The organism is Mangrovactinospora gilvigrisea, from assembly GCF_001879105.1.
GTDB classification, from domain to species: domain Bacteria; phylum Actinomycetota; class Actinomycetes; order Streptomycetales; family Streptomycetaceae; genus Mangrovactinospora; species Mangrovactinospora gilvigrisea.
In genome coordinates this window covers 1-55,254 of sequence record NZ_MLCF01000052.1, presented here as the reverse complement: position 1 = coordinate 55,254, position 55,254 = coordinate 1, and the positions used below count along the sequence as shown (strand labels likewise).

Annotated in this window: 57 protein-coding genes and 1 pseudogene (1 of these 58 only partly in view); 9 read left to right on the top strand and 49 right to left on the bottom strand. The window is 72.0% G+C overall.

From position 1 onward, the window contains the following. The coding region annotated (locus BIV57_RS25120; protein ID WP_245797556.1) for a DUF5979 domain-containing protein crosses the window boundary (this coding region is incomplete at its 5' end): on the top strand, positions 1-1,672 show 1,672 of its 1,872 nt. Its footprint begins 200 nt before the window's first position. A gap of 74 nt (positions 1,673-1,746) precedes the next feature. Here BIV57_RS25120 and BIV57_RS25990 read toward each other — a convergent pair. Both BIV57_RS25990 and BIV57_RS11260 read right to left on the bottom strand, forming a co-directional pair. Beyond that, complete coding sequence (locus BIV57_RS25990) at positions 1,747-3,966, bottom strand: endo-beta-N-acetylglucosaminidase (protein ID WP_071656598.1); 2,220 nt, start codon at positions 3,964-3,966, stop codon at positions 1,747-1,749. A gap of 790 nt (positions 3,967-4,756) precedes the next feature. Next, positions 4,757-6,649 carry an alkyl/aryl-sulfatase gene (locus BIV57_RS11260; protein ID WP_175548727.1) on the bottom strand — a complete coding sequence of 631 codons (1,893 nt, stop codon included), beginning with the start codon at positions 6,647-6,649 and terminating at the stop codon, positions 4,757-4,759. Positions 6,650-8,595: 1,946 nt separating this feature from the next. Between BIV57_RS11260 and BIV57_RS11255 the strand changes: the two genes are divergently transcribed. Then, positions 8,596-9,189, top strand: a complete 594-nt coding sequence (locus BIV57_RS11255) for a hypothetical protein (RefSeq protein ID WP_071656596.1) — start codon at positions 8,596-8,598, stop codon at positions 9,187-9,189. 61 nt (positions 9,190-9,250) lie between these two features. Here BIV57_RS11255 and BIV57_RS11250 read toward each other — a convergent pair whose 3' ends face one another. The 5 genes from BIV57_RS11250 to BIV57_RS11235 form a co-directional block, all read right to left on the bottom strand. Then, entirely contained in the window at positions 9,251-10,633 is a 1,383-nt protein-coding gene (locus BIV57_RS11250) for an ApeA N-terminal domain 1-containing protein (protein WP_071656595.1), read from the bottom strand. Between the two features lie 409 nt (positions 10,634-11,042). Beyond that, a complete protein-coding gene (locus BIV57_RS11245) occupies positions 11,043-11,504 on the bottom strand; it encodes a dynamin family protein (RefSeq protein ID WP_071656594.1) in 462 nt (153 codons plus the stop codon). Positions 11,505-11,917: 413 nt separating this feature from the next. Further along, positions 11,918-12,052 (bottom strand): hypothetical protein, encoded by a 135-nt coding sequence (locus tag BIV57_RS26400; protein ID WP_265736987.1) that lies wholly within the window; start codon positions 12,050-12,052, stop codon positions 11,918-11,920. Between the two features lie 322 nt (positions 12,053-12,374). Beyond that, complete coding sequence (locus tag BIV57_RS25115) at positions 12,375-12,833, bottom strand: peptidase inhibitor family I36 protein (protein WP_071656593.1); 459 nt, start codon at positions 12,831-12,833, stop codon at positions 12,375-12,377. A 943-nt stretch (positions 12,834-13,776) separates the two neighbouring features. Beyond that, positions 13,777-14,532 (bottom strand): SDR family oxidoreductase, encoded by a 756-nt coding sequence (locus tag BIV57_RS11235; protein ID WP_071656592.1) that lies wholly within the window; start codon positions 14,530-14,532, stop codon positions 13,777-13,779. A 139-nt stretch (positions 14,533-14,671) separates the two neighbouring features. On the opposite strand from BIV57_RS11235, the gene BIV57_RS11230 reads away from it, so the two are divergent. Continuing rightward, positions 14,672-15,526, top strand: a complete 855-nt coding sequence (locus tag BIV57_RS11230) for a helix-turn-helix domain-containing protein (protein ID WP_071656591.1) — start codon at positions 14,672-14,674, stop codon at positions 15,524-15,526. Between the two features lie 140 nt (positions 15,527-15,666). On the opposite strand, the gene BIV57_RS11225 is transcribed toward BIV57_RS11230, so the two are convergent. From BIV57_RS11225 to BIV57_RS11195, 8 genes are all read right to left on the bottom strand, one after another. Then, positions 15,667-16,422, bottom strand: a complete 756-nt coding sequence (locus tag BIV57_RS11225) for an SDR family NAD(P)-dependent oxidoreductase (protein ID WP_071656590.1) — start codon at positions 16,420-16,422, stop codon at positions 15,667-15,669. A gap of 82 nt (positions 16,423-16,504) precedes the next feature. Then, positions 16,505-16,936, bottom strand: coding sequence for an Rrf2 family transcriptional regulator (locus tag BIV57_RS11220; protein ID WP_071656589.1), 432 nt, complete (start codon positions 16,934-16,936; stop codon positions 16,505-16,507). Positions 16,937-17,422: 486 nt separating this feature from the next. Continuing rightward, positions 17,423-17,965, bottom strand: a complete 543-nt coding sequence (locus BIV57_RS11215; RefSeq protein WP_245797554.1) for a DUF3995 domain-containing protein — start codon at positions 17,963-17,965, stop codon at positions 17,423-17,425. Positions 17,966-19,003: 1,038 nt separating this feature from the next. Then, the gene (locus tag BIV57_RS26395; protein ID WP_265736986.1) at positions 19,004-19,129 is read right to left on the bottom strand and encodes a hypothetical protein; all 126 of its coding nucleotides are present in this window, start codon (positions 19,127-19,129) and stop codon (positions 19,004-19,006) included. Between the two features lie 88 nt (positions 19,130-19,217). Further along, positions 19,218-20,447, bottom strand: a complete 1,230-nt coding sequence (locus BIV57_RS11210; protein ID WP_071656588.1) for an NAD(P)/FAD-dependent oxidoreductase — start codon at positions 20,445-20,447, stop codon at positions 19,218-19,220. Then, entirely contained in the window at positions 20,444-20,794 is a 351-nt protein-coding gene (locus BIV57_RS11205) for a non-heme iron oxygenase ferredoxin subunit (protein WP_071656587.1), read from the bottom strand. Before BIV57_RS11205 ends, BIV57_RS11210 begins: the two co-directional genes overlap by 4 nt. Further along, positions 20,791-21,258, bottom strand: a complete 468-nt coding sequence (locus tag BIV57_RS11200; protein WP_071656586.1) for a hypothetical protein — start codon at positions 21,256-21,258, stop codon at positions 20,791-20,793. The genes BIV57_RS11205 and BIV57_RS11200 overlap by 4 nt, the downstream gene beginning before the upstream one ends. After that, positions 21,255-22,394 (bottom strand): molybdopterin-dependent oxidoreductase, encoded by a 1,140-nt coding sequence (locus BIV57_RS11195; protein WP_071656585.1) that lies wholly within the window; start codon positions 22,392-22,394, stop codon positions 21,255-21,257. Before BIV57_RS11195 ends, BIV57_RS11200 begins: the two co-directional genes overlap by 4 nt. Before the next feature lie 208 nt (positions 22,395-22,602). On the opposite strand from BIV57_RS11195, the gene BIV57_RS11190 reads away from it, so the two are divergent. Beyond that, entirely contained in the window at positions 22,603-22,863 is a 261-nt protein-coding gene (locus BIV57_RS11190) for a hypothetical protein (RefSeq protein ID WP_139275601.1), read from the top strand. 28 nt (positions 22,864-22,891) lie between these two features. On the opposite strand, the gene BIV57_RS11185 is transcribed toward BIV57_RS11190, so the two are convergent. The 3 genes from BIV57_RS11185 to BIV57_RS23505 form a co-directional block, all read right to left on the bottom strand. Beyond that, positions 22,892-23,116: a hypothetical protein gene (locus tag BIV57_RS11185; RefSeq protein ID WP_139275600.1), complete on the bottom strand. Its 225-nt coding sequence runs from the start codon at positions 23,114-23,116 to the stop codon at positions 22,892-22,894. A 537-nt stretch (positions 23,117-23,653) separates the two neighbouring features. Then, positions 23,654-24,424 carry a protein kinase domain-containing protein gene (locus BIV57_RS11180; RefSeq protein ID WP_079170226.1) on the bottom strand — a complete coding sequence of 257 codons (771 nt, stop codon included), beginning with the start codon at positions 24,422-24,424 and terminating at the stop codon, positions 23,654-23,656. Further along, the gene (locus BIV57_RS23505; protein ID WP_079170225.1) at positions 24,409-24,822 is read right to left on the bottom strand and encodes a protein kinase family protein; all 414 of its coding nucleotides are present in this window, start codon (positions 24,820-24,822) and stop codon (positions 24,409-24,411) included. The genes BIV57_RS11180 and BIV57_RS23505 overlap by 16 nt, the downstream gene beginning before the upstream one ends. Positions 24,823-25,932: 1,110 nt before the next feature. Between BIV57_RS23505 and BIV57_RS24580 the strand changes: the two genes are divergently transcribed. Next, a complete protein-coding gene (locus BIV57_RS24580) occupies positions 25,933-26,187 on the top strand; it encodes a hypothetical protein (protein WP_139275598.1) in 255 nt (84 codons plus the stop codon). A gap of 24 nt (positions 26,188-26,211) precedes the next feature. Here BIV57_RS24580 and BIV57_RS11175 read toward each other — a convergent pair. From BIV57_RS11175 to BIV57_RS11155, 3 genes and pseudogenes are all read right to left on the bottom strand, one after another. Further along, positions 26,212-26,462: pseudogene (locus tag BIV57_RS11175) on the bottom strand (IS701 family transposase); the annotation flags it as partial. Between the two features lie 822 nt (positions 26,463-27,284). Further along, on the bottom strand, positions 27,285-27,557 hold the full coding sequence (locus tag BIV57_RS11160; RefSeq protein WP_071656578.1) for a hypothetical protein: 273 nt from the start codon (positions 27,555-27,557) through the stop codon (positions 27,285-27,287). A gap of 268 nt (positions 27,558-27,825) precedes the next feature. Then, positions 27,826-28,479, bottom strand: coding sequence for a PIN domain-containing protein (locus tag BIV57_RS11155; RefSeq protein ID WP_071656577.1), 654 nt, complete (start codon positions 28,477-28,479; stop codon positions 27,826-27,828). A 480-nt stretch (positions 28,480-28,959) separates the two neighbouring features. On the opposite strand from BIV57_RS11155, the gene BIV57_RS11150 reads away from it, so the two are divergent. After that, positions 28,960-30,033: an IS110 family RNA-guided transposase gene (locus BIV57_RS11150; RefSeq protein ID WP_071656599.1), complete on the top strand. Its 1,074-nt coding sequence runs from the start codon at positions 28,960-28,962 to the stop codon at positions 30,031-30,033. Between the two features lie 136 nt (positions 30,034-30,169). Here the strand turns inward: BIV57_RS11150 and BIV57_RS11145 are convergent, their stop codons facing one another. The 10 genes from BIV57_RS11145 to BIV57_RS11105 all read right to left on the bottom strand — a co-directional run bounded on the left by BIV57_RS11145 (position 30,170) and on the right by BIV57_RS11105 (position 35,192). Further along, positions 30,170-31,480, bottom strand: a complete 1,311-nt coding sequence (locus BIV57_RS11145; RefSeq protein WP_071656576.1) for a hypothetical protein — start codon at positions 31,478-31,480, stop codon at positions 30,170-30,172. A 258-nt stretch (positions 31,481-31,738) separates the two neighbouring features. Further along, positions 31,739-31,984 carry a hypothetical protein gene (locus BIV57_RS11140; protein WP_071656575.1) on the bottom strand — a complete coding sequence of 82 codons (246 nt, stop codon included), beginning with the start codon at positions 31,982-31,984 and terminating at the stop codon, positions 31,739-31,741. A gap of 64 nt (positions 31,985-32,048) precedes the next feature. Continuing rightward, the gene (locus BIV57_RS11135; RefSeq protein WP_071656574.1) at positions 32,049-32,267 is read right to left on the bottom strand and encodes a hypothetical protein; all 219 of its coding nucleotides are present in this window, start codon (positions 32,265-32,267) and stop codon (positions 32,049-32,051) included. Then, positions 32,264-32,473 carry a hypothetical protein gene (locus BIV57_RS11130; protein ID WP_071656573.1) on the bottom strand — a complete coding sequence of 70 codons (210 nt, stop codon included), beginning with the start codon at positions 32,471-32,473 and terminating at the stop codon, positions 32,264-32,266. Before BIV57_RS11130 ends, BIV57_RS11135 begins: the two co-directional genes overlap by 4 nt. After that, positions 32,473-32,637, bottom strand: a complete 165-nt coding sequence (locus tag BIV57_RS25110) for a hypothetical protein (protein WP_175548726.1) — start codon at positions 32,635-32,637, stop codon at positions 32,473-32,475. The genes BIV57_RS11130 and BIV57_RS25110 overlap by 1 nt, the downstream gene beginning before the upstream one ends. 21 nt (positions 32,638-32,658) lie before the next feature. Beyond that, positions 32,659-32,868 (bottom strand): hypothetical protein, encoded by a 210-nt coding sequence (locus BIV57_RS11125; protein WP_071656572.1) that lies wholly within the window; start codon positions 32,866-32,868, stop codon positions 32,659-32,661. 62 nt (positions 32,869-32,930) lie between these two features. Then, on the bottom strand, positions 32,931-33,779 hold the full coding sequence (locus BIV57_RS11120) for a helix-turn-helix domain-containing protein (RefSeq protein WP_071656571.1): 849 nt from the start codon (positions 33,777-33,779) through the stop codon (positions 32,931-32,933). A gap of 15 nt (positions 33,780-33,794) precedes the next feature. Next, on the bottom strand, positions 33,795-34,307 hold the full coding sequence (locus BIV57_RS11115) for a DUF6879 family protein (RefSeq protein ID WP_071656570.1): 513 nt from the start codon (positions 34,305-34,307) through the stop codon (positions 33,795-33,797). Next, positions 34,288-34,551: a hypothetical protein gene (locus tag BIV57_RS11110; RefSeq protein ID WP_071656569.1), complete on the bottom strand. Its 264-nt coding sequence runs from the start codon at positions 34,549-34,551 to the stop codon at positions 34,288-34,290. The genes BIV57_RS11115 and BIV57_RS11110 overlap by 20 nt, the downstream gene beginning before the upstream one ends. Before the next feature lie 32 nt (positions 34,552-34,583). Continuing rightward, the gene (locus BIV57_RS11105) at positions 34,584-35,192 is read right to left on the bottom strand and encodes a DUF5753 domain-containing protein (RefSeq protein ID WP_071656568.1); all 609 of its coding nucleotides are present in this window, start codon (positions 35,190-35,192) and stop codon (positions 34,584-34,586) included. 324 nt (positions 35,193-35,516) lie between these two features. On the opposite strand from BIV57_RS11105, the gene fxlM reads away from it, so the two are divergent. After that, a complete protein-coding gene (fxlM, locus tag BIV57_RS11100; RefSeq protein WP_071656567.1) occupies positions 35,517-36,770 on the top strand; it encodes a methyltransferase, FxLD system in 1,254 nt (417 codons plus the stop codon). A 303-nt stretch (positions 36,771-37,073) separates the two neighbouring features. Next, entirely contained in the window at positions 37,074-37,898 is an 825-nt protein-coding gene (locus BIV57_RS11095; protein ID WP_071656566.1) for an ANTAR domain-containing response regulator, read from the top strand. 26 nt (positions 37,899-37,924) lie between these two features. Here BIV57_RS11095 and BIV57_RS11090 read toward each other — a convergent pair whose 3' ends face one another. The 13 genes from BIV57_RS11090 to BIV57_RS11030 all read right to left on the bottom strand — a co-directional run bounded on the left by BIV57_RS11090 (position 37,925) and on the right by BIV57_RS11030 (position 50,766). Continuing rightward, on the bottom strand, positions 37,925-38,602 hold the full coding sequence (locus BIV57_RS11090) for a GAF domain-containing protein (protein WP_071656565.1): 678 nt from the start codon (positions 38,600-38,602) through the stop codon (positions 37,925-37,927). Positions 38,603-39,546: 944 nt separating this feature from the next. Continuing rightward, complete coding sequence (locus BIV57_RS11085; RefSeq protein ID WP_071656564.1) at positions 39,547-40,011, bottom strand: NUDIX domain-containing protein; 465 nt, start codon at positions 40,009-40,011, stop codon at positions 39,547-39,549. Positions 40,012-40,026: 15 nt separating this feature from the next. Then, positions 40,027-40,494: an NUDIX domain-containing protein gene (locus tag BIV57_RS11080; protein ID WP_071656563.1), complete on the bottom strand. Its 468-nt coding sequence runs from the start codon at positions 40,492-40,494 to the stop codon at positions 40,027-40,029. Continuing rightward, positions 40,491-41,006: an NUDIX hydrolase gene (locus BIV57_RS11075; RefSeq protein ID WP_245797552.1), complete on the bottom strand. Its 516-nt coding sequence runs from the start codon at positions 41,004-41,006 to the stop codon at positions 40,491-40,493. The genes BIV57_RS11080 and BIV57_RS11075 overlap by 4 nt, the downstream gene beginning before the upstream one ends. A gap of 67 nt (positions 41,007-41,073) precedes the next feature. After that, the gene (locus tag BIV57_RS11070; protein ID WP_071656561.1) at positions 41,074-42,357 is read right to left on the bottom strand and encodes a methyltransferase domain-containing protein; all 1,284 of its coding nucleotides are present in this window, start codon (positions 42,355-42,357) and stop codon (positions 41,074-41,076) included. A gap of 267 nt (positions 42,358-42,624) precedes the next feature. After that, on the bottom strand, positions 42,625-43,404 hold the full coding sequence (locus BIV57_RS11065) for a class I SAM-dependent methyltransferase (RefSeq protein ID WP_071656560.1): 780 nt from the start codon (positions 43,402-43,404) through the stop codon (positions 42,625-42,627). Further along, positions 43,404-44,045, bottom strand: a complete 642-nt coding sequence (locus BIV57_RS11060; RefSeq protein WP_071656559.1) for an ABC transporter ATP-binding protein — start codon at positions 44,043-44,045, stop codon at positions 43,404-43,406. Before BIV57_RS11060 ends, BIV57_RS11065 begins: the two co-directional genes overlap by 1 nt. After that, positions 44,039-44,761: an ATP-binding cassette domain-containing protein gene (locus tag BIV57_RS11055; protein WP_071656558.1), complete on the bottom strand. Its 723-nt coding sequence runs from the start codon at positions 44,759-44,761 to the stop codon at positions 44,039-44,041. The genes BIV57_RS11060 and BIV57_RS11055 overlap by 7 nt, the downstream gene beginning before the upstream one ends. After that, positions 44,758-46,671 carry an ABC transporter permease subunit gene (locus tag BIV57_RS11050; protein WP_071656557.1) on the bottom strand — a complete coding sequence of 638 codons (1,914 nt, stop codon included), beginning with the start codon at positions 46,669-46,671 and terminating at the stop codon, positions 44,758-44,760. Before BIV57_RS11050 ends, BIV57_RS11055 begins: the two co-directional genes overlap by 4 nt. Before the next feature lie 2 nt (positions 46,672-46,673). Continuing rightward, positions 46,674-47,861, bottom strand: a complete 1,188-nt coding sequence (locus tag BIV57_RS11045) for an ABC transporter substrate-binding protein (RefSeq protein ID WP_071656556.1) — start codon at positions 47,859-47,861, stop codon at positions 46,674-46,676. 10 nt (positions 47,862-47,871) lie between these two features. Next, positions 47,872-48,294, bottom strand: a complete 423-nt coding sequence (locus tag BIV57_RS25105; RefSeq protein WP_071656555.1) for a roadblock/LC7 domain-containing protein — start codon at positions 48,292-48,294, stop codon at positions 47,872-47,874. Then, positions 48,291-50,495: a sensor histidine kinase gene (locus BIV57_RS11035; protein WP_071656554.1), complete on the bottom strand. Its 2,205-nt coding sequence runs from the start codon at positions 50,493-50,495 to the stop codon at positions 48,291-48,293. The genes BIV57_RS25105 and BIV57_RS11035 overlap by 4 nt, the downstream gene beginning before the upstream one ends. Positions 50,496-50,526: 31 nt before the next feature. Beyond that, positions 50,527-50,766: a hypothetical protein gene (locus tag BIV57_RS11030; RefSeq protein ID WP_071656553.1), complete on the bottom strand. Its 240-nt coding sequence runs from the start codon at positions 50,764-50,766 to the stop codon at positions 50,527-50,529. 97 nt (positions 50,767-50,863) lie between these two features. On the opposite strand from BIV57_RS11030, the gene BIV57_RS11025 reads away from it, so the two are divergent. Then, entirely contained in the window at positions 50,864-51,583 is a 720-nt protein-coding gene (locus tag BIV57_RS11025; protein WP_079170222.1) for a GntR family transcriptional regulator, read from the top strand. 47 nt (positions 51,584-51,630) lie between these two features. Here the strand turns inward: BIV57_RS11025 and BIV57_RS11020 are convergent, their stop codons facing one another. From BIV57_RS11020 to BIV57_RS11000, 5 genes are all read right to left on the bottom strand, one after another. Beyond that, positions 51,631-52,086 (bottom strand): hypothetical protein, encoded by a 456-nt coding sequence (locus BIV57_RS11020; RefSeq protein WP_139275594.1) that lies wholly within the window; start codon positions 52,084-52,086, stop codon positions 51,631-51,633. A gap of 142 nt (positions 52,087-52,228) precedes the next feature. Further along, positions 52,229-53,221 (bottom strand): aldo/keto reductase, encoded by a 993-nt coding sequence (locus BIV57_RS11015; RefSeq protein ID WP_071656550.1) that lies wholly within the window; start codon positions 53,219-53,221, stop codon positions 52,229-52,231. A gap of 185 nt (positions 53,222-53,406) precedes the next feature. Continuing rightward, positions 53,407-54,252, bottom strand: coding sequence for a hypothetical protein (locus tag BIV57_RS11010; RefSeq protein ID WP_139275590.1), 846 nt, complete (start codon positions 54,250-54,252; stop codon positions 53,407-53,409). Between the two features lie 45 nt (positions 54,253-54,297). Continuing rightward, positions 54,298-54,519, bottom strand: coding sequence for a hypothetical protein (locus BIV57_RS11005; protein WP_071656548.1), 222 nt, complete (start codon positions 54,517-54,519; stop codon positions 54,298-54,300). A gap of 4 nt (positions 54,520-54,523) precedes the next feature. Then, positions 54,524-55,254 (bottom strand): SAM-dependent methyltransferase (locus BIV57_RS11000; RefSeq protein ID WP_071656547.1); only part of this gene is annotated, 731 nt, incomplete at its 5' end.

Below are 55,254 nucleotides of genomic sequence, written 5' to 3'. Positions count from 1 at the left end.
CCTGATGCGGCTGCAGAACGCCGGCACCGAGCCGGGCACGGCGATGCGGATCGTGGACCGCTTCCCGGTCCAGGGCGACAAGGGCGTGATCATCGATCAGTCCCGCGGCACCGCCTGGGACAACCGCCCCACCCTCGCCTCCCGGCCGACTCTGAGCGGGCCCGGCGACATGCAGGTGGCCTACGAGAACAGCGAGCCGCTGTGCACCGACGATCTGAACATGGGCGGCGCGGGCTCCACCTCGCCGCAGTGCGGCTCGGGCACCTGGGACGACGGCTACAGCAGCCGGGCGGTGGGCATGCGGCTGGAGCTGAACTTCCCCACCCCCTTGGCGCCGGGCGGCATCGATGAGATCACCTGGGCGATGGACACGCCGCTGGATGTCACCCACAACGGCGACCCGACCATCGCCTGGAACTCCTACGCCCACAACGAGACCACCGACCGCGGGGGTTCGACGGCCCCTGTCCCGCCGGCCGCGCCGGGCCGGGCTCGGGCGCTGCGGGCGGCTGCCGACCCGCGGGTGCTGCAGCCGAACGAGCCGATCCAGGTCGGCGTGGCGCTGGCGTACGGCAAGCTGCGCCTGGTCAAGCACCTCGGCAGGCATCCCGATCAGCTGGACGGTGCCCTGAAGAAGGTCCCGTTCACCTACCACGTCACCTGCACCATCCACCCGCAGGGCCACGTGCCGCGCACCGTGATCGACCAGGACTACAAGGTCGCGGCCGACAAGCCGGTCACCCTCGACGGCATCCCGGCCGGCGCCACCTGCCAGGTGTGGGAGACCTCGGCCCGCGGCGGCAGCACCGACCACCCCGCGTCGAACCCGGTGACGGTCACCATCAAGCCCAGCTTCGGCACCCCCACCGTGGAGACGGCCGCCATCACCAACGACTTCGTCTTCGGGCACCTGGAGCTGAAGAAGGCTGTCACCGGCGACGCCGCCGGCTATGCGGCTGGACGCACCTTCTCCGCCACTGTCGACTGCGCGCTGCCGAACGGCAGCGGCGGGGCGAGCGACCTGGTGCTGCACCGCACCTACCAGGTGAGCGCCGACAAGCCCGTCACCGTCGGGCCGCTGCCGGTCAACACCCGCTGCTGGGCCTCCGAGGTCGACACCGGCGGCGCGGCGCAGGCGAGCGTCGACCACGGCTCGCCCGACAACCCGGCGATCGTCACCGAGGACTCCACCGGCACCGCGACGATCACCATCACCAACACCTTCCCCGGAGCCGAGCTGACGGTCACCAAGCATGTGGTGGGCGGCGCCGCCGGCCCCTACGCCTTCACCCTGGCCTGCACCACGGGCGAGGGCGAGGTGCCGCTGGCGGACGCCGACCGCACCTTCGCGCTCAAGGACGGCGAGCACCGCACCATCACCGTCCCGGACGGCGCCCACTGCACCGTGAAGGAAACCCACATCCCCACCGGAGACACCGTCACCTACCGCGCCTCCACCGGCGGCAGCGACGGCGCGGTGGCTGTCGACGGCTCGGCGGCGGTGGAGATCACCAACACCTTCCCGCCGCACATCGGCCCCCACCCCGGGCACGGCGGCGGACTGGCCGGCACCGGCGTCCAGGACTGGACCACCCTGGCCGGCGCCATCGCCGCCATCACCGTCGCGGGCGGCGCGGGGGTGTGGCTGATGGCCCGCAGGCGCCGCGCCTGACCCCAGCGGTGTGATCCGATGCGGCCCCGGACCCTTGCGGTCCGGGGCCGCCGTCGTCGATGAGCGCGGATGCTTCAGCGCACCGTCAGCGTCGCCGGTGCGCTCTCCGCACCGTCGAAGCCCACGGCGACCAGCGTCAGCCTCGTGCCCGACGGGAGGGCCTCGACCACCACCGCGTCGCCGCTGATGCGGCCCAGCCACTGCGGGGCGGGACCCGCGGTGCGCACGTCGTAGTACCAGACGCCGCGTTCCGCCGCCTGCCACACCAGGCCGGTCGCGCCGGCCGAGGTGGCGTCCACCCGGAAGCCGGACGGGCGCGCCGGCCGGCGCCCCAGCGCCCCGTCCAGCACCCGCAGTTCGCCCACCCGCACCGCGAAGTCGGCCGCCGCGCCCGTCCCGAAGGCGCCGATGGACAGGGCGGTGACGGTGGCGCCGCGGCGGGGGCGGGGCCGGAAGGTGAGGCGCCGCCAGCCCTCGCCGGCGTCCACCGCGGCGCCGACCGGGCTCAGCCACTGCGTGGCTGTCGGCCGATCGCCGTAGGAGAGGCCGAACCGCAGCCGGTCGCCCGCGCCCGCGGTCACGGCCTTGACCAGCAGCGACAGCTCCAGCGCGCGGCCGGCGTCCAGTGCCGTGCGATACAGCCGCACCTCGGTGGCCAGCTCCCCGCCCAGCCGGCCCTCGATCCGCAGGCAGGAGCCGCCGTTGTAGGCGGCGCCGCCCTCGTAGTCGGCGGACAGCAGCCTGTCGCCGCCGGTCTCGCCGGTGGCCGCGTCGCGGGTCCACCACTGCCAGCTGGGCAGCACGTCCTGGATGCCGATGTGGTACCAGGCCCGCGCCCCCGCCCGGGCGCCGGCGAGGCGGAAGCCGTCGCCCTGACCGGTGTTGAAGCGGGTGGTGAAGGGCGCGGCGCCGATCACGGAGCGCTCGGGGACGAAGTTGGCCATGCCGTAGCGGGGGACGTAGTCGACGGCGGCCGCCTCCACGGGACTCGGGTGGACGGGGACGGGCTGCACGGCCGGGTTCTGCGCGGCACCGGACCAGAACTTCCGATCGGCGACGTCGATCGCCGGGTAGAGCTGCGCCGGGTCGCCCGCTTGGTCGCCGAGCTGGTCGCGGGTGCGCTGCACGGTCCGGTCCGACTGCACGAACAGGGCGAGGCTGGCCACCGCCGCGCCGTCGCCGTTGAGCGGGACGACCTCGGAGGCGAAGTAGTCCAGTGCGTTGAGGTGGCGGCCGTCGTTCTCCTCCTGGATGTCCAGGCCGAAGTAGAGCGTGGCGAAGGGGTCGAGGCTGCGCTCCTTCGCGAGGGCGACCGAGGGCGTGACGTAGTCGGCGTCGTGGTGGTAGGAGGAGGTCGTCGGGATGTTCTTCGGCCAGGCGTAGTTGATGAACATGCTGTCGGCCGTGTGCCCCGGGTTGACCCAGCCGGCGTTGTGGGCGTCGAAGCGGTTCTCGTACTCGCCGCTGCCGTCGGTCCACAGCGCGTCGTAGATCTGCAGGTGGAAGTGGTCGATGCCGTTCGCGCGGGCGCGGGCGTGCATGGCGTCGAACAGCGCGGCGAGGTCGGCGGCCTGGCCCTCGGTGATCGTCTTGCCCTCGATGTTGAGGAAGTAGCCGTCGAAGCCGAAGTAGCCGGCGAGGTCGACCAGCTTGTCGCCGATCAGGTAGTTGCCGGCCGCGTCCCGGGCGAGGAAGTCGGGGACGGCGCCGGGGGTGGCGGAGATGTAGGGCTGGAAGACGATGCCGAGGGCGATCGTGCCGTTGCGGTGCGCGGCGTCGACGTAGCCGGGGTTGGGCAGGTTCTGGGCGCCCATCCAGCCGCCGAGGATGTCCTGGTACTGGGCGAAGCGGGTGATGTAGGGGTGCTGGTCGTACCCGTAGCGGGTGTCGACGAGGCTGGGGGCGCCGGCCAGCGGCTGGTTGTAGTAGTGGTTGAGGCTGGTGATGCGGGGCCTGGGGTCCAGCTTGGGGTTGGCCTGGGTGGCGCGGGCGCCGTCGATGCGGCGGGCGAGCGGGACGCGGCTGCGCATGTAGCGGGCGTTGGGGTCGGTCGCCGGGTCGTAGGCGAGCAGGGCCTGGACGGAGGCGGCGTCGCGCGGCTGAAGCTCCGTCAGGGTCGGCGGAAAGGTCGGGCCGTTCGCGGCCGCCTTCGCAGTCGCCGTCGTGGGTGCGGCGGTGGCGGGGGCGGCGGCCGCGGCGGTGCCCACGGTGGCGGCGAGGGTGACCCCGGCCGCGGACAGGAAGGTCCTGCGGCTGACGGTGAAGGGCCGGCGGGGCGGCTGCGCGGGGTGCAAGGATCCTCCAGTGCGGCGAGCGGCGTCTCACCTTGGCACCAGAAACATCCTATGTCTATCTCTGAAGCATCGTTGGCGTCTTCCCCGCCGAGCACCAGGACCAGCGGACCGAGTGCCGCCCCGGCGCTGGGCGCCGGAGTCATCCGCTGCCCCGGCACCCAGGCGCCCGTCCCGATACGCCTCGGCCGCTGAGTACTGACACCGGGGAGCGACGCCCCGGATGGCGTTGGCGACGGGACGCCCCGTCCGACGGTGGCACAGGTGCGCGGCGCTCGGGAGGCTCCGCCATGGCCGACTCCGGCGGTGGCCGGAACCGGCGCGCCCCGAACCGGCCGTGGGCGCCGGCGCCGCCGGGCGACAGTTGACGTGGCGTCAGCGATGATCAAGGATCGTCGTGGGTGGGGCGCTGGGGTGCCGCCGGGGTTGCCGATCTCCGCAGGACACCGCCCCGCGCCGCGCCGACGGTCCGCGCCCGAGCTTCGGCCGGGCGCGGACCTTGGTTTCCACCGAGGCTGCTGGCGGCTCGCGAGCTGATTGCGGGAGCGACCTGCGGGACCACGCGGTGGCCGACGCACTCCGTTCGACCGGGCTGCACGCGCTACAGGCCACCGTCAGGATGCGGCGAGGCGCGGCACCGCGTGGCCGCGGCCTGGGCTGAGTATCGCGCCGAGATCCCAGGCTCGGCGCACTTGGCCGCGATGCGGAAGCGGCACCTCCGAGGCAGGTCAACTCAGGCTGTCGCGCCGCCGCCGCCGCCGGCCGACCTCGCACTCGGGGAGTGGGCAGCTGCTCAGGGGGTGACGATGGCGAAGTCGGGGTCACCCGGGTCCAGGACCGCCGCAAGTCGCGCCAGGACCGCGGCGTCGCCGGCCACCCCAATGCCCGCCTTCGCCAAAGCATCGGCGGACAGCCCGCCGGTGGCCAGCGCCGGCAGGGCCCGGGATGTCGCGGTCAAGGTGGCATCCGCGTCGCCCTGTTGGGGTGCCGCGCTGTAGGTGAGCGCCCCGTTGGCCAGCCGCAGCCGGAACCGCCGGTCAACATCGCTCAGGACCACGTCGACGGTCAGCTTCTCCTCCCATGCCTTGGGGCCGTTGACCTGGATGGCGACGGCGTCGAAGAGCATCTCCGGGGTCAGCGCCGACAGCACGTCCGCCGAGCCCGAGACGGTCGGCGTGCCGAACGTGCCCTCGCGCAGCTCGGTGGCCCCCGACAGGTAGATGTTGCGCCACACCCCGTTCTCCGCGCCGTAGCCGAGCTGCTCGAAGGTGTCGGCCAGCAGCTCCCGGGCCCCGGCGTGCTCGGGCTGGGCGAACACCACATGGCTGGCCAGCTCCGCCGCCCACCGGAAGTCGCCGTCCTCGAACGCCGCACGGGCCTGCTCGACCACGGCGTCAGCGCCGCCGCCGAGCTTGAGGTAGCGCTTGCCCTGCTCGACGGGCGGGTGCTGCCACAGGTGCGCGGGGTTTCCGTCGTACCAGCCCATGTAGCGCTGGTAGATCGCCTTGAGGTTGTGGCTGGCCGACCCGTAGTAGCCGCGGGCGTGCCAGGCGTTCTCCAGTGCCGGCGGCAGCTTCAGCTCCTCCGCGATCTCGATCCCCGTCCAGCCCTTGTTGATCAGACGCAGGCACTGGTCGTGCAGGTAGGCGTACAGGTCGCGCTGCTCCGACAGGAACCGGGTGACCCGCTCGTTGCCCCAGGTGGGCCAGTGGTGGGAGGCGAAGACCACCTCCGCCTCGGCCCCGAACAGATCCAGGGTCTCGGTCAGGTAGTTCGACCACGCGTGCGGGTCGCGCACCAACGCACCGCGCAAGGTCAGCAGATTGTGCAGCGTGTGGGTGGCATCCTCGGCCGAGCACAGCGCCTTGTGCGCGGGGAAGTAGACCAGGAACTCGGCCGGCGCCTCGGTGCCGGGCGCCATCTGGAAGACCATCTCCACGCCGTCGACGGTCTCGCTCTGCCCGGTGGCGGTGATCTCCAGGGTCGGGGCGATGAGCGTGATGTTGCCGGTCGCCACCGTCTGCGCCAGCCCGGTGCCCAGCGCGCCGTGCGGGCCGCGGGCCAGCGCCGCGCCGAACATGTACGCGGAGCGGCGCGACATCGCGGTCCCGGCGTAGACGTTCTCGGAGGCGGCGTGCTCGGTGAACTGCTCCGGGGCGATGATCGGCACCCGGCCGGCGTCCACCTCCTCCTGCGTGGTCACCCCGCGCACCCCGCCGAAGTGGTCCACGTGCGGGTGGGTGTAGAGCACGCCGGTGACCGGCTTCTCCCCGCGGTGCTCGCGGTACAGCGCCAGCGCCGCGGCCGCCGTCTCCTCGGTCACCAGCGGGTCCAGCACCAGGACCCCGCGCTCGCCCTCGATGAAGGTGATGTTGGACAGGTCGAAGCCGCGGACCTGGTAGATGCCGGGCACGACCTCGAACAGGCCCTGGATGGCATTGAGCGTCGACTGCCGCCACAGGCTCGGGTTCGCCGTCTCCGGCGCCTCGCCGTGAAGGAAGGCGTAGGTGTCGTTGTCCCAGACCACCTCGCCCGCGGGGTTGGTGATGGCGTTCGGGGTCCGCGTGCCCAGCAGGCCGCGGGTGGCGTCCTTGAAGTCCTGGGTGTCGGAGAACGGCAGGCTGCTCAGCAGGTCCTGGTTCTGGCGGGCGACGGCCGGGGACACGGGCCTCGATGTGTGCGACATAGCGCTCATATTGGTCATTGGGGTCACGTTCTGCATGCCGACCCACCGATCGGCGCCCGCACGTTTTCCCTCGCCTCCGCTGGACGCCGCACCTGTCGGTGCGCAGCCGGCGCCGCCTCCCGGCGCATTGCATCTGGACAGGTGCGCCGGTCCGCCGCCGCTGCCCTCGGCCTCGGACGGCTCGGGCTCGCCGATGGGCCGGGCGTGAAGGGCGGTGCCCTGGTCGGGTCGACTGGCGGCCGCTGGCCGCGAGGGCGGCCGCAGCCCTGCAGGTGCACAACAGGGGGCTGCGGCCGCACCGGACGGGTGATCCCGTCCTACCCGGAGACTTCAACCGACCGGGGTGAGGATCCGTTACGCCATGCCACGCGAACGGGGCATTCCGACCACTGCGGTACTGCGCGGCCGATCGGGTGAACAGACCGCAAGGCGCCGCGCGACATGGAGGCTCAACATCCCCGCGTAGGCATAGCCGGGCGTGACGGACCATCATGAGCAACCCGGCAGACGGGTGCCGAGGAATCGAATGCAGGATGTTGCCTCTCGCGGCGTGCGACAGCGCCGCGGGCTGAACGCGCGTCAGGTCCCCGAGACGATGGACGGCCGATGTGCGTCCTGCCCATGGCTCCGTCTGCCCGAATCTCGACCGGGACCGGAGATCCATCCACCGCGGGCTCGCGCCGCAACGAGCCGCCCCTCCCCGCGCGAAACGGCTTCGGCCGCCGGCTTCCGAAAAAGTTTCGCCCCCCACCCGCAACCGGCTCGTACACAGAGGCGTTCTTCCTGTAGCGGCAGGATGGAGGGGAGCACCGGTCGCCCGCTGCAGTCATGGCAACGACAGGCGGGCGCCCGAGCGGGATCGAGGGGACAGGCGCCCTTCGTGCACCGGGACCCCGTGCGGGGGCGGCGACGGGCCTGCCGGCCGACGCGGGTGTTGAAGTGCCGAGCGCTCCGCCGATACCACCCGCCCGTCCAACCCCGGCTCGGCCTCTCCCGAGTGAGGAGCGGACTGCGCCGGGCGCCGCGACCGACGTTGTTCACCAGGAGGCGACCGCGCCCGCATCCGAGTCTGGTCGGCTGCAGCGGCGGAGGCCATCGGGAAGTCCCCATGGACGGCCAATTGCGGTTGAACGGTGGGTGGCTGCAGTCAGTTGATCGTCTCCCGTTTTGCCGCCGATGCGGTGACTCAGATGTCGGCGTGCTCCAGTCGCCCGGTGGACCATCTCCCGCGCAGGTGCGGGCCGGTTCGGTGAGGGGTTGGATGAACTGCGTCAGGACGGCAGCCGCAAGTTTGGCCATGATCGTCAATCGGCGGCGCGAGGCATACCCGGCCATCCTCGGCGTACGGCCCTGAGGCCCGCGTCCGGCGCCGGCCTGAAGCTCATTGATCAACCTGGCTGTACAGGTGACTGGCTGTGGACTCCTGCCGGGCCGCGCTGTCCAAGTGGCAGACAGCCGCTCCTCGCAGCAATTCCTGAATGGCAGGATCGGCGTCTGCACCCAGCCGCTCGAGCCGTTTGGCAACGACAAGCGCGCGGGCCCGCGCCGCGCGCGCTCGTCTTCGGGCAAGCGCCGCTGCACCGGCTTGGTCATCGCGAAGCATCCAGCCCCCTCGTGGATGGTGTTGCCCCAAACGGGCGGGGCCCCGACACCCCGACATCCTTGAGGAGACCTTCCGGCTGCTGGGCGCTCACAGACGCGCGCCGTCGTCCCCGGCCTGGTCGAACGCTGTCATGACACGGCTGTCTGCACGCGAGATCTCCCGACGCACCGGCCTGCCCCGCGCACGGGTTGCACGGATGCTGCAGGGCGCCGGTATGCCGCGACGCTCGCGCGGGGAAGGCGGCCACCGCGGCGCCGGTCCACCGGTCCGACTCCGACCTCACCTGGAGCAGCTGTACGCGGAGCAAGGATGGTCCTCGACCGATATCGGACCCCTACTGGGTATGTACCCGCGCAGGGTCCGAAAGCTGCTTGCCGACCTGGGAATTCGGCGCCGCGGGCCAGGTAGCGCCGGTCGGATCACCAGGGCGAGGATCAGCCCGCAGCAGCTGTCCGATCTGTTTGTCGAGGCCGATCTGAGTGCGCATCAGGTCGCTGACAAGATCGGCTCTTCCCGGGGTGCAGTGTTGCGCAACGCCCATGAGCTGGGGATGGCGGTTCGGGTTGGAGGGCTGCCATCGGCCAGTGGCCCCAGGGACATCGAGTTGATCGAGGCCCTGTACGCCGATCCGGCCGTCAGCCGAGTGCTGCGGCGCCATGCTGTTGGCCCTGTCCCTGTCGACGTAGGCAGACTGAGGGCCCGCTTCCCGCAGCCGCTTCGTGTCTCGGACAAGCTGCTGGCCGACCTGTACCTGGAATCCGGAGTAGCAACCACGCACATCGAGCTGCTCACGGGCATGACGGCGGGCACGGTCACCAGACGCCCGCGTGGCGCGGGCATCCCGCTGCGCGGCGCCGGAGGCCGCAGTCCCTTCTTAAGGCGCTTGCGTGCTGTGGATCGCGGCCCGCAAGCAGTGGACAGTGTTCCGGATCGATGAGGCGATCGCGCAGGTGCGCGGCACGGGCGGGCCGCAGCACGCAGCTCCGCCTTTGTCTGTATCAGCCGATCTTCCGGGCGAGTGCGATCCAGTCGGCCACTCGCTGCCCCTTGATCGCGATGAAATGCGGGTCACGTTCAAGGCGCGCGAGGAGTTCGGGGCCGGCCGGGACCCCTGCCTCGACGAGGAGACTCAGCTGGAGGACGGCCCGGGTGGTGTGGAGTACCCCGATCAGCTTGCCGATCTCGTCGGAATCGAGCGGCGCGGTGGTGTCGAAACCGTGGCTCAAGGAGTTGCGGGCATGCTGTGCAACATGGCTCCATCGCCTTACCTCGCCATTGAACAGCCACTCGACGACCTCAGCCCCCAACAGGTCCACCAGGCCAAGCAAACGATCACGCAGGGACGTCTCGATGAAGCGCGCTCCGGATACCACCTTCTTCTTCTCTTCGTCGGTAAGGCCCGAAGCATGCTTCAAAGCCGCCTCGGCCTTCGCTGCAAGCGCCGAGGGGCGGTGCGGCCCCCCGTGCCGCGCGGATAGCCAGCGCTGAAGGGTCTCGGCGGCGGTCACGGCCTCGACGACCTGCGTCTCCAAGTTGGCCTTGCCCTGCTTCTCGGCGACACCTACCGGGAAGGGAAGGTCACAGGCGAGCGAAAGCCACGTCGGCAGAATCCGCGCGGGTTCGATCTCGATCGCGGTGAACAAGGGGCTGACGGCGTGTCGGGGCGGGTCGGTGGCGACATCGGGATCAACCTCGACCGGGGCCAGGGGGCCTTCGGCGTCGGTCGGCCACAGGAGCAACCGACTGGCCCTGCACGGCTCATGGGTGACGATCGACAGCAGCTGGCAGACCGGCTGGATCACCCGCCGTCTCAGCTCGTCCAGCGAGTAGCCCTCCTCCACCTGGACGTCAATGGAGTGCCGCTCCGTGAACGCCCAGCTGCGCGGGTGGTTCGCCCACTTGCGTTGGACCCGAGCTTCCAGGGAGAGGATCACGGCACCGCAGGAGACGACCTTAGTCACGGGGCGGCCAGCGGCGCCGTCTTCGCCACTTGGTGGATGCACGGGCCACCAGTAGTCCAGGTGCGTGACATCGAACCTGGCTCGCGTGAAGTGCTCGTCGGGAGCAAAATGTCCGCCGCGCAGCAGAGTGTGGCCGCCCCAGTGCTGGGCGGTGTCCACGGTGGCCCCGTCGACGTCGAAGGCCCCGGCGCGGTGGGTCCAGTGTGCTCCAAGGAGCGTGATGTCGTGTTTTCCGGCATGGCCGCAGATGGCAGTCGGCGTCAGCAGGGAGATTCCGGCAGCTTCGGGAAAGGTGCCGAGGCCTCCGCTTAGCGTCAGAAGGTACTCGTCGTCGACGCGGGTCAGGAGACCGGGTACTCGGTGATCCGGGTCTTCCTGGCGCCACCACTCGCCAAGAAGGGGATCGGATTGAAGGGTCATGATGGGTCCTTGGACTGCGACAGCTGATAGCTCGTCACAGTAGAGCCGTCATGCCGCCTGCGTCCCGGTGTTTTCGGCGGAAGCAGATCCGCACTGACGCCTCGGATCGGCTGAGAACGGGAGAAGGCCCTCCGGCATGGTGGGGAAGGGCGCTGGCGGTGGACACGGCGGCGGGTCGGGCATGGGCAACTGCTGCCCGCCACCAGGTCGGCGACGATCGTGTGAGTCGACGGGGCGTCAGCCCCGGGCCAGCCGGCGGTAGGCGCCGTGATTGATCCGCGAGCGCAGGTCCCCGAGCCGGGCGGGCCTGTTCGCCTGGTAGCCGGCGAAATTGCCCTCGAGCCATTACCAGTTGGCTTCGCCCTCCCAGGCGAGGATGTGGGTGGCGACGCGGTCCAGGAACCATCGGTCATGCGTGGTGATCAAGGCGGAGCACCGAACCGTTGCCCGGGCTGTCGACCAGTTCCACGCCGCTTGGAAGGCTGGCGTCGGCCAACTTCACCTGCACCTCAACCAGATGGAGTTCGTTGTCCCGGTTGCCGTGCTGAGTGACCAGTGCCGGAAGCTCACTCAGCAGGTGTTTGGTCCTCCGTCTGTCGCGGAACTCAGCAGTGACCTGCTCGACCGAGCCACGCCGTACGACTGTCGCCACCGAGGTCAACGGGGTAACGCCCATCGGGAGCAGTGGCTGTCCCAGCAGGGCATTGATCAGTGTCGACTTTCCGCGCTTGGCCTCCCCGGCCACCAGCACCCGCAGACGCCGCCTTCCAATACGCCGACGGACGTTGGCCAGGTCCGCGGCGGAGTCCGTCGATACCACCAGCTCGGCCAAACGGTCGAGGGCGTCTTCCAGTTCGACAGCGCTATCCATGCCAGCCACAGTCCCTCCCACCCGCTTGTCTCTCGGGTAGGGACCGTTGGCGGCAGCTGCCGCGGTTGTCGGCGGGCCCCTCCGCCGCGTTTCTACGGTACGCCGAGCACCACGGTGGAGCCGAACCTCAGCAGCCGGCGGCAGACATCGCCCTGGTCGGTGCTTGGAGGGCGGCTACATGAAGGTCAAGTACAAGGAGACTTCGCGGGGCGGGCTGGCCGTCAACGTCATCGAGTGCTGACCCCGGGGCGCTGAGCTGCGGCTTACTGTCTTTCAGGGCTGTCGGGGCCTTTCCGGTTCACATGATCGAAAGTCCCCGGGACGTCCCCGTGACAGCCCCGAAAGTCCCCGAGCAGTCCCCGGCGTGGCCCCACCCCAGGGTGGGGGGCGTCCGAGAAGGCGCCTGGTGTGGCTTACAGGCCGAGGCTGGAGATCGAGGGCAGGTATGGCACCGGCTCGTTCCCCACCTTGATGCGGTCGCCGTCGTGGGAGCCGCCCATGCAGATAGCGTCCGCGCGCCCGGTGTCCACCATCCGGCCGCCTCCCATGACGCAGGCGATGCCCGTCGTGTATCCCTGGGCGGCTGCGGTGGTGGCGGCCCCCCAGGACGGCGGACAAGCCGAACCCGGCGATGAGCATGGTGTGGGCGATGCGACGCATAGAGCTCTCCTCGGATGGTGTGCGGGGGATTCGCTCCCCACTCGTCACCCGTGCCATCGGCAGCCCTTGGCAGGATGGCCAGCCGCGTGACCCGAAGGAGCGAACACCGTGCCGCCATTCGCACCCGACGCTGCTCCACTCAAGAGGCAGCGGGGGCGAAGGCAGCGGGATGTCGAGGACGTGCGGGGCCGGCTGGGTCGGCGGGCGCGGTCAGCGGGTGGTGTGCGGGAGCTTCAGCAGGGTGTGGATCAGGCTGGGCCTCGTGGGCCGACTCGGGCTTCCGCCGAGGTAGTTGGTGGTGACCCTAACGGCCGTGGCGCCGTCGAAGGACGCTCCCTTGAGGGCGCCCACCTTGTACTTGTCGGCGAAGCCGGCGTCGCGGCAGTTGCTGTCCGCGTAGGGGTAGACGACACGCTGGCCGCCGTCGGTGCCCCGCTTCATGTTGTTGAAGATCGATCGGGTTGCGGGGATGGTGGCGCACAGGCCGCCCTGGGTGTCGGTAACGACGGTGCGGGTGCCGGTGTAGTGCTCGCCGGTGTAGGCGCAGACGGCGTCGGTGGGGCAGTCGGCGGGCGGTGTGTCGGCCTTGCCGGTGGCCGCGGCAGGGAGGGCGCCGAGGGCGATGAGGGTGGCGGTGAGCGATGCCAGGGACGCGGTGCGGAGGTTCACAGCACAGGTATCCCACAAAAGGATCATGGAATTCGGGAGGACACGGCCCGGTCGGTGTGCGTCATGCGTCAGGAGGTGAGGTCCTTTTTCCAGGTGGCCAGGCGGATCCCGGCGCGCTTGAGGCGTTTTTTGGCCACGGCGCGTCGTACGGAGCGCGCGTGGGCCCGACCCGGACATACCCTCACCCGCCCGCTGGGGGGCCGTCGTTGTCCCGTCGATCCGGGGATGCAGGCGCTGGCGGTAGCAGGCGAATACTTCGGGGTCGGTGACCGGGCTTGCATATCCCGTCACCACGACGCTCCAGCTGAGGCGGTTGCTGGAAGCTCAGGAACAGGGATATTCCGTATGCAGGAGGCGATAGACCGGCTTGATGCCGTCGAGTGCGAGGCGGTATACCTCAGTGCCGGTTGCTGCCGTTCTCGTGTACGCCGCGCCTGCACGGCCACAGTGGTGCCGTACCTCGGTGAGAAGCCGATCCCTGTGCGGAACGGGGGCGCGGTGGCCGTCGAGCGAGCCGCCTCGGTACTCCACCAGAACCGGTGGACCCTGACGGATGAACGCGACAGCGGACAGGAATCGAGCAGCCGCCGCGGCAGTGCGCGACCGTCGCTGGTCGAGGTCCGTCACGGCGCCCATCATCCACCTTGGAACGCGTTGATAGGAGTCCCTGTCGTGTGCGTGGTTTGCTGAGCTTCGCGTGGTATCGGGCGCGCTGCGAGGGCCCGGCTCCGGCCATGTGGGAAGCCAAGGTGGGCCGTACTGGTTGGTGCGCGAGTGTGGCGCCGCCCGCCAAATCCGCTTCCGAACTGGAAGGGTGGCGTATGGGGTTGCACCTGCGTCTCCGGCCGCAGGACGGCGTCCTGGCGTTGCTCTGCCGGGCCGGTCCGTGCGCCTTGGCCCGACCGGTGACCTGGTGCTCGGCGGTCGTGGCTGCGGTCTGCTCTCAGCCCTGCGCGGTGGGCCGGACCACGACCTCGTTGACGTCGACGCCCTCCGGCTGGGCGATGGCGTAGTGGATTGCCTCGGCGATCGCGGCGGCGGGGATGGCGATGCCCATCTGGCCCTCGACAGCTGTCCGGGTCGCGTCCTCGCCGATGGAGGCGGTCAGCTCACTGCGGGTCAGACCCGGGGTGATTACCGTGACCCGCACCTGACGGCTCTCTTGGCGCAGCCCCTCCGACAGGGCGCGGACGGCGTGCTTGGTGGCGCTGTAGACGGCCGCCGTCGGATCGACGCGCAGTCCGGAGACGGACGCGATGTTGACGAGGTGTCCGCTGCCCTGGGCCTGCATGACCGGCAGCACCGCGGCGATGCCGTGCAGCACGCCCCGCAGGTTGACGTCGATCATGCGGTCCCATTCCCGGACGCGCAGTGCGTCCAGCCGCGAGAGCGGCATCACCCCGGCGTTGTTGACCAGGACGTCGATGCGCCCGAACCGCTCGTATGCCGCCGCGGCGAAGGCGTGCATGTTCGCCGGGTCGGTGACGTCCAGGGCCAGGGCGGCGGCGCTGCCGCCGTTTGCCTCGATGCCGGCGGCGAGTGCGGTGAGGCGGTCGGTGCGGCGCGCGCCGAGGAGCAGGCGGTGGCCCGCGTCGGCCAGCCGGCGGGCGGTGGCCTCGCCGATGCCGCTGCTGGCCCCGGTGATCAGAACCGCCTTGGCGGCGGCTGCGGGGGAGGAGGGGGCGGAGGGAGCGGTCATCGTCGGTCTTTCGCTGGGTCTGCAGCGGCGCGGTGCGCCGCCCTGGCTGCTGTCAGCTTCGGCCGCCTCGCGCGGTCGCGGCAGGGCGCGCCTTCCTGGGTGCCGCACACCCAGGATCACGCGGCGTACGATTCCCCTCATGGGAGCCAATGACCTGGGAGAATTCCTGCTGGCTCGGCGCTCCCGGATCGGCCCGGGGGATGTTGGGTTGCCCCGTTCCCGCGGCCGGCGCGTCAGCGGACTGCGGCGGGAGGAGGTTGCCGTCCTGGCCGGGGTGAGCGCCGACTACTACACCCGGCTGGAACAGGGACGGGAGCGCCATCCCTCCGGCCAGGTGATCGATGCCCTGGCGCGGGCGCTTCACCTGGACGACGACGCCTGCTGGCACGCCTACCGGCTGGCGGGGCTCGTCCCGCACACCGCCGATGGGGCCGGTGGCGACGGTGAGCGGGTCGCCCCCGCGCTGCTGCGGCTGATGGAGACCTTCCCGGCGGCCGTCGCCTACGTGGTCAATCGGCGGCTGGACGTCCTGGCCTGCAACGCCCTGGCCGAAGCTTTGTTGTCGCCGCTCGCCGACCGGCGGGGGATGGTCCGCTCGCTCTTTTGCGATCCGGCGGCCCGGGAGCTGTTTGCCGAGTGGGACGAGGTGGCTCGCGACACCGTCGCCGCATTGCGGCTGGCCCACGGGCATGCGCGGCACGATCCGCGGATGCGGGCCCTGATCGATGGACTGCGCCGGGACAGTGCGGAGTTCGCGCGGCTGTGGAGCCGTCAGGACGTCGGGCGCCTCGCCGGTCGCACCAAGACCTTCCATCATCCGCGGGCGGGCGTCTTCACTCTCACCTACCAGACCTTTGAAGTCGTTGCCGCCCCTGGCCAGTACCTGTTGGTCGGTACTCCCGAACCGGGCAGTGATGACGCCGTCCGCCTGGCGTTGCTCGATCCCGGGCGCCACGCCGGGCCCGACGACCCGGCGACCGCCGCCAGCCGGTAGCGGCGGCCGGAGCGGCGCCGTGGGGCACGAGGCGTTCCGTGTGTGGCCGGGGGCGCGTCGAGAACGCCAAGCGCTGACATGAGGTTGGTGACGGGGCCTCAGGTCGTGCCGAAGGCGACCGCCATCGCGCTGATCGAGGCTCAGAGCTGGGTGGCGCCGCCGTCGACGGGCAGTTCGGCGCCGGTGGTGAAGGAGCTGGCATCTCCGGCCAGGAACAGGGCGGCGGCGGCGACCTCGTCGGCGCGGCCGACGCGCCCCAGCGGTGTCGGCGTGGCGGGGGCGGCGCCTTGCGCGTCGCGGTCGCCGCCCGGGAGGGCGGCGCGCAGTTCGTCGGCGCCCGGCGTGGCGACCGGACCCGGCGTCAGGGCGTTGACGCGGATCCCATGGTCGGCCAGCTCGCCCGCCCAGGTGCGGGCGAGGCTGCGGATGGCGGCCTTGGTGGCGGCGTAGACGCCGAGGCCCGGGGTCGCACGCAGCGCGGCACTGGAGGACAGCAGGATCACCGAGGCCCCTGCGTCCAGCAACGGCAGGGCCTTCTGGACGGTGAAGATCGTGCCCTTGAGGTTGACCGCGGTGGTGCGCTCGTAGTCCTCCTCGGTGATCAGGCCGAGCGGTTCGTAGCCGCCCACGCCGGCGTTGGCGACGACGATGTCGAGGCGGCCGCTGCGTGCGGCGATCCCCTCGAAGAGGCGGTCGAGATCGTCGGTGCGTGAGACGTCGCTGGGCACCGCGATGGCCCGGTCGCCGATCTGCTGGACGGCGGCGTCCAGTTCGGCCTTGCGGCGTCCGGTGAGGTAGACGGTTGCCCCCTCGGCGGCGAACCGGCGGGCGATGGCCAGGCCGATGCCGGTGGATGCGCCGGTGACCAGGGCGGTCTTGTTCTGCAGCTGTCCCATGGAAATCACTCCTTGACGTAATAACTTTGGTTACATTTGTGGGTGTGCGACAGGCCCGTCCGGCGCTCGGGCGGATCTTGGGCTATGCGGCCGCGAGGATGTCGCGCAGCACGTCCTCCAGTGTGGTGCGCGCCAACTCTGTGCGCAGGGCTGCCTCGACGCCGTCGTACACTGCCGACAGCGCCGGGCCGATGCCGTGTCCGACGACGCACTCCGGGTCCGGCTCGGCCGGGTGGAGGGCGAAGAGCGGACCCGGCTCGACGGCCTGGTGGACGTCGAGCAGGGTGATCGCCGACAACTCGCGCGTCAGGGTCCATCCGGCGCCGGCGCCGCGCCGGGAGTCGGCGAGGCCGGCCTTGCGCAGTTGTGCCAGCAGGCGGCGGATGACCACGGGGTTGGTGTTGACGCTGGTGGCGATCTGCTCCGAGGTGGCGACCTCGTGGCCGCGGCGCTGGTAGAGCCCGATCCAGGTCAGCGCGTGCGCGGCGACCGTCAGCCTGCTGTTGGCTCCCATGTCGCAACCATAGTTGTTACGACTGCTCGCGGCAACCCCCAACGGCGACACCTGGCCCCGCTCACCCTTGCGAGTTGATCACCATCGATGGGAACGGCAGCGTCACTGGAGCCCGACGACCTGGTGAAGGGCTTCCTGCGGCTGCCGTTCGACGCCCCCGAGGGAACCCGGCACGTCTACGACAACTCCACCACCTACCTGACTCGCCGAGGCCCTGGGCATCACCCCGCCTTCGGCCTCAGCGCTCGCGACGGCCCTGCGCCACGGAGAGCTGATCACCACGAGCCGCCGGGGCCGACAGGTCCAGCACAGCGTCAGCGCCCTGGGCAATGCCATGCTCACCGCCAACCCCCGTCCCGGTCCCCGCTCCGGCTAGCGGTCGCCTGGCCGCCGCACAATGGCACCCCGACGCTGTCCGCCCCGGTTCGGCGCGGTCCGCACCGCCCTCGGCACACCCCGGCTCGGTCGCCCGGGGCCTTGCGCCCGTCACCCTCGCCGCAGGGCGCCGTTCGTCCGCAGGTACCTCCTCAGCGCGACGGCGAAGAGCAGCCCCCAGACCAGGAACGACAGATCCCAGAGATACAGGTGCCACCACAGGGGCTTCCACTCGACCGGCTGTGCCGGGGTGACCGCATGCGTGGCCGCAAGAAGATTGGTCACCTCCAGCAGGCCCCCGTACAGGGTCAGGCCCACCGCCGCGATCCAGGCCGGCACCAGCACCGACCACCGCGGCATCCGACGCCCCCACGGCCGCACCAGCGCCAGCGCCAGGCCCGCGCCGAGCAGTTTCAGCACACCGGTGATCCACACCGCGGCGTAGATCGCCGCATCCCCGGCCAGCGCCCGCCGCTCGATCGCACCGCCGATGGTGTCCAGCCCCGTCCGGCCTCCGCTGCCCCGGTAGAAGCTGACCAGCGCGAAGACCAGGCCCCACGCACAGGCCGCGTAGGCCGCACCGGTCGACCGGCGAACCGGCGCGCCGAAGGAGTCCGCCATCACCAGCCGCACGCGGGGCGCCTCGAAGCCCATGACGCTACTGTCCCGGCCGGACGTCCAGGTCCACGACGACGGCAAGTCCGGCCAATTTAGCTAGCGGTCGAGCACTCGATCATCACCGCGATCGTGCAGATGCTCAGTGACCGGGTGCCATACCACGAGCTCGGCGGCAGCTACTTCGTCCAGCGGGATCCCGAACGGGCGGGATGGCGAGCGGTTTCCCGGCTGAACGAGCTCGGCTACCGCGTCTCCCTCGCCCCCATGGACGCCACCGGGTCGTCCAGGCAAGGACGGAGCCCACGGGCTATGCCGATCGGTCCCACATCCTGGCCGGAAAGACCCGAGCTTCAGCTATTCACGTGTCAGAGTCGATCACTGACACATGCGGGCAGATGCGCGGCGGCCGACTCCTGCAGGGCCGCGCTGTCCAGGTGGCAGTCGACCGCCGCGGCAAGCATCGCACGCAACCGCGGCCCGCAGCCGCTCCCGAGCCGCTCCAGACGGTCGGCCGCCGCCACGGCGCGCGCGCGTGCGGCTGCGGCACGTCGGCGAGCCAGCCCGGCCGGACACCCCCGGCACCGGCTGGCGGTCACCACGCCACCGCAGGGCTCGGACACCGATTGCGAGCAGAGTCCATCCGGCCGATGCGCGGGGTCGGACCAGCGCGTCGGCCGTCCCAAGGCCCCGCACCGGTGCTCCGCTCCCGGGTCACGGACATCGCCGACCGCGCGGTGTCGGCCGCCGCCGCGACAGTGGCAACCCGCCGCCTTCCGTGTCGGCCCGACTCCGAGCCGCGTCTCCCTCTCCCACATCGGGAATCGGCATCCGAGGACATGGAGCCCTGCCGAGGCGGCCGAAGAGGAGGCGGGCGGCGCGCTCGAGCGCGGCCGGCGAAGGCGCCTACCGGCATGCTGGCTACCACGACTTCGCCCGGGAGCAGGGCGATGCCTTGGTGGATCCCCGCGATCGCGTCTCCGCCGGCCGTGCCGAGCGCGTCCGGGACGGCCCGGCATGCCTGGTCGCGGTCGCTGGTCTCGGGGTGCCCGGCGCAAAGGGCGACGCGCACGTCGATTACCCGACGGGGGTGCGCGCGATGTCGATCGCGCGCCGCATGCGCTTGCGGCAGCCCGCCTGGTTGGGGACGCGACCGCGGATGTTCGGGCTGATGTCCGTCACGAGGTGCGCGTTGTTGGCCATGCGGCCTCCACTGAAGCGAGAGTCTTCTGCCGGCGTGCTGAGAGGCCGAGGGCCGCGGTGCATCGAGCGATGGCATTCCTCGTCCGGCTCACGCGCGCGGCTTCAGCAACTTGCGCAGGTCCACGTCCTCGTCGGCCAGCTGGGCGGCCTCGACGTCGACGTTCCGGTCGATCAGGCGCTGTGCGGCGCGGACGTCGAGCGGGCGGTCCAAGGAGACGGCGCCGACGCAGCGCGAGCCCCGAAGGTAGAACACGGTGCCCTGCCCGGTCTCGATGTCACCGCGCTGCACTGGCCGCGCCCGCGGGTGGTAGTGCCCGGCCATCTCGAAGTGGGTGCCGTACCGGTCGGTCCAAAACCACGGGGCGGGCGGATTCTGCGGTGGGAGTCCGAGGAGGGAACGCGCCGCGGCCTGCGCGGTGCGGCGCGCGTTGTCCCAGTGCTCGGATCTGTGCGGTGCGGAGGCGATCCGGGCAACGTCGCCGATGGCGTACACGTTCGCGGCGCTGGTGCGCATGCCGGCGTCGACCAGAACGCCGTTGTCGACCTCGAGCCCGGCGGCCTGCGCGAGTTCGGTGTTCACCGTGATGCCGATGCCCGCCACGATCACATCCGCCGGCACGTGCTCGCCCGTCGTCAGCACCGCCCGGCCGGACTCAACGGCCACGACACTGCCGCAGACGACGTGCACGCCATGGGCGGCGTGTTGGGCGTGCAGCGCGCGGGCGGCAGGCGGGCCGATCGCCTGCTGCAGCGGTAGCGCGTTCGGATCGACCAGGACCACGTGGCATCCGCGGCCGCTCGCGGTTGCCGCCACCTCCGCGCCGATCAGGCCCGCGCCCACGACCAGGACATGGGCACCCGGTGCCAGGGCGTCGCGCAGCACCTGGGCGTCGGCACGGGTGCGCAAAGCCCGAGCCGACTCGCACCCCGGCACCGTCAGCCGCCGCGCCCGTCCGCCGGTCGCGAGCACGATCGCGTCCGCGGCCAGGGCCTTGCCGTCGGCGAGTTCCACACGGCCGGCGGCGGGATCGAGCATGACAACGGGGGTCCCCAGCCGCAGGTCGATCGCGTGGGTGTGATACCAGTCGGGCAGTTGCAGCGCGATGTCGGCGAGCTCGCGCTCGCCGGCGAGGTACTGCTTGCTCAGCGGCGGCCGGTCATACGGCAGGCGGGGTTCGTCGCCGACGATCGTGAGCCGGCCTGGGAACCCACCCTCGCGCAGGGCTCCGCACAACGTCACCGCCGCCAGCCCGGCTCCGACTACCAGGACATGCCCGGGCAATCGGGGACGGCCTGGCGGGGTGTCGACGCCGTTCATCCGACATCACCCGGGAGCCGGCCCGGGCTGAGCACCACCCGGCCGCCCAGGACCTCCACCCGGTGGGCCCGGGCGTTGCGCAACGCCGGGGGGCAGGCCACCGCCCCCGTCGCGACGCTGAACCGGCTCTGGTGCACGGGGCACTCGATCTCGCCGTTCTCCAGCCAGCCCTCGCCGAGCGAGGCCTTTTCGTGCGGGCACGTGTCGTCGAGGGCGTAATAGGCGTCGCCGTCGCGGAAGATCGTGATCGCATCGGACCAACCGGTCTCCCGCGCCGGGACGGTGCGCATCCCGCCGTCCTCGATCTCCTCGGCGGCGCAGACGTCGACGGGCTGCTGGTCACTCATGGGTTCTTCTCCTTCAGGGGTGTTCCCACAGGGGCGCGGCGGCGTCGCAGGATCCGTATGACGATCAGTAGGGCCGCGGCCGCCCACACCACGGCGAGCACCGTCCACAGGCCGGTGGCGTAGTTGCGGGGCAGCGCCGAGGGCAGGTCGGGCTGGCGTCCGCGCCCCAGCACGGACGGCAGCGCGATCCCGACGATCACCGCGGTCGCGATGCAGGCGCCCTGGACGACGGGCCGCACCAAGGCGGGGACGGCCCTGCCGATCAGCCATCCGAGCGCGAACGTCAGCGGCAGCAGGACCGCGAGCACGATCACCGCGACCCTGGCGGCGAACACGAGGTAGGGCGAGGTGGAAAGCCTCGGGCCACCGCCACCGAAGACCGCAAAAGCGATCATCGCCAGGCCCACGCCGACCAGCAGCCGCCGCACCCACGCCATGACACCCATCTCCGGTTTGCCGGTCACGCCGCGCTCCCCACGATCAGCTGCGAGAGCCACTTGGTCTGCAGGACGCCGGGCCGGTTGGGCGCGATGAGCCGAGCGGGGTACCCGTGGTCGAGGTGCAGCGGCTCGCCGTGCAGCCGAAGCGCGATCAGCGTCTCCGGGTCGCGCGCATGAGGCGGATCGACGATCGAGCGGGCGTAGGCGCTGCCCCGTTGCAGGGAAATGGCCGCGACCTGGTCTGCGCCGTCTCCGCCGACCAGGTGGACCAGGTCGCGCAGCGCCACCCCGGTCCAGGTCGCGCCCGCGCTCCAACCCTCGACACAGGTGATCGGGAGCGCGGCGGTGGTCTGCCGCATCGCGGCGAGGTCGCTGAGGCTGAGCCGCACCGTCCGGGCCGGACCGGACACCGCCAGCCGCCAGTCGGGGCTGGTGGCCGCGGCGTGGACGCCGGCCGCGAGGGCGGACTTGTTCACCGGCACGCCCTGGGGTCCCACACGCGGGTCGCGGTCGGCGAGCACCGAGACCGCCGCGAGCGGGCGGACGGTCTCGCCCACGGTCGCCGCCGTGACCACCGCCGACGTCGCCGCCACCGTGGTCAGCAGACCGCGGCGGGTCAGGCCCGCGGGCGGCCGGCGCAGCGGACGGACGGGCGCCGCCAGCGCGCGCCGCACGACCGGGAGCTTCACGCCGATGTGCACCAGCAGCGAGCCCGTCACGACCCATGCCGTCCAGTAGTGCAGGGAGGTGAAGAAGAAGCCCATCGCCGCGTACCAGCGGGCGATGTTCAGCACGCCGGAGGACAGCTGAACGATAGCCGCGACGACCAGGACCAGGACGCTCAAGCGCTCGAGCAGCTGGGCCCAGGTCTGGACGTTCGCCCACCTCCGGACCCCCGGCAGGCGCAGCAGCCGCGGGAAGACCGACCAGAGCTTGGCCAGCACCAGGGGGATCGAGGCCAGACCAGTGGCCACGTGCATGCCCTGGGTCACGCGGTAGAGCCACACCGGGTGAGCGGGCCAGAAGAACCAGGAGGCGGGATGCTGGATCTCGTGGCTGATGAACCCCGTGACGAAGCAGATCGCGAACATGGGCCCGAGCCACACCCCGAGCTGACTGGTCAGCCTCGGGGTACGGAGCGTGGAGGTGAACCCCTTCATGGACAGCCAGGCTAGGGAGCACCGGCGCCCACGACGACACCGAAACAGGCAAATCCGTCTTTCCGAATTATTACGGCTAATGACAGAGTTCTGACGACATCGCCCCGGAGCTCACGCCCGGCGCGCCGGAAGTGCGCTCCGCGCACGTCGCGGCCGCGGTCGCCGTCGGATCCGCACCGCGTCCGGCGGCGTGCGGCTCCCTATGCCCGTGGTCGACGACGACCAGCCATGCTGGGGCGCGTACCGAGACGCTGCGGGCCGCCCCGGCGCGATCCGTCTGCAAGTCGATCTCCAACGCATCCGCCCGATCGACGACCGTGAACGCGACGTCGTTGAAGGACGGGTGGGTACCGACATGCTCGCCGCTCGGGGTCCTGCGCCGTCGATCATCCTCGCCGGGCGCGAGGACTCGGGCGCAGGCTCCATGCGGGGCGGGAATCCGGCACCCGGGCTCTCGGTGGCGAGGTGATGCCCCCTCACCGCGCCCGCCTACTGCCTCAGCACGACTGCGGCCGGCCGGCGCGGGCCACGGCCTCCGCAATCGCCGGACCCCACTCAGCCGACTTCTCGAAACCGCGGCGCACCGTCTTGCGGCTGACGGTCACCGCATCCCACCGGTAGGCCGCCGTCCGCCCCCGCGCGGCGACAACAACCAGGCCGTGTTCGTACAGGCTCAGCCGCTGGCCGCGCTTGCGCCGATTGCGCCCCAGCACCTTCAGCACTTGGTAGCCGAAGACGGCGGCCGCACGCAGCCCGAGGACCGCGGCCCTCCCGCAACACCCAGGATGCCAGACCAGCCCCGGGCAGCCTGCTGTGCACGCGGTGACCACGGTTGCCACTCCAGGTGGCGGCGGTGGAGTCGCGCCCCAAGTCCCGTCCCCGGCCCGGGTTGTGGTGGAGGTTGGTTCGGGTCGCATGTCGGTGACGCTCGTGGTCGGGTGAGAATGCGGACCCGGCGGACGGCCGCCGTGCCGCACCGGCCACCGCATCGACCGCATCCGCCGAGCCCAGCACCACGAAAAGGCCGCCGGGGCCGGCCGTGTCCGGGCAGACGTCCGCGCCGACAAAGGACGAGGCCGTCATCGACTGCACTGTTTCAACGACGTCGATCCGAACGAGCTGGGCACCTGTCAGAGCCACGATCCGCACCCAGCGGGCTCACCCCGGCGCCCGGCACCGGGACACACACCCCTGAGCGGGCTCAGCACCACGCAGCAGTCCACCGGGCCGCTCCCGGTCCGGGGATCCCCCTTGGACGATCAACGCCCGCGGGAATCCTGGCGGAACCACCAACCGAAGCCCACGACCAGCGCCGTCAGGATCGGCAGAGACAGGTCCACCGGGCCGATGCCGCCCTTGAGGGCACCGAGGACGCCCTCGATGGCCAGTACGACCCCACCGCCAAGCAGCGCCAGAACAACGGCGGGCATCCGGTGGCTGCGGGCCGCGTGCACCGACCGGCCCGGAGCGGTCGGCTCCCCCTCAGCCTCCGGCGCATCGGCGAAGCGGGGCACATCCGCGGTCGGCGGGTCCGGGGCGGGTCCCGGAATCGGCGCCGACGCAGGCGCCGGTGCCGTCCGCGGTGCCGGTGCGACGGTGGTGGCCCGGGGCCCCCTCTCCCCGGCCACCTCCCCGCCCAGCCGCTCCAGCAGCGCACCGGCGCTGGGGCGCCGGCCCGGCTCCTTGGCCAGACACGACTCCAGCAGCCCCGTCAACACACCCGGCACCCCCTCCAGATCCGGCCGGTCGTGCACCGTGCGATACAGCAGCGCATGACTGGGTCCGTCCCCGAACGGCGCTCGCCCCGTCGCCGCGAACACCAGCACCGCACCCAACGCGAACACATCCGTGGCCGGCGTGACCACCGACCCGACCGCCTGCTCCGGCGCCAGAAACCCCGGCGTGCCCACCACCACCCCCGTCGCCGTCAGCCCGCCGGTCTCCTCCACCGCCTTGGAGATCCCGAAATCGATCACCCGCGGCCCGTCCTCGGCCATCAAAATGTTCGCCGGCTTCAGATCCCGATGCACCAGCCCCCCCGATGCACCGCCGCCACCGCCTCCGCCAACCCCACCGCCAGCTCCCGCAAAGGCCCCAACCCCAGCGGCCCGTCCGCCACAATGCGCTGACGCAGCGTCGGACCGGGCACGTACTCGCTGGCCACCCACGGCTCGGCCGCCTCCGGATCGGAGTCGACCAGCGCCGCCGTCCAGAACCCCCCGACCTTCATCGCCAACTCCACCTCACGGCGAAAACGGCCCCGAAAGTCCGGCTCGGCGGCGAACTGAGGATGGATCACCTTCACCGCCACCCGCCGCCCCCCGCGGCTGCGTCCCAGATAGACCTGGCCCATCCCGCCCCCACCGAGCCGGCCCTCCAGCAGATACGGGCCGACCTGGTGCGGATCGGCTGCGGTCAACGGCTGCATCAGCGCCCCCCGTGGCGACCTCGACAACGACGAAAGCCTAGCCCGCGTGCGCCCCACGCACCCCCCGGCCGCGCCTCGGACCGCCCTGGGCACGCGGTCCCCAAGCTGCCGTCTGATCGCGGACCTCGCCGCCCCTGTCGGCCGCTCCCGCCCGAACCCGGCGTGACGATCGACCGAAGCGAGGTGGAACGCCGACGGTCTGGGACTCCCCTCCGGCACGGCCGCGGCGCGTGCTGCGCGCCAACAGGTGCCGCGGATGCGTCTACGTGGCGGCGGCGGTGTCCGGTGGCCGGGGTCCCCGAGGCAGATCCGGCCACCGGAGCCGCAGCTCCGGGTCCGGGAGCCGACGGCCGCCCCTCGTCTGCCCCGGACCGGGACGCGCACGCCAGAACGGCCCTCTTCCGAATCAACTGCCGCGGCGTCCGCCCCCGGGGCTGCCGGTTGGAAGGGACCGTCCACGCGGCCGCGCCGGGATGGGCGGGGCCATCGCCGCGCCCCGGATTCCGCCATGAACCTCGCCAGGCCCGCAAAGGTCGGCGGGCGGGGAACCCCCGGACACCGCCGACGTCCCGTCGGCCGGGCCGATGCCGGTGCGTCGGTGCTGCAGATCCGCCGGCACCGATACACCGGCACGCTCGCCTTGTATCGCTGCCGGTCGCCGGCCCCGGTGTTGCTGCCGCGGCTGGTGGGTCTCGCGGTGCGCAAGTGGCGATCTGATCGTCCTCGCCATCGGCATCCTGGTCGAGCCGGAGCGTGCTGCGGTGTCGGACACGGCAGCGACGGGCCGACCTGGTGCCTGTCAGTCGCTTCGAACTCCTGTGGCTGCTGCGGGTGCTGGTGCTGCTTCAGCCCTGCCGGGCGCCTGCCTACCTCCTGGAGCAGTCGCTGTGGCGGTGCCGTCACCAGCGCCGGGCAGCAGCATGTCACCGCCGCCGGCACGCCTACGCAGCCGCCATCAGGTTCACGAACTGCATCTGCTGGGAGAGCAGAAGATGGCATTCCGCCGGGGCGGCGAATCAAGGAACCTATCTCAGCGTATTGACGTAATGGCCTCGGCTGCTAGATTTCCTTGTGTTCTTAGCTCGTCAGTGCTTTTGGAAATGGGGATCCATGAAGCGTCTTGTCCGTGCCTTCGCTGTCCTCGCCGTTGCTGTCGGCGCCGTCATCGGCGGCACCTCAGCCGTGTCGGCGGCACCTAACGTCCCGACTCGACCGAACGTTTGGATCGACACCGGGCAGCAGTATTCCAATGTGAATGACTGCGATTTGGCCGGTCAGATTCAGGTAGAACAGGGCAACGCCAGCGCGTACCACTGCAATCTCGTGAACGGCCTCTACTGGGAGCTCAACCTTTTCGTCGACTGACACGGCAGCCGTAGTTCTTGATCGCGGTTGGTCGTGTCGGTGGTGTCGTTGCTGGCGGCAGGCGGTCGCGACGGCTTGGTTCCGTCGCCGCCGAGCGGTCCGTGCAGGACGTGTTCGCGGTCGCGGACGGGTGGCAGCACGAGGGCCCGCAAAGGCCGGACGAACTCGGGGCGGCTCAGCGGGACGAGCGCGGGCTCGTCCTCGGCGGCGTCGTGGACGGCGGCGGCGATCAAGGAGGACATCGACCAGCGCAACCAGGAGTTCCAGCAGGTCACCTATGTCTGGTCGATTCAGGGCTGTCGCAACCTTTCCCGGTCACATGATCGAAATTCCCCGGGAAGTCCTCGTGACAGCCCTGAGAGTCCCCGGAGAGTCCCCAGGTGGTCGCCGCGGTGGTGCTGGTGCCGATCTACTCACACGTTGAGCGCAAGCGCTCCCAGGTCTACACGGCACCGGGCCCATGCCTCCGAGTTTGCCGCGGTGTCGGCCGCGCGATGAAGCCGCTCCACGAGGTGTCGCGCCGAATCTCGCGCCAGGACGCTCGTCCCCAGGACGCTGCTCTCGATCGGAGCACGGACCGCCCGGGCCAGGGCATCGATATGACGGCGCACCGCTACCCGCTGGAGCGCTTGACCTGAGAAGTCGGTCGCATGAAGCTCCTCGAACGATCTGGTCAAGGCCGCCGCCGCGACCTCTCCGCCGCCTTCCTCCCATGAACGAGGACCCGGAACGCGGACGCCGAGCCTGACGTCACCAGCCCGAGCGCGAGCCCGGCCGGCATCTCATGTCCGTCCTTCCTCAGCGCGAGCGAGATTCCCGCAAGGAACCCGGCGGCGAACGTCAACACCCGCATGACGTGCATCGCCTGGGCCTGGCGAAAGCGACGGCGGATCCGTGCGGCCGCCAGGTCAGGCGACGCCAAGGGGCAGAGGCTGGGGATCGTCCGGCCGAAGCAGAGGCTTCCGGCGGCGCATGAGACAAGAGCGGTGCATGCGGAGAGCATGTCTCCCGCGCAGAAGGCCGCGACGGCGGTGGTGAGGCAGGCGGCCAGAAGCACCACAGGTCAGACGGCCATCCACCGGGAATTCTGGTGGCCATCAGCCTGGACTCAACTGGCCGCACACCTGGACTTTGCCACGGCCGCCGACACCTGGAGCACCCAGCATGACGGCGATCAAACTGAGGTGAACTGCCGCGCCCGACGGCGCGGTGAGGGCAGCGGCCATCAGGGTGAGCGCCACGACGATGATCGCGTAGCCCGTCGACCTGACTATGCGCCGCGCCCGGCTGGCCGGCTGCGGGATCGGTCGGGGCTCGCCTGGTGCTCGGCTGTCGGACGCGATCGCGTTGAGGGCGTCGAGCATCAGCATGGCGCCTCCAGATGGTTGCAGACGGTGATATCGAGGCTACAGATGGGGATTCAGTGGCCTATGGTTCCCGAGCTTGGCCGCCCGCTGACGCACGGGCTAATCGGTACCGGCGCCGGGCCGCTCCGGGGTGTGGCGTCGGTGCCGATGCGCTGAGCGGCATCCGGCCATGGAGAGGCCGACAACACCACGCGCTGGGCCCGTCTGCTCTCACATGGGCCTGGTGGACCTGCGGGGCCGACGGCACCCAAGCGGAGCACGCCGTGGACTCTCACCGAGGTGCCGCGACGGTGATGCCGAGGCCCTCGTAGATCTGCGGTCGGACGGTGAGCAGGGTCAGGTCGTGGTTGGCGTGGCACAGGTAGAACGGCTGCATGATCTCCATGTCCGTCAGGTGCGGGACGTCCGGGCCGCTTCCCCACTCGAAGCCGGTACCGATCCGGTTGAGGGCGCCGGCCTTGGTGCAGAAGCGGAGCGAGCCGGGGTGGTGGGCCTCGGCGGCGTAGATGGCCAGGTCGTGGACCAGGAGCGCGCCCTTGCCCAGGGCTGCTTGGACCATCAGGCCGCCGAGCAGCGGGTGCCCTTCGGTGAGCGCGGCGATGGCGGTCCAGTCCAGGGCGAACCCGACCTGGCGGAACCAGCCCCGCGGCCATGGTGCAGCGAACGCCTCGGCCGCCTGCTCGTCCGCGGCGGTGACGGTGTATCCGCCGGTTTCGGCGATCAGGCTCCGGGCGGCCGCGGCGTGCTCGGTGTACTCCTCGTCGGAGACGTTGCGGGCCAGCAGGTGGCCGATGGCCCGCTTGAGGGTGATGTTCTGCGCGCGGGCGAAGACGCGCAGCCTGGCAGCGTCGGCTGCGGCGACGCGCACCTCGATGTCGTCGTCCTGCTCCTCGAACTCCGAGACCGGATTCCAGTGTTTGGCCATCAGCCGCCTCCCGGTTTAAGCGTGTGCCGTCCTATGCTTCCGGGTCCGCCTCGTCGTGGGCGCGGCTTTGGCCGAAGAGGGTGGCGTGACCGGATGGCCTCGGCGAACGGTGGGCGCCAGCAGTCAGTCGCTCCAGTCGAGTTGTGCTCTGGGACTCCGGCCGATCGCCCGTAGCGCTGTTGTCAACGGTTGTGAGACTCGGGGTGGCTGGTCTGGGATCGGCTGCCAGGGTGGTGTCGGCCGTCCCGCCGCGTCGTGACTCTTGTCAACGGTGGCCCTCAAAGGTGCCCTCCAATGGACTTGTCCGACATGGTGGGAGCCGATGCCGTCCTGGCCCACCTCGGTGTCCTGATCAGGAGAATGCCCGCCGTTCACGGCGTGGCCCGTCACAGTCGTGGCCCGGAGTGACTCCTGCCCAGCCCGATGTCGGCCGTCAGCGGCCGAACCGTTGGCCTCTGGACTGGAAGGCACCCGACCACCGTGACGATCGTCGCGCACAGCCACCCGTATGTCATCGGCGTGGACACCCACGCCCGTAACCATGTCCTGGCCGTCCTGGCCGCGCCGACCGGCGAACTGCTCGATACGGCCGAGTTCCCGACGAGCAAAGCCGGCATGACCCGGGCGGTGGCCTGGGCGGCACGCCGCACCGGCGGCGACCTCGCCACGCTGTGGGTCATGGAGGGGATAGCGACCTTCGGCGCCCAGTTCGCCCGCACCGTCACCGAGGCCGGGTACCACGTCATCGAAGCGCCTCGGATGGGGGTTCATCGCGGCAAGGGCAAGTCGGACCCGATCGACGCACGCCGCATCGCCGAGGCCGCGCTCCCTCTCGAGGAGCACGAGCTGCGCCACCCCCGCGCCGACGACGGAGAGCGCGCCGCCTTGCGCGTACTGGTGACCGCCAGAGACCAGATGACCGATGAGCGGACCGCGAACGTCAACGCACTGACCGCGTTGGTTCGGGCCGTCGACCTCGATATCGACGGGCGTCGGGCACTGACCGGTCGTCAAATTCTCGAAGTCTCCCGCTGGCGCACCCGTGAAGAGCCAGTCGCGGTCACGACCGCTCGAGGGGAAGCCATACGCCTGGCCAAGCGCATCGTCGCACTCGACGAGGAACTGAGCGCCAACGCAAAGTCGATGACCGCCCTGGTGCGTGCAACGCCAGCCGCGGGGCTACTGGACAAACCCGGGATCGGGCCCGTCACCGCAGCCGTGGTGATGACGGCCTGGTCCCACCGTGGACGGGTGCGATCCGAAGCCGCATTCGCCTGTCTGGCCGGCGTCAACCCGATCCCTGCATCCTCGGGGAACACCGTCCGCCACCGGCTCAACCGCGGCGGCGACCGACGCCTGAACCGGGCCCTGCACATGGCCACGGTCAGCCGCATGATCCACGACGCCGACACCCGCGCATACGTCGAACGCCGACGTGCTGAAGGCCGCACCAACAAGGAGATTCGCCGAAGCCTCAAGCGCTACCTCGCACGCCAGATCTACCGGCACCTCAACACTGCCGATCTCCCACCCACCTCGACTTGCGCGTCATAGGAGAGTCCGTTTGATCGTCACATGTCACGCTGTGCCGCCGACTGGTCCGCCGCCGCCCGTGGCCTGTTCACCTGGGAGCCGATCTGCGATGGAGTCTCGTCCGGTTTGTTCAGGCCCGTGCCGGACCATGTCGCGTCTACCGGTCCACCCCGGCCATCTCCAGCATCGAGGCGTGGGCGAGGACGAACGCCGCCAGCGTCCGGCGCTCCTGGGCCGAGGTGGCCAGGTCCTGCCAGTAGGGGCCGAAGTCGATCTCGTCGAGCGGCCAGGGGTGGTTCGGTGCCAGGTCGATGGCGGCGTCGCACAGCTCCCGGTCCACCGGGCGCAGGGCGGGGTCGCCGAGGTGGTCGGCCGCGGCGAGGGCTGCGGCGCGGCGGCCGAGGCCGCCGTAGCCGGCGAGGGCGTCGATCAGGGTCGGTCCGGACATGCCGGCCCACAGGTGGCAGCGCATCCGGTAGGCGTGGGCCGGTTGCTTCAGGAACGTCAGGACCTCTCGGAGGTCGTCGGGTTCGATCTCGGCGGGCCGCAGTTGGCCGACGGCCTCCGGGCTGGGCGTGTCGACGATCCGGGGGCCGCCGGGCAGGGTGTGGGTGCCGTAGCGGCTGCACCAGCGGCGGTAGAGGGCGCGGCGGGCGGTCGCGTCCTGAACGAGGTGGCGGATTGCAGCGCCGGTGATGGCCTCCCACAGGTCGGAGCTGGGCACGATGATCACCTGTTTGACGTCGGCGAGCGCCTCGGCGACCGGGTCGGGGAGGCTCGGGGGCAGGTGGGCGGCGAGGGCGCGGGAGGTGCGGACCCGGAGGGTGCCGGGCGGGACAGGGGTGAGGGGCTCACGGACGCAGCGTCCGCCGGTCCATCGCAGGCGCCAGTAGTAGTGCCGGTGGTACATGATCCGCTCGGGATGGGTGCGGCCGGGCGGGGTGTGCCAGCGGGGATGGTCGGCGAGCAGCAGGGTCGTCGGCAGGCGCTCCCGCTGAGCGCGGGGTGCCGTGGCGGAGTCGGCCGGGGCGGTGTGGCTTCCCGGGCAGTCCAACTCCAACTCGGTGGCCGGCAGGGCCCCGTCCGCGACGGCGATCCAGTCCTCCTCGGTGCGCTCGCTGGTCCGGGGGCGGTGGCGCGGCAGCAGGTGGTCGGGCCCGAGGCGCAGGCGACGCCGGCAGTCCGGGCACTGGGCGTGCAGCGGTCCCCACGAGACGGTCAGGACCAGCGTGCCGTCGCGCATGATGCTGGTGCAGGTCCAACCGCGGCGCGCGCAGGCCGCCTGCAGGGCGGCCAGGGCAAGGTCGTCCGCACCGATTCCGGCCGTCAGGGTCAGGACGGCCGAGGTGCGGTCGGCCTTCCGATCCTCGACCGGAAGGCCGATCTGCTCGATGCAGTGCCGGCGGGCGGTCAGGGCGAGGAGGGTCTCCTCGGTGAGCGGCCGGGGGAGGTCGGCGGGGGTGTCCATCGCGCTCCTTTCGTGCGGGGGTGCCGCCCCTCCCGGGTCCGCATCCAGGGGCCGGGAGGGGCGGCGGCGGTGGTGGGCCGCCGGCCCACGCACGGGGCTGACGGCCCGCGCTCCCGATCACACGCGGGCGGCCGTGCGTGTCCACGGCGCCATCGGGGGCGGAGCCCGACCCGGGCGGCGCAGGACGTGCGGGCACCCGGGTCGGACGTCGGGCCCGGCCGCCGTGGGGAGATGGCCTCGGCGGCCGGGAGCTATGGGTCAGCCGAACGCGCTGACGGGCAGGCGCGGCAGCTGGTGGTGCTCGACGAGCAGGTGGGCGTGCCAGTCGCCGACTGCGGTGCTCAGCATGCGGATCGCGGCCTCGGCCGCGTCCTGGCTGACGCGGGGTGAGGCGCCGACCCGTACGGCGGACTGCGCGATGTCGGCGAGGCCGGTGGTCAGTCGCACGCACTTCGGGCACGCGGACACCACCGGGCATGTCGGCGTGGTGTCCTTGGTGGTCATCTCAGGCTTACCGTCCGTTCGATGAGGCCGATGCGTCGCACGCACATCTCGCACGCTGCGGCGGTCACGGATGCGCCCCTGGACGAGCGCTTCCGGCGGCTGCCGGCCGCGCGGAGTTGACGAGGGTGAGGCCCTGGTCTGCCTTGACCTTCCCGGTGCGGCGGCAGGCGCGGCAGGCGCGCACCGGGTAGCCGGGGCCCGAGGCCGCCTCGACCCAGCCGACGATGACGAGCGGGCCTCGGCCGGGGCAGTAGGAGCACCGGTTGTCGAAGACCGCGGTCACGACCGGCCCTGCTGTTCGATGCGGCTGAGGCGCTCGCGCGGGGCCGTCCATTGGCCGCCTGCGTCGCCCTGGACGCGGGCCTGGTGGGGGCCCAGGGCGATGATTTGTGCCTCGACGCCGGTGGTGTCGTCGATGACGCGGTCCCCGACCTTCAGGGTGATCCGGCGCTTCTCCTCCTCCGTCAGGCGCCGCCGCGTGGCCGCCATCACAAGCTCCCCAGCGCGCCGGCGGGAAGCGGCAGCAGGCCGGACGCCGCCCCGCTCCATCCGGCGATGACCCTTCCCTCGCGGTCCTCGCCGAGGGCGCACTCCCTGCGGATCGCCCCGTCGTCCTCGTCCGCTTCCACCGCCATGTCCTGATCCATCGTCATCTCCCTGTCCCGCTCGATCGATCAGTGCTGCGGGCAGACCCTGGTCGGCCAGCCGTAGAGGCCGCCGGCGCCGTCACTGGTGAACTCCATGCGCGCCGGCCGCAGCTCCGCCACCGCGCCGCAGGCGATGCACGCCTCGCCGCCGAGCCGCGCCAGGGTCTCCCGATCCACCGGGAGACGACGAAGCGCGCGGGCCGGCGGCAGGAGTATCGCTGCGTCGATGTCCGCCATGCCTTGGACGGTAGGAAACCGGACATCACAGCAGCCATGAGTTTGCACGGGTTTGCAGATTTTCACCCGAAGCTGTTGATCGCGGCGGTGATCCGGGCGCGGGCCGCGGCCCCGTACTCGGCCGACTCCGCGAACTCCGCGAACGCCTGCGCGTACAACTCGATCTCGTACTGCTGGGTGATCGTCAGGTATCCCGAGACCAACTCGACGTTGACCTGGTGGTCGTCGTAGATCCAGAAGCCCTCGGTGGGCATCCGCATCCGATTGACGCCCATCGGCACGATCCCCAGGCTCACGTTCGGCAGGGACGAGACGGTGATGAGGGATCCCAGCTGGCCGACCATCACGTCGGTGTTGCCCAGGCAGGAGCGCAGCACGGCCTCCTCGATCAGGAAGGCGAAGACCTTGCCGCCGTCCTGGAGGATGTGCTGCCGCTCCATCCGGGTCCGGACCGCCGCCTCGACGTCGTCGACCAGACCCCGGCGTTTCTGCACGGCCCGCAGGACGGCGCGGGTGTAGGCCTCGGTCTGGATCATCCCGGGGACCAGCCAGGAGGAGTAGGACTTGAAGCGGCGGGTGCGCTCGAACAGCGGGAGCTGCGCCTGCTGGGCCTGCTTGAGGCCGGCGCGTTCCATCCGCCGCCACTCGGTGAACATGTCGGTGACATTGCGCAGGGAGGCGATCAAGTCGGCGCTCTGCTCCGGAACCCCGCACACCGACGCCCATACCCGCAGGTCGTCGGGTGAGGGCGAGGTCCGGGCGCTTTCGATCCGGGAGACCTTGGCGCCGGACCAGCCGCACAGGGCGGCGAACTGCCGGCCCGTCATCCGCGCGTCCTCGCGCAGCTCGCGCAGGCGCGCGCCGAGGGCCTTGCGCGCGTGCTGGACGCTGGAGGATGACGGGGCCGGCATGGGCGGCGCCCGGGGTCAGGCGGGCCGGTAGTCGGCGTGGGGGACGGCCCGGTTCCAGACCGCCTCGAACGCATCCGTGCACAGCCGGGCGGCGGCCGGATCGCCGCACAGCTCCATGCCGCCCGAGCGCCCGTCGCCGGCGAAGTGGTTGAAGACCACCACCTGCTCGTCGAACAGCCAGAAGTCGTTGCCGGGCAGGGCGATCAGGGACGCCCGGCGGCGCGGGAGCCACCGCACCTCCTCGCCGGCCGCGAGGTTGGTGAAGGTCACGTCGTACTCGTAGCGGATGTAGTCGGTGACCGGCTCGGAGACGATGCGCGCCCGGCGCAGCCGCACGCCTTTGCCCGCGGCGTCGGCGACCGCATCGTGCCAGCCGCCCCACCAGGATGCGCGGTCTTTGGGATCCAGGCGCCGGCCGTCCTGCCAGGCGATGAAGCCGGGATCGGTCAGCATGTAGGCGTCGCGCGTCTCCAGGTGGACGGCGGAGCGCTCGGCCTTCGCCAGGTGTTCACGCACCAGGGTGGGCATCGCTCACCGCGCCTTCGTGGGGGAGGAACTGGCGCATGACGGCGGGCAGACGTATGACGGTCTCGCCGGGCGGGACGTCGGTGGAGTGTCCGGGGATGGAGCCGACCTCCTTGCACCGGGTGAGGGTGGGGTCGTCGGCCTTCCAGGACTGGATGATCAGGTCGCCGGTCTCCTCCTCCAGCCAGATGGTGGGGGACTCGTCGACGGGCGATTCGGGGTCGATCCCGAGGAACTTCAGGGACATGGTGATCTCCTGAGGGTTGGTGGTGCCCGGGTCTAGCTGAGGGTGTCGCGGGCCGTTTCGAGGAACCGGGCGGCGTCCGCGCCGTGCAGGGCGATCCGGCTGAGGTCGGCGAACAGCTCGACATAGCGGTCGATCTCGGCCGGGTCGGTGAGGTTGACGTAGCGGGTCTCCAGCTCGACCGAGACCCGGTCGCCGTCCATGATGGTGAACGTCTCCGCGGGCCACCAGCGGCGGTCGGAGTTGGCGGGGATGACGCCGAGGTGCACATTGGGGCGCCACACGGCGTGGATGAGGCGGTCGATCTGCGGGCGCATGACCGCCGGCCCGCCGAAGCCGTTGCGCACGACCTGCTCCTCGATGAGGACCATGAACTTCTTGCGGGGGTCCTCAAGGATGCTCTGCCGCTCGATGCGGGCCTCGACCGCGGAGGCGACGTCGTCCGGCAGCCTTTTGATGTCCCGGATCGCCGACAGGACCCGGGTGACGTACTCGCGCGTCTGGAACAGCCCGGGGACGAGCCAGGAGGAGTAGTCCCTCTCCAGCTGCACCTGGGCGTACTCGGGCCGAAGCTTGTCCTGGAGGGGGCGCAGCCCGTCGCGCTCCAGTTCGTCCCACCGCGTGCACAGCTCGGTTTCGTGCATCCCGTCAGCCTCCCCGGTCCGGGCGGGTATGTGAGCCATCTTGAGGTTGCACCCCGGCGACGTTGGCTCGCCAGGACGTTGCACAAGATTGCACCTTCGTGTGTCCGCAAGGGAGTCCACCGGTCGCCCGCTGCTGGCGGGTGCCGGGGCGTACCGGCTCGGGCACATCGCCGGCCCGCGGCCGCGCGGCTGCTGGCTGATGTCGGAGGCGGGTCGTAGCATCGCGCCGTCGCGGGGGGCATCGGAGCGTGTCGCCGCGCTCACCGTGCCCGGGATCGAAGCGGCCTGCACCCACGCCCGAACTCATCCCTTTCGGAGGCGGACATGACCGCTCCATCCGCACCGTCGACGCCGTCGGCCCGCACCCTCAATCGACTCGGCTCTGCCTTGATCCAGCAGCTGCGCGACCTGGACGCGCTGCGCACCACCGAGGTGGAGCAGGCCTTCCGTGCCGTTCCGCGCCATCTGTTCATTCCCGAGGCGAGCGCGGAGCAGGCGTATGAGGCCGAACGCGTCGAGGTGACCGTCCGGGATCCCGAGGGCCGCGCGCTGTCGTCGGTCAGCGCGGCCCGCATCCAGGCCTTCATGCTGGAACAGGCCCGGATCCGGCCCGGGATGCGGGTGCTGGAGATCGGCTCCGGAGGCTGCAACGCCGCGCTGGTGGCCGAACTGGTCGGAGAGGACGGCCAGGTCGTCACCGTGGACATCGACCCGGCCGTCGTCGACCGCGCCCGCCGCCTGCTCGACCTTGCGGGCTATGGCCGCGTCGAGACGCAGGCTGTGGACGGCGACGCCGGCGTGCCGCAGCTGGCTCCCTTCGACCGCATCCTCGTCACCGTCGAGGCGGCCGAACTCGCCCCGGCCTGGATCGACCAGCTCGCCCCCGACGGACGCCTGGTGGTCCCTCTGCGGTTTCGCGGGCTGACCCGCTCGATCGCCTTTCACCACGACGGCGGCCGGATGGCCTCCCGCGACCATGAGGTGTGCGGCTTCGTGCCGATGCGCGGCGCCGGCGCCGTCGGCCAGCAGCTGATCGCGCTGCGCGACAGCCAGGAGGCGGCGCTGCGGATCGGGCTGCGCATCGAGGACGGCGTACCGGCCGACGAGGCCGGTCTGCGCGCCGCCTTCGCCTCGCCGCCGCAGGAAGCCTGGTCCGGACTGGTCCTGCGCCCAAGGGAGTCGTACGGGGATCTGGAGCTGTGGCTGGCCACCGTCCTGCCCGACTTCGCCCTGCTGGCCGCCACCCGCGAGGCCCGCGACAAGGGACTGGTCGCCGCCTCGTCCGCCACGGGCAGCGCAACCTTGATCGACGGAGACTCCTTCGCTTATCTGACGTTCCGCCCCACCACCCCGAAGAGGACGGCCTTCGAGTTCGGCGCGATCGGCCACGGCCCGCACGCCCGCAGCACCGCCGAACGCCTGGCGCAGGCCATCGGCGACTGGGGCGACCACCGCGGCGACCACGCCGAGTTCTCCGCCCAGCCCCCCAATGCGCCCGCGCCCGCCGGCCCGCACGTCCGGGTACTGGGTCGGCCGCGCTCCCGCCTGGTGCTCGCCTGGCCGTCCACCGCCGGTTGATCACGAGTGCCGAGGTGAACCTCGCAATCCGCGGACCGCACCGAGAACGGACGGCGCGTCAGCCGACTCAAAATCGGGCAGGTTCATCAGGCTTGTGGCATCCGCCGTGTTCGATCGGGCATCTCCTGTCGGGCCGTCACCCGGCGCGCGGTCCTTGTTGCTTGAGTTGACCTTTGTCCCTGCGGAAGGCTGAGGCGCTCTTCGTTCACCGGACCCTGTCCCCGTCCGGTGCACAACGAGAGCGGCCTGCGGATCTGCCCCGCAGGTCACCATCGCCATCCAGAAAACGGAAAGGGGGCCGGCATGGGCATGCCGGACCGCGACCCCGAACTCGCCGCCGACCACCTCGCCCGGACCGTCCTGGACCTGGCCAGACCCGCCGATGACCCGTCCGCCGTCCTGCAGCGCACCTGCCACCTGCTCACCCGCCAGCTGCAGACCTCCGCGGCCCTGGGCTACCAGGCCGGCCTCCGACAGCAGCTGACCGGCCCGGTTGCCACCGAGCCCCGCGCCCTGGAGCTGGCCCGTGCCGCGGTGGCCGGGGCACCGGGCCCGGCGGCGGACTGCCTGCGCTCGGGCCGGCGGCAGCCGTGGATCCCGCTGACCCATCCGATCGCCCGCCTCCGGTGGCCCTCCTGGGCCGCTCAGGCGCGTGCCGCCGGCTACGCGCAGGTCTGCGCGCTGCCCCTGACCGGCGGTGAGGATGTGGTGGCGGCGGTGACGCTGCTGCGCACCGCCGGCCGGATCGGCGGCCGTCCACGGTCGGCGGCCGCCGCCAAGCCCGAACACGCGCCGCAGACCCGCGGAGTGGTGCCCGGAGTCGATGAGGCGGCGTGGAGGCGGGCGGAGCTGATCGCCGCGGCCGCGGCGACCGGTCTGCTGGCCGGGCGCCGGCTGGCCGAGGCACACGCCACGATCGTCCAGCTGGAAGGCGCGTTGACCTCGCGCATCCTGATCGAGCAGGCCAAGGGCGTGCTCGCCGAACGCCATCGGCTGACGACCGGCGAGGCGTTCACGCTGCTGCGCCGCTACGCCCGCGATCGCCGGATCGCGCTGCGCGACCTGGCGTTGCAGATCCTGGATCCCCAGGGGCCGCCCCGCGCCCATGCGATCGCTCCGGAGCCCTGATTGCGAGGCCCGGTCGGCGGGTGGGTTCAGGGTGAGGCGGCCTCGGGGTGGGCGATCAGGGCGCGGCTGCCGTCGATCAGGGGTTGGCCGGTGGCGAACAGGTGGGCGCACACGATTTTGGCGGCATCGGCCAGGGGCATGCCCTCGTGGTCGGCGAGGGCTCCTGCGGCCTGGTGGACCACGGCGCGGTGCAGCCCGGGCACGGCCGCGGGTGCGCCGCCGGCCATGGTGCTGATGGTCCGGGCCAGGGCCTGAAGGTTGGTCAGCCGCTGCGTGTTGAGGCCGCCGGGCTGCCGGTGGTAGCCGGTGAGCACGCCGATGGGGATGCCCTGGGCGGTGAGCGGGAGGGCGGCCACGGAGCGGGGCCAGCTGCTCGGGGCGGGGGCGGCGAGGAAGGCGGGCCAGCGGTCCTGGGGCTCCAGTTCCAGGTCGGCGACCAGCACGGGGCGGACGTGGGTGGCGGCGTCGATCAGCGGCCCCTCGCACAGCAGGTACTGCAGGTCCTCCATGTCGACCGCGCCGGGCGTCGATTGCGGCCACCACACGAGTTCGGGTTTGCCGGCGCCTTGCAGGGAGACGGTGACGGCATCGAGGTCGAGGATGCGGGCGCAGTGCTGGGCCGGGAACCGGCGCAGGGCCAGGAGGCCGCCGGGAGCGTGCCGGAGTGCGGACAGCAGGCCGCGGACCTGTGGGGCCGAAGTCACGAGCGCATCACCTCACCCGATCGCCACGCCGGTAGGGCGGGGCACCACTTTCTACTATGCGAGGCGATGCCTCGTCACCCCGCAGCAGATACCCGGTGATGGCCGTCCAAGTCCTCTCGATCGGCTCTACGGCCGTCGTTGATGCGGATCCCTGTGTCGCGGCGGGCCAGGAGGTCGTGCCGGGTTGCGGGGTGCGCCGTTCGGCTAGGGGCGGGGAGGGTAGCGTCGGGGGTGCTCTCGGGCCGGTACCCGCAACCCGGCCCGGGAGCCGTCTCGTCCGGCGAGCCTTGGTTGACGCGGCGTCAGCCGGTGGTTGAAGATCATGCTGGTTGGGCGGCGGGGTGCCGCCGGGGCCGCCGATCCCCGGCACCAGGACACCGCCCCGCCGCACCACCCGAAGGGCGTTGCGGCAGGTGGGGCGTAAGGGCTCGCGCACCGTCCCCGCGTCAGGGCCCGATGGCCCGGGGCGAATCACCAGGTGTGTTCCCGTGCCCTCCCGCCCGGCGGCGGGGCGGCTCGGGGCGGTGGCCGTGCAGGCCTGGCCGATCGCGATCACGGCGCGCAGCAGGCGGTTCGTCTCCCGGTCCTGGCTCCAGCAAGCGCCGTGCAGGTGCTGGTGTTCCTGGCGTCCGTCGGCAGCTGCGACTCGACGCCCCGTCAAGGAATCCTGGTCGTCGCCGGCAGCTTTTCCTGCTTCTCGTCGACGAAATCAGCTCCGGTGTGCCGCGTCTGCCACGCGCGGTGCCGGTGTTGCTGCATCGAGGCCGGATTCCTGCCGAATCCTGGGCGCGGCCCCATCCCCAACCGTCAACGGTTGTGAGACTCCCCGCTGACAGTCGCTTCGGGGCGGCCTCTCGGGACTCGATCGGGGCCGTCACAGGCGGCGAGCTGCTGTGCAAAGTGCTCGCGCGGTGGTGGAGGATGCCGGACTCACCCCTGCGCCCTCATGACTGTGTCGGGGTGGACTGCGGCCAGCCGCGTGCCGAGCAGCGCTGTCCGGCGGCGATCGCGTGCAGGGCGTGCGCCGCGTAGGCGACGGTCGGGTCGGGCAGGTCGTCCTGGGGCCACCACAGCAGGTCGGCGCACTTGTCCGGTTCGCGGTTGCGGATGGGGCCGGTGTAGTCGCCGACCTCGAAGAACAGCTGGAGCCGGTCGCGGTGGTCGTCCGCGTCCAGGTCGTGCAAGACATGAGCGAGCGTCAGGGCCTGGCGGGGGATGCGGATGCCGAGTTCCTCATCGGCCTCGCGGACGGCCGCGGCCAGGACGTCCTCGCCGGGTTCGAGATGCCCCGAAGGCAGGTGCCACTGGCCGTCGGCCCACCCGGTGGCGGGCGTGCGCAGGCCCAGCAGCACCGTGTGGTGCATGCGGATGATCAGGTGGACACCGATACCGGTGGCGTGTCCGGGCATGATGGCGGGTCGTCCTCACGGTCGGGGTGCGGGGTGCCAGCCGTGGCGGGTGAAGCGGCGGGTGTCGCCGGCGAGGTAGCCGTCCAGGACGAAGCGGGTGGAGGGGAAGGCCGGTTCGGGGAAGGCGGCCGCCTCCACCCAGACCACCGTCTCGTGCTTGCCGGGTTCGCGGTTGGCCAGGGTGCCGGTGAAGCAGCTGGTGGTGAAGGCGAACAGGACGAAGGGCGTGCCGTCGCTCCAGGACTTCTCCACGTGCACGACATGGAACAGCTCCAGATCGCCGGGGTCGGCCAGCAGCCCGGTCTCCTCCGCCAGCTCGCGGGCCGCCGCGGCATCCAGCGCCTCGCCGGGCTCCTGCTTGCCGCCGGGCAGGGTCCACCGGGGTTGGGGACTCCAGGAGCGGGGCGTGAAGCGCAAGGCCGCGACCGGGCCGGAGCCGGGGTCGCGCACCAGGGTGCAGACGGCATTGCGGCTGCGGATCATGAGCGGGCCTCCGCCGTGTGCAGGTCGGGTGCGGTGGGCCAGCCGTGCAGGGAGAAGGGGATGTCGGCGAGGTAGGCGCGGATGCCCGCGGCGTTGTAGGGCACCGTGTTGGCGGGCAGCGCCGCGGTCGGTGCCCACAGGAGGTCGGCGCACTTGTGGGGTTCGGCGTTGACCGGCTCGCCGGTCCATTCGGTGGCGCGCAGGAACCAGCAGATGCGGTGGGTGTGCTCGGGGGTGTAGTGGTGCAGGACGTGCACGGTCTGGAGCTGGCTGGGGGTCAGGTGGATGCCGATCTCTTCCCGGGTCTCGCGGACGGCGGCGGTGATGATGTCCTCGCCTTCCACGGCCTTGCCCGAGGGGAGGTTGTACCAGCCGTCGCGGTAGCCGGTGCCGGCGCGCAGCGCGAGCAGGACCTTCTCCTCGCGTTCCAGGATGATCAGAGCGTCCAGGTGGGGGCGTTGGGGCTTCGCAGCAGACCTCCGGACATCCGATAGGGATAAGGGCCAACACACGCTCTGCATCGTCAACGCGTTCGACGCCGGATGGGCAACGGGGCAAACGCATGCACGGATCGACCGGTCACCGCCACCTGACAGCGGCTCGAACAAGGTCGTCGGCGCGGGGACGCGCGTCGCCTCCTGCGGAAGGCTGCGCTGCCTTACTGGTGGTGAGGGTGAAGTGGGCGGTGCGGCCGCGCAGATGCCGGTCCCAGTCGCGGACGGCCTCGACCAACTGCTCCGCGAGCGGTTCGGGATGCGGGCCGTGGCCGATCACCCCCAGCTCGACGCCGCCGGTATCGGCTCCCGCTGTCGCCGGCGCGGCCTTGCGGAGCGTGAGGTAGGCGAGGTTAGCGCCGTCGACGGCGGCCCCGCAGCCGCGGAAGGGGCTGGCGACGGGCAGCGGGCCGGGAGCGCGGAGATCGAGGCGGAGATCGGAGACGCCGCCGGGCATTGCAGAGGCCAAGTGCACCTCCAGCCACTCGGCCGACTCACCCGCGCCGAGGACCACCCCCGTCCAGGCGGCGCTCCGGGCCGGCCCATCCAGGACGTGGGAGAGTGCACCGGCATGGGCGTGCTGCTCGGCATGGACCGGCAGCCGCACCGAGCCGGAGGCCGTCAACGGGAGCATCGCGTGGTGCTCGGGCGGGTGGGCGCTGCGCATCGGCGTCGCGTGGCGGCAGGGCGCGGACGCGGTGCTGGTCCATGCTCCGTCGCGGTGGGTGAAGGCGATCAGGCGGGTGACGGTGCCGCCGAGCCGGATCGGCACCACCAACAGCCCACCAGATTCCAGTTGCTCCAGCCACGGCCCGGGGACGGTTCGGACGCTTGTTGTGGCGAGGATGCGCTGGTAGGGGCCGGAGCTGGGTCGGCCGTGCGCGCCGTCGCCGGGGTGCAGGCGGACGGTGCCCAGCGGCCGGGCGAACGCCAGCGACTCGCCGGCCCGTTGGAGGGCGAACGGGTCGATGTCGACCCCGGTCACCCGTCCCTTCTTCCCGGCAAGGACGGCGAGGAGGGCGGTGGTGTAGCCGCAGCCGACCCCGATCTGCAGGACCGCATCCCCGGGCTCGACGTGCAGCAGCTCCAGGATCGCGGTGACCTGGGAGGGTCGAGCGGCGCACGCCAGGAGGTTGCCGTCTCCGTCGCGTTGAAAGGGCACGGCGGTGTCGGTGTAGCAGTCGTCAAGGGTGACGCCGGGCAGGAATTGGTGGCGCAGCACGGCGCGCATCGCGTGCTCGACGGCCGGGGTGCGCACGTGGCCCTGCTTGCTCAGGGTGTCGACGAGTTGGGTGTTGAGCTTCCACGGTGCGTGGGGTGATCGCTCACCGCCGGACAGGGTGGTGGATGCGGTGTGACGGGTGGTCATGAAGTGCCTCTCGGAGCGGGGTGGGCACGGTGGCCTGGTCGCCCACATGGGGCCGGATCATCGGCTGATTCGCGGGAGAGCGGTTGGTGGGGTTGCGCGGGGTAGGGCGCCGGTGCCCGTGTCGGGGGTGGGAGTGGCCGTCGGCTTCATAACTTGCGTGGGGGAGCCAGCGTGAGCCGGCGGCCGCGGGCGGATCCGGTGGATCCGCCGTCTAGGGGGAAGGCAGGCTGCCTTCGATACGCGGGGCCAAGGCCCCGCAGGTCACGGCTAGAGCGGAGGGCGCCGGCCGGCGCAGGCGTGCAGCGCGTAGGCGTAGGTCCTCAGGGCGGGGTCGGTCAGCAGGGCGGCGGCCCGGTCCAGTTCGTCGGCGGTGATGCCGTCGGCCAGCAGCCGCTCCCGGTGCTGCGCGAGGTTGATCGCGTGCAGGCGGCAGCCGGGGCTGCCGCCCTCCCACCGCTCGTCGTAGCGCCAGCCCTGCACATCGGTCAGGTGCTGGTCCATGTGCTGCTGCAGTGATTCGGCCCAGGCGGGATCCGCGCCGCGGTCCTGAAGCTGCGTGAGGTTGGCGTCGGACATCGTGTCGAACAGGGCGGCGTCGGCGGGCGTCGGTGCGGCGTAGGCCGACGGTGGCGCGGACCACCCCCAGTCCTCGATCAGGAGCCAGCCGCCCGGCTTCAGTGCTGCGGCCATCTGCTGGAGGATCTGCTGACGTTGCGGCAGGTGGCAGAGCACCAGGCGGATGGCGATCAGGTCCCAGCCGGTCCGGTAGGGGTCGGTCGTCAGGTCGTGGACTTCGATGATCAGGTTCTTGGGCAGCGGCTCGTCGATCTTCGGGTCGATGTCGGTGGCCAGGACCAGGCCCTGCGGGTCGCGCTCTGCGAGCCAGCGGGCGATGGTGCCGCTGCCGGCGCCGGGGATCCAGCACTGGGCCGCCTCGGGCAGGTCGAGTGCCTCAATATGGCCTTGGGTCTTGCCGTCCAGGAGGCTCGCGAGCAGGTCGAGTTGCTCGTGGCCGGTGGAGGCGGAGTTGCTGAAGGAGTAGGTCATTAGTGCTCCTGCTGGTTGGTGGTCAGGCGGCCGCGGTCGAGGGTGTGGGTGATGGCGCCGAGGTTTGCGGCCTCCTGCGGGCGCGGTGTGGCGATCAGGACGGCGATCTCGCGGCCGGCCAGGGCGGTGATGTGGTGGTGGAGGGTGTCGGCCAGTTCGCGGGCGAGGCCCTCGGTGGGTTCGTCCAGCAGCAGCAGGCGGGGGCGGACGGCGAGTGCCAGGGTGACGGCGAGCATCCGCTGCTCGCCGCCGGACAGCATTCCGGCCCGCAGACCGGAGCGCTCACCCAGGCGCGGGAACAGCTCGCCCGCCTCGGCCAGCCCGCTGGCGTTGGTGGTGTAGCGGTGCAGGCGGAAGTGCTCGGCGACCGTCAGATGGGGAAAGACGCCGCCGTCTTGGGGGACCAGGGCGATGCCGGCGGGGGCGGCCCGGTACGCGGATCGGGTCACGGGGTGGCCGTCGAGGGTGATGGTGCCGATGCTGGGCCGCAGGTGTCCGGCCAGTGCGGCAAGGAGGGTGGATTTCCCGGCGCCGTTGGCGCCGACGAGGGCGTGCAGCTGGCCGGGGCCGACGGCAAGGTCCGCCTCCCGGACGGCGGGCATGGCGCCGTGGTGGACGGTGAGGCCGATGACCCTCAGCACGACTGCCCCTGTGCCCGACCTTGGTGCAGGGCCGTTGCATCGGGCCCGAGGGCGGCGTGGTCGAGCGGGTGGGCCTGGCCGTCGCGGAGTTCGCTGATGTGGGTGGCGACGGAGGTGACGAGGGACAGGTCGTGTTCGACCAGGATCACCGTCACGTCCTGAAGGCGGGTCAGGATCTCGCCGATCAGGGCGATGCTGGCTTCGTCGAGGCCCGAGGAGGGCTCGTCCAGCAGCAGCAGCCGCGGTCGGGAGGCCAGCGCGCCGGCGAGGTCGACCAGGCGGCGCTGGGCGTGGGAGAGGGTGCCGACCGGGCGGGCTGCGATCGGTGTCAGGCCGAGGCGGCCGATGATCTGGCAGGTGGCGCTGCCGGCTTGTCGGCGGGTCGGGTGGTGCGGCCGGGCGGCGACGGTGATGTTGCGGATCACGGTGTGGTCGTCGATCAGGGAGGGGGTCTGGAAGGTCCGGGCGATGCCGAGCCGGGCGCGGGCGCGCTGGGTGCGGCGGGTGATGTCGCGGCCGTCGAGGAGGATCCGGCCGCGGCTCGGGGCGGCGAGGCCGGCGATCAGGTTCAACAGGGAGGACTTGCCCGCGCCGTTGGCACCGATCAGGGCGTGCCGGGAGCCGGCCGTCACGGTCAGGTCCAGGTCGTGCAGGATGCGGTCGTCCAGGTAGGAGAGGCCGGTCAGCTCCAGGGCGGCAGCAGGGGGCGGCGTCATGATGCCTCCGTTGGTGTGGAGGTGGCGCGGGGCGCGGGGCTGCGGGTGGTCACCAGCAGTCCGGCGACCAGGAAGAGCGCACCCAGCAGGACGTTGCTCGATCCGCCCCAGAACGTGGAGAGCCCGTCGCGGCAGGCGATGACCAGACCGGCGCCGATCAGCGCGCCGATCAGGGAGCGGGAGGCGCCGATCACGGCGGCCAGCAGGGCGAGCGCGGAGGCGGCGTATCCGGCGTCGTCGGGCGAGATGAAGCCGTTCGCGGTCACCAGCAGGCCGCCGCCGAGCCCGGCCAGGGCGCCGGCCGCGGTGTAGGTGGCGGCCACGATGCGGGCGACGGGGTGGCCGCTGGCGCGCATCCGCGGCTCGGCCTGGCGGATGCCGTCCAGCAGCCATCCCGGTGCGCGGCGCAACACCAGGGCGGTGGCGGTGGTGGCCGCCAGCGCGGCGGCCAGCAGGTACCAGTAGAGGCCGCGGTCGCTCAGGGGCGGCAGCCCCCACCACAGCCGGGGGGCGGCCAGGGCGCTCAGGCCGTTGCTGCCGCCGGTCAGCGCGGTGGCGTGGGCGGCCGCCAGTGCGGTCAGCTCGCTGATCGCCAGACTGATCATCAGCGCGGTCGCGCCGCGCGCGGCGGCCAGCAGCGGTGTGGTGGCCAGCGCGAGAGCGGCCCCCGCCGCGGCTGCGGCCGTTAGCTGCAGGGGCCCGACCTCCTGGCCGTGGGTGACCAAAAGGGCCGTCGCATAGCCGCCGGCGGCCGCCGGGGCGGCCTGGCCGAGCGCCGGGATCCCCAGGCGCCCGGTGACCACCGTGGCAGAGGCGGCCACCAGCCCGAGCGCCAACGCCCCTTGCAGCAAGGTCAGCACCCAGTCCGAGGCCAGCCACGGGGCCGCGGCCAGCACCGCCACCGCCGCGGCCGCGGCCGCGAGGACGGGACGCCCGGCCGCGCCGCGAAGGGCCAGCACACGCGGCAGACGGGCCGTCAGGCGGGCGGGCACTTCGCCCAGACGCACCACCGCGGAGCGGACGCTCCCGGGTGCGAGCCGGGGGGCCTCACCGGTGGGGCGCTGGTGCAGGGCCCGCACCACAAGCACGAGCGCCATCGCCGCGTACAGCAGATACGGCGCCAGGCTCGGGGCCAGGCTCACCCCCAGGGTCTGCACCTCCCCGACGCAAAGCGCCGCGAGGGCGGTGCCCTTGAGGGAGGACAGGCCGCCGAGGACGACGACCACCAGGGACAGCAGCAGGGCGGTGTCGCCGGTGCCGGGGCCGGTGCCCAGCACCGGACCGCCGAGAGATCCGGCGAGGCCGGCCAACCCGCCGGCCGCGGCCATCATCCCGGTGTGGACGGCGGAGGGGCGGATACCGAGTCCGGCCAGCAGCTGCGGGTCGTCCGCCGCGGCGCGCACCAGCACCCCGGCGCGCGATCGGTGCAGCACCAGCAGCCCGACGCCGATCACGACGAGGACGGCGGCGGCCAGCACCAGCCGGTACAGCGGGTAGCGCACCCCGAGCACCTGCACCGCGTGATCGAGGCCCGGCGGCAGCCGCACCGGCTGCTCCTGGCCGCCGGAACTGGCGCTGAGCGTCGCCGTGATGAGCAGTCCGGCGCCCCAGGTGGCCAGGGCCTGGGGCAGTTGGCCGCGGCGGATCAGCGGCGCGGTGAGGCCTGCGAGCACGGCGCCGCTCGCCGCTCCGGCGGCGGCCCCGGCCCCGGCGCCGAGCAGCAGGTTTGCCACGGTGCCGTCCGAGACCTGTGCGCCGAGGTAGGCGCCGAGGGCGACCTGGGCGCCGACCGCGAGGTTGAGGACGCCGCCGACCCCGTAGGCCAGGGCGAGACCACCGGCGATCAGGTACAGCAGCAGGCCGTAGGCGAGGCCGTCGAGCGCAGGCAGCAGCGCTGCGTGCACCGCCACCGTCAGCCGCCCAGGGTGGCGAGGTTCTTGACCTGGCGGTTGGCGAGGCTGTTGCCGTCCTTGACGACGGTTCGCAGGTACCAGGGCTGGGCCGGGGCGTGCGTGGTCTTGTTGAACTGCCAGGTGCCGCGGGGGCTGGGAAGCTGCCCCAGACCGCCGATGGCCGTGTTGATCTGCTGCGGGGTGGGGACGTTCCCGTCCTTGGTGGCGGCGGCGATCGCCCGGTCGGCCACCGCGGCGGCGTCGTAGGAGGCCATCGCGTAGGTGGTGGGCAGGGTTCCGGGATGGCGGGCGCTCCAGGCGGCCACGAACGCGCGGTTGGCGGCGGTGTCCAGGTCCGCGCTGTAGTTCAGGCTGGTGGTGACGCCCAGGGCCGCCGAGCCCTCGGCGTTCAGCGTCGGGGTGCCCTCAGTCAAAAAACCGGGACCGTACAGCGGCAGATGGGCGAGCGGGGACTGCCGGTACTGCTTGACGAAGGCGATCGCGGCCCCGCCGGCGAAAAACGCGTAGACCGCCTTGGCGCCGGAGGCCTGGATGCGGGCGAAGTAGGGGGTGAAGTCGGTGACCTTCATATCGATGAACAGGGTCTTCCCGCCGGGATTGGCCAGCTTGCCCCCGATCTTGGCGAACTCCGCGGTGAATCCCCGCAGTTCGTCCCAGCCGCCCTGGTAGTCCGGGCCGACGGCGTAGACCGGCCCGCGGACGTCTTTCAGGACCTGCGGGGCCAGGGCGGTGCCGGGATCGGTGGACAGGTAGGAGGTCTGCCACAGGTATTCGAGCTTCGGCTTGTCGGGGCCGGCGTTCGCCGCGAGGAAGGGGATCTGCGCCTGGCGGGTCAGATCCTGCACGGCCGTGACCGTCCCGCCGCCAACGCCTCCGGCCAGCAGCGAGATCCGATCCTTCTTGACCATGGTGGTGGTGGCGGGCACGGCCTTGTCCGGGCCGAGGCCCTCGTCCCCCACCACCAGGTGCACCCGGTGGCCGCCCAGCCGGTTGCCGTGCAGGGCCAGGTACAGCCGGAAGCCGTTGATCATGTCTTCGCCGACCGGCTGGTAGATGCCGGTCTGGCTGGCCAGGAACCCCACGGTGATCGTCGATCCGGTCGAGGCGGTGTCACTGCTGGCGCAGCCCGCGAGGGCCAGCGGGGCTATCGCCGCAGAGGCGATGACGGTGCGTCGGCTGAGGGTCATCTCTTCCTCGCTATCTGACGGGGTGGGTGGTGGGCCGAGCGGGCTGGGCGATCGCCTCGCCGACCTTGTCGATCAGGGTGTTGGCGTTGTTCATCACCGCGGTCGAGTCGTAGCCGGGTGCCGTCTCGATGACCAGGCACGCGTGGTGGGCGGCGACGAGATACACCTCGCCGCCCTGGGCCTGGATGATCACGAGCTTGGCCTTGCCCTTGCCACCGTCCTTGGCGATGGCGTGCGCGCTGGCCAGCAGCCCCGAGGAGGCGGCCGCCAGGCGCTCGGCCGCGGCCTGGCGTGCGTTCTCGGTGCCGTCCAGATCCGCGGACCCGGTGTGGGCCTGCACCAGGCCGTCCAGGGTCAGGGCCACCACGCGCGTCACCCCTGGATTCTGTTCCTGATACCTCGTCAGGAGGAAGGTGATGTCGGTGTTCGTCACGTCTGCTCCTTGCGTGTGGCGCTCCGGTCGGGACCGGAGCGGCGGGACGCGTTCAGTGCGCGGGTGAGGTTCGCGGGGGCGCTGATGGCGGGGCCCTGGTCGCGGGGTGCCGCATCCTGCGGTGTCCCGGTGTGCCCGGTCGCCCGCGGCTGACGGCGCGGCAGGGTTGAGGCCGAGGCCGTCGCGGGCGCCCGCTGGCCGGGAATCCCGCCGGGACCCGCGTTCGGTTCCGTGGGCGGGGTGCGCAGTGCGCGCGGGCGCGCCGGGATGTGGGCGGGCGGCTTGGGCGGGCATTCGACGGGCTGCACGGTCGCGGTCGCCGGGACCATCACATGGACCGTCGTGCCGCGGGCGGGTCGGGCATCGTCGGCGCGACGGTGCCGACCAGATCCGGGGTGGGACTCGGCGATCTCGACCGTGACGCCGTGGCGGGCCGCCAGACGTGTCACAACCTGCAGGCCGACCCGGGTCATCTGGCTGGTCGCATCCACCGGCGGGGTGCGCAGAAGCCTGTTGAGGTCCTCGCGGGCGCGCGGGGGGATCCCGATGCCCTGGTCGGTCACGGAGATCAGAACGCCCTCGCCCCAGGGACGTATGGTCGCCACCACCCGCGTGTCCGGGGCCGAGAAGGCCAGGGCGTTGTCCAGGAGTTCGGCCAGCAGGTGCGCCAGGTCGTCGACCACGGGTGCGGCGACCTGGACGGCCGCCACCTCGGGGCCGACCGGCTGGAGGTCGACGCGCGCGTACTGCTCGACCTGGCTGATGGCGCCGCGCACCACGTCCAGAGTCCCGAAGGCCTTGTGCCGACCGGGTTCGTAGTCGCCGGCCAAGGTGCGCAGGCTTCGGATGAGGCGCCCGATGCGTTCGTTGATCGAGTCCAGGCCGAAGTAGTGCGCCAGCTCGTCGGCGCTGGCCTGCTCCTCCAGTTCGGTGATGCGCGCGGTGGTCTCCTGCCGCAGCGTGTGGATGCGCATGGCCAGCTGCAGGAGGTTGGCTTCCTGGACCTCGCGGCGCCGGCCCTGCTCGATGGCCAGTCCCCACACGATCGCCACGACGCCGTCGAACGCCAGCAGCAGCTCCTGGACCTCGCCGGTGCGCACGCGACCGGAGGCCGCCTTGACCGACAGGCCCCCCTGACCGGGCCGGATGCCCTGCTCGATCTGGGCCGGCAGCACGGCGGCGACGTGCATCGAGGCCTGGGTGAGCCCCTGCAGCTCGGTCACCAGGCGCCTGCTGATGCGCACCGCGGCGATGCCGACACCCAGCAGCAGGATCAGCATCCCGCCGGCGACCGCTCCGGCCTGCTCCGCCTGCTGCTCGACCAGGGCCTGGACCGACGTCTCCAGCTGCGCGTCGACCTGCGCCTCGACCGTGCGCAGCAGGAGGAGGCGGTGCTGCATCACGCGCATGAACGAGCGGGGCGGGACGATGAGCCGGGATCCGGGCTGGACCTGGGAGATGGCGTCCTCGGCCTGTTGGGCGGCGAGCATCTGCTGGTCGGCGAGGGTGTGCTCCAGCAGCGACTCCCATCGGGTGCGGCCGAGGGAGGTGAAGGATCCGAGGCCGGAGGTGTAGTCCAGGCGCGCGGCGTCCAACTGCTGGCGGCCCGCGGGCTGCAGGATGTGCCCGGTGGCCTGCAGGACCTCGCCCTCTTCGACGCTGACGGACTCCTTGGCCTGGGAGAGCGCCGCCGCGGAGCGGATCTGGTCGGCCAGCGCGGAGGGCGCGGTGCCCGACTGGGCGATCGAGTCGCGGTAGGCGACCAGGTCGGCGGCCATGATCCGGTAGCCGAAGGCGACGGCGGAGGCCGCGGAGCGCCGGGAGAGGACCTCGCGGCGCAGCGTCGGCAGGCGGGCGATGTCGCCGTCGACGGCGGCCAGGTCGGCGGCCGATCCGGCGGGCAGTCCCTTCAGGCCCGCCCGCTGGGTGCGGTAGCGGGCCAGGGTCTGGTCGGTGGCGGCCGCCCGGGCGGTGAAGTCCCCGCGCGGCCCGGCGGTGCTCATCACCGCGATACCGGCCGACCGCTCCTGCTGGAGGCGGTCCAGGACGTCGGCCGCGGCGGACGCGGCGCTGACCATGCGGCCCAGCCGGTCGGCGCCGACCGCCTGGCCGGCCGAGGAGTCCACGACGACCGCGGCCACGCCCAGCAGCGCCGCCAGCGGCGCCCCGAGCGCGAGGGAGACACGCCGCGAGACCCTCATCGCCCACCTCCCGCACTCCGGCGCACGCGCATCAGCCGGCGGTATGCCCGGGCGGCCGGATCGTCAGGACCAGGGCGTCGCTGGATGCGGTCCTGCTGATCTGGGCACGGCCCTGCCACTCGGTCAGCAGCCGCATGATCGGCCCGGTGTCGGCATCGGGGGGAATTTGGATCTCGACGCACCAGTCGCTTCCCTCGGTAATTCGTGCGGGATACCAGCCGTTCTCGGCCGTCAGGCGGGCCTCGTCCGCGGCACGGTCATCGCCGTTCAAGATAAGCCCCTAAGCTCAAACCTAAGGCCGTAAGTTGTCGTATAAGTGCACAGGTGTCAAGCTCAGGCCGGATCTTCACGATCGCCGAGGGAGTGGCATGGCAGCGGAAGCCGGATACGTGCGCGTCGCGGAGCAGATCCGCACCCGCTACCTGTCCGGGCAGCTGGCGACCGGCGAGCGCCTGCCGTCGCGGCAGCAGCTGAGCGCCGAGTTCGGCCAGAGCACCGACGTCGTCACCGCCGCGGTGGCCCTGCTCGCCGAACAGGGCCATCTGTCCCTGCGCCGCGGCCGCACTCCCGAGGTCATTGCGCCCGCCGGCCCGCCCCGGGCCCTGGACCGCTCGGCGGACGCCGCGCCGTCCGGCGATTACAGCGCCGACTCCACAGTTGTGCCCGCACCGGCCGAGGTCGCCGCGCGCCTGGGGCTGCCCCCGGAGGCGTCCGTGGTCAAGACCGCCTACCGCTACCGCGACGGCGACCGCATCATCGCGCTGCGCACCAGCTACGAGTCCCTGGCCCAGACGGCCTCCAGCGCCGTGGCCCTGCCCGAGGCGGGTCCGCACCGCGGCGCCGGGGTCCGGCGCCGGATGGAGCTGCTCGGCCATCCGGTCGCCGCCGTCCAGGAGACCGTCGCGATCGCCGAGGCGAGCCCTGAGCAGGTGCAGCAGTTCCGGATCCCGCCCGGCGCGGCCGTTATCGCCATCGCGCGGACCCACCGGGGAGAGAGCGGCGAAGCGCTGGAGACCTCGGATCTGGTCCTGCCGGCGAGCCGCTGGACGCTGGCGTACACCATCCCCACCGACCGCGCCACGGGCTGATGCGCTGGTTGCCGTCCTGGCTCCGTACGGGACCGGCCGCCGACCGGTCACGACCGGGCCTGCGTGCGGTCCTCGCCGAGGGCGGCCGCCAGGATCGGCTCCAGCACGGCCGGGTCGCCTGCGGAGAGCCTCCCGGGCGGCACCAGCCACGCGAGGCCGCCCACCGAGAACCCCGGCAGCGGGCACAGCAGGACCTCGTCGCGGGCAAGGACACGCACTCCTTCGGCCGTCGGCCACTTCCGGTTCTCGGCGGAGCACGGCGGCAACAGGAACACCACGGCCTCGGTGAGGGCGTCGCTGAGGATCGGGCCGATGGGCCCGGCTCGATCCTGCAGCTGCTCGATCACCGGGCCGGCGAGCCCGGCCGGCACGGAGGCGGCGTCGAAAACGCCGCCGACGCGCACCGCTACCAGGCCGGAGCGCGCAGGGTAACTGCGGTCGGCGGCCCGCAGCAGCTTCAGGAACTCGGGCCAGATCACCGGCCTGGGTGCGAACCTGTTCACCGGCGGCCTCCCAGGTGTGGGCGCGGTCGAGCATGGACGGCAGCGGTCCGCCGGGGCCGACGGGACCCTCGGCACTGAGGGCCCAGCGGCGGTGGCGCGCCGTCGATCGCGGCCGGTTGCTGCGCCACTAACTGATGCAGGGTCATCGACAGTCCTCTTCTTCGGTGGGCTGGGGCGCGGGATCGAGCGCGACCAGGCGCCGGCGCAGACGCTCGCCCCACCGGCCGAGGAAGTCCGCGTCGTCGGAGGTGAAAGCAGCGCCGAGGCCGCCGAAGTACTCCTCCATGCGGTGCTCGGCCAGCTCGCACAGCACCACGGTCCGGCAGTGGCGGTGCAGCAGCATCCGCAGGAAGGCGCGCGTCAGGTCCGCGGTGGTCGATCCGAACCGGGTGCCGATCGCGAGCAGGTGGCCGTCGATCGCCTTCACCTGCTCGCGGGTGCTGCCCAGCGGTGCGGTCTCGGTCGCATCCGTGGCCCTGGCCGGTCGTGGGGTGCGGGCGCCCGGGCCGAGGAGCAGGTCGTGGGCCAGTGGATCGGTGACCAGCACGGCGAGCCCGTGGTTGGCGGCAAGCGCGAACGGATCGAGGCCGGTCGGGGCGGGCGCCGTCAGCGCGCTCAAGTCGGCCACCAGTACCGCGGGTTCCAGGGCTTCGATCGCGGCCCGGACCGCGGACGGGTCGGAGGAGCTTGTTGGCCCGGTGCGCCACGGCAGGCAGGAGGGCGGCCCGCTCAGGTCGAGCGCGAGCGCGTCGAACAGGCCCTGCCCGCGCAGGGCGTTCAGCTCCGTGGCGATGCGGAGCGGCCCGGCCGCGGCGATGTCGGCGCAGCGAAGGGCCATCAGATCCAGGTGATCGATGGCCAGGTCCCGCAGGACGGAGCGCAGACGACGCCGCAGGAGCGCGGGCGACCACGGCTCGGCGGCGCGGTCGGCGCCCGTGGCGGCGACGGTGGCGCTCACCACGACGCGCCTGCGCGGCAGGTCGGCCAGGAAGCGGGCGGCCAGGCGCCGCGAGGACCCGGTGCTGCCGATGTCGATCACGGTCGCGCCCAGCTCGTAGGCACGCTGCAGCGCGGCCAGGGCGCTCTGCTCGGCCGCCCTGACCGCGGGCGGGGCCTCGCGGGTGCGGGCCGGCATCCGGCAGCGGATTCCCAGCGGATGCACCGCCAGTCCCGGCGCGAGAACGCGCCGGCCGTCCGCCGCCGCTGCGCGGCTGCCGGTCGCGGCGGGCGGCGACGGCGAGGGCCCGGTGGCGCCCTTGAGGGTGCTCGACGGCGGGGCGGGGAGTCGGCGGGCGCGGCTTCGGCCGGCCGGGGCTTCGGCTAGGGGGGGTGTGGGGCGGGTGCACACGGCGCGGCCTCCGATCCCAAGGTGGCGTGGGCCAGGACGAACAGGGTCAGGGCGCTCAACTCCCGCTCCGTGGCGGCCAGCGCCCGCCAGCGGCGGGCGAACGCGCGGGGCTCCTCGGGCCAGGAGCGGTCGACCAGCAGCCGGACGGCGGCCCGGTGCAGCACGTCGTTGATGGGGTGCAGGCCGAAGTCGCCGATGAAGTCGGCGGCCGCCAGGGCCGCGGCCTGCCGCGGCAGGCCGGTCTGCCGCACCAGCGCGGCGACCAGGGCATCACCCGGAAGGCGCGCCAACGCGCCGGCGGACTGGAGGAAGGTCTCCGCGGCCACACGCAGCCGCGGACGCAGCTGCTCCAGCCCAACGGCCTCGGCATGGCGGGCCGTCAGGTGCACCACGACCGCCGGCGGGGGCGTGCACCCCACGGTGGTGCCGTCCATCACCGGCAGCGCTCCGAAGCAGGCGCACCACCGGCCGTACAGCTGCCGTGCCGCGGCCTCGTCCGCGGCGTTGGTGCGGATGAAGGCGGCGGTGAGGGCGTCCCACAGGCTGGGGTTGGGGACCCGCACCACCGCCTCGATGCCCTCCAGCGCGGCCCGCGCCGGTTCGGGAAGCGTCGTCGGCAGGCGGGCGGCCGGGATGCGAAACACCGGGATCGCGGTCGGCGCGTCCGGACGGCAGTCGTTCTCCCAGGGCGCGGTCAGCAGCGTGCTGAGGACCTCGCGGCCGTCGAACCTAAGACGCCACACGCCGTTGTTGAACAGCAGGACGCGTTCCGGGTCGGTCCCTGCGGGCGGGCGGGTCCAGGCGGGGTGATCGGTCATCAGCACGACGGTCACGGCAGGGTCTTCTCCGATTGCGGGGAGGCGTCAGGGGGCGTGGGGGATGAGGCCGGCGAGGATGAACAGGGCGGCGGTGAGCCCGCCGAGTCCGGCGCAGCCGAGGGTGGCGTAGCGCTGGGTGGCCTGCGGCGAGCGCGGTGCCTCGACGGTTCCGGAGCGGGCGCGGCGGGCGTGGCGGCGCGCGTTCAGGACGGCGATGGTGAAAAAGCCCGGCACGACGAGGTGCATGAACAGGTAGTGGCAGATCATCGGTCTACGGCGTGATGCCGATCCCGCCGTACATCGCCACCTGGCTGTCATCCTCTGGCGTGGTGTCGGGGTCGGGGTTCCAGCGGTGCACGAGGTGGACCCCGGGGGGAGCGATGTCGATGCCGCAGCTCGTCAGGAGGCGGGTGACCTCGGCGGCGGTGCGCATCACCACCGGTATCCCGGACTCGCCGTAGTGGCCGGCGACGCGGTCGGCGGCCTCGCCGGCGGTGTCCGCGGTGGGCAGGGAGACCGCGACGAAGCTGCCCGGCGGCAGCTGCTGAACCAGGGTCCGCAGGATCTCGTGGGCTTCGCTGTCGGGGACGAACTGCAGGACCGCCAGCAGCAGCACCCCCACCGGCCGAGTCAGATCGAGGGTCTGCCGGACGGCCGGCGTGTGCAGCAGCGCCCGCGGATCGCGCAGGTCGGCCTCCTCGTAGCCGATGCGGCCCTTCGGGGTGCTGGTGCGCAGCAGGGCGCGGGCGTGGGCCAGGACGATGGGGTCGTTGTCGGTGTAGACCACCCGCGCCTGCGGATCGATGGCCTGGGCGACCTCGTGGACGTTGGGGCTGGTGGGGATGCCGGTGCCGATGTCCAACAGCTGGTCGATGCCGCGGCGGATCAGCCACCGGGTGGTGCGGTGCATGAAGGCACGGTTGGCGCGCATCGAGGTCGTCAGGCTCGGCCAGGCGGCGACCATCTTGTCCCCGGCCTCGCGGTCGGCGGGGAAGTTGTCCT

Coding starts and splice junctions, on each gene's coding strand:
- BIV57_RS11260 (WP_175548727.1), bottom strand. CDS start 6,649: ATGTCGCACACATCGAGGCCCGTGTCCCCGGCCGTCGCCCGCCAGAAC.
- BIV57_RS11255 (WP_071656596.1), top strand. CDS start 8,596: ATGTACCCGCGCAGGGTCCGAAAGCTGCTTGCCGACCTGGGAATTCGG.
- BIV57_RS11250 (WP_071656595.1), bottom strand. CDS start 10,633: ATGACCCTTCAATCCGATCCCCTTCTTGGCGAGTGGTGGCGCCAGGAA.
- BIV57_RS11245 (WP_071656594.1), bottom strand. CDS start 11,504: ATGGATAGCGCTGTCGAACTGGAAGACGCCCTCGACCGTTTGGCCGAG.
- BIV57_RS26400 (WP_265736987.1), bottom strand. CDS start 12,052: ATGGGAGGCGGCCGGATGGTGGACACCGGGCGCGCGGACGCTATCTGC.
- BIV57_RS11235 (WP_071656592.1), bottom strand. CDS start 14,532: ATGACCGCTCCCTCCGCCCCCTCCTCCCCCGCAGCCGCCGCCAAGGCG.
- BIV57_RS11230 (WP_071656591.1), top strand. CDS start 14,672: ATGGGAGCCAATGACCTGGGAGAATTCCTGCTGGCTCGGCGCTCCCGG.
- BIV57_RS11225 (WP_071656590.1), bottom strand. CDS start 16,422: ATGGGACAGCTGCAGAACAAGACCGCCCTGGTCACCGGCGCATCCACC.
- BIV57_RS11220 (WP_071656589.1), bottom strand. CDS start 16,936: ATGGGAGCCAACAGCAGGCTGACGGTCGCCGCGCACGCGCTGACCTGG.
- BIV57_RS11215 (WP_245797554.1), bottom strand. CDS start 17,965: ATGGGCTTCGAGGCGCCCCGCGTGCGGCTGGTGATGGCGGACTCCTTC.
- BIV57_RS26395 (WP_265736986.1), bottom strand. CDS start 19,129: ATGGCCAACAACGCGCACCTCGTGACGGACATCAGCCCGAACATCCGC.
- BIV57_RS11210 (WP_071656588.1), bottom strand. CDS start 20,447: ATGAACGGCGTCGACACCCCGCCAGGCCGTCCCCGATTGCCCGGGCAT.
- BIV57_RS11205 (WP_071656587.1), bottom strand. CDS start 20,794: ATGAGTGACCAGCAGCCCGTCGACGTCTGCGCCGCCGAGGAGATCGAG.
- BIV57_RS11195 (WP_071656585.1), bottom strand. CDS start 22,394: ATGAAGGGGTTCACCTCCACGCTCCGTACCCCGAGGCTGACCAGTCAG.
- BIV57_RS23505 (WP_079170225.1), bottom strand. CDS start 24,822: ATGCAGCCGTTGACCGCAGCCGATCCGCACCAGGTCGGCCCGTATCTG.
- BIV57_RS24580 (WP_139275598.1), top strand. CDS start 25,933: ATGAAGCGTCTTGTCCGTGCCTTCGCTGTCCTCGCCGTTGCTGTCGGC.
- BIV57_RS11160 (WP_071656578.1), bottom strand. CDS start 27,557: ATGCTGATGCTCGACGCCCTCAACGCGATCGCGTCCGACAGCCGAGCA.
- BIV57_RS11155 (WP_071656577.1), bottom strand. CDS start 28,479: ATGGCCAAACACTGGAATCCGGTCTCGGAGTTCGAGGAGCAGGACGAC.
- BIV57_RS11145 (WP_071656576.1), bottom strand. CDS start 31,480: ATGGACACCCCCGCCGACCTCCCCCGGCCGCTCACCGAGGAGACCCTC.
- BIV57_RS11140 (WP_071656575.1), bottom strand. CDS start 31,984: ATGACCACCAAGGACACCACGCCGACATGCCCGGTGGTGTCCGCGTGC.
- BIV57_RS11130 (WP_071656573.1), bottom strand. CDS start 32,473: ATGGCGGCCACGCGGCGGCGCCTGACGGAGGAGGAGAAGCGCCGGATC.
- BIV57_RS25110 (WP_175548726.1), bottom strand. CDS start 32,637: ATGACGATGGATCAGGACATGGCGGTGGAAGCGGACGAGGACGACGGG.
- BIV57_RS11125 (WP_071656572.1), bottom strand. CDS start 32,868: ATGGCGGACATCGACGCAGCGATACTCCTGCCGCCGGCCCGCGCGCTT.
- BIV57_RS11120 (WP_071656571.1), bottom strand. CDS start 33,779: ATGCCGGCCCCGTCATCCTCCAGCGTCCAGCACGCGCGCAAGGCCCTC.
- BIV57_RS11115 (WP_071656570.1), bottom strand. CDS start 34,307: ATGCCCACCCTGGTGCGTGAACACCTGGCGAAGGCCGAGCGCTCCGCC.
- BIV57_RS11110 (WP_071656569.1), bottom strand. CDS start 34,551: ATGTCCCTGAAGTTCCTCGGGATCGACCCCGAATCGCCCGTCGACGAG.
- BIV57_RS11105 (WP_071656568.1), bottom strand. CDS start 35,192: ATGCACGAAACCGAGCTGTGCACGCGGTGGGACGAACTGGAGCGCGAC.
- fxlM (WP_071656567.1), top strand. CDS start 35,517: ATGACCGCTCCATCCGCACCGTCGACGCCGTCGGCCCGCACCCTCAAT.
- BIV57_RS11095 (WP_071656566.1), top strand. CDS start 37,074: ATGGGCATGCCGGACCGCGACCCCGAACTCGCCGCCGACCACCTCGCC.
- BIV57_RS11085 (WP_071656564.1), bottom strand. CDS start 40,011: ATGCCCGGACACGCCACCGGTATCGGTGTCCACCTGATCATCCGCATG.
- BIV57_RS11080 (WP_071656563.1), bottom strand. CDS start 40,494: ATGATCCGCAGCCGCAATGCCGTCTGCACCCTGGTGCGCGACCCCGGC.
- BIV57_RS11070 (WP_071656561.1), bottom strand. CDS start 42,357: ATGACCACCCGTCACACCGCATCCACCACCCTGTCCGGCGGTGAGCGA.
- BIV57_RS11065 (WP_071656560.1), bottom strand. CDS start 43,404: ATGACCTACTCCTTCAGCAACTCCGCCTCCACCGGCCACGAGCAACTC.
- BIV57_RS11055 (WP_071656558.1), bottom strand. CDS start 44,761: ATGACGCCGCCCCCTGCTGCCGCCCTGGAGCTGACCGGCCTCTCCTAC.
- BIV57_RS11045 (WP_071656556.1), bottom strand. CDS start 47,861: ATGACCCTCAGCCGACGCACCGTCATCGCCTCTGCGGCGATAGCCCCG.
- BIV57_RS11035 (WP_071656554.1), bottom strand. CDS start 50,495: ATGAGGGTCTCGCGGCGTGTCTCCCTCGCGCTCGGGGCGCCGCTGGCG.
- BIV57_RS11025 (WP_079170222.1), top strand. CDS start 50,864: ATGGCAGCGGAAGCCGGATACGTGCGCGTCGCGGAGCAGATCCGCACC.
- BIV57_RS11015 (WP_071656550.1), bottom strand. CDS start 53,221: ATGCCGGCCCGCACCCGCGAGGCCCCGCCCGCGGTCAGGGCGGCCGAG.
- BIV57_RS11010 (WP_139275590.1), bottom strand. CDS start 54,252: ATGACCGATCACCCCGCCTGGACCCGCCCGCCCGCAGGGACCGACCCG.
- BIV57_RS11005 (WP_071656548.1), bottom strand. CDS start 54,519: ATGATCTGCCACTACCTGTTCATGCACCTCGTCGTGCCGGGCTTTTTC.